This is a genomic window from Pseudomonas sp. BN411 (genome assembly GCF_029871235.1).
In the GTDB taxonomy this organism is placed as follows: domain Bacteria; phylum Pseudomonadota; class Gammaproteobacteria; order Pseudomonadales; family Pseudomonadaceae; genus Metapseudomonas.
The window spans coordinates 113,508-168,625 of the sequence record NZ_SSOM01000080.1 but is presented as its reverse complement, the minus strand read 5'-3'; the positions used below and the strand labels follow the sequence as shown (position 1 = coordinate 168,625).

Below are 55,118 nucleotides of genomic sequence, written 5' to 3'. Positions count from 1 at the left end.
CCATAATCTGGGACATGGGGAAAATCGCGACCTATGGCGGTCCTGCGGCATTGGATCTGTTCGTGAGAGTCATGATTGCATCCGCCTCTATTCCAGGAGGATTTCCGCCCATGATGATCGACGTGGAAGTCGATGGTAAGGCGTATCAGGAAATGCACGTGGACGGCGGCATCATGGCGCAGGTATTCGCTTATCCGGCGTCGGTTCGCGTCGATGAGGAAGCAAAAGCAATTGGAGTGACCCGCGAGCGCAAGCTATACGTGATACGCAATTCACGACTCGATCCGGACTGGGCGGACGTCGAGCGCAAGACCGTGAGCATCGCCGGTCGCGCGGTCACCTCGTTGATCCACAGCCAGGGTATCGGCGACCTTTACCGGATTTATTCCACCGCCCAGCGTGATGGTGTGGATTTCAACCTCGGGTTCATACCCTCGAGCTTCAACGCTCCACACAAGGAAGAGTTCGATAACGAATACATGCGCAGTCTCTACACCACCGGTTACGACATGGCGGTGCAGGGCTTCCCTTGGCTCAAAACACCTCCCGGATTCACCGCTCCCGGTGTAACAGCAGCAGGGAAGTAGTGAGCGTGCATTGTGCCCAACGGCTGGTTTCTACGCTGCACTGGCGGCTAGAACCTGCGGAGAAGCGCCTGTACGGTTGCACCCACAAGGTAATGGAAGGCCACCATGGCTTGTTGCGTCCGGTTGGTCCTACGTTCAAGGCATTTGGCGCAAGTGAATTGTTCACTGTAGCGAACCTTGAACAGTCGCTACCGGCAGAATCTCTGCCGGTAGCGACCGGCAGCGATCGTCCCATGGCGGCCAGCCAGAAGTAGCTGAGCAAATCAGGGAGAGATCGCTGTCTCCTTTCTGTCGGTAGCCTTATGTCGCGCGCAAACGGGTTCGATCCACGTGATTGATCGTGCGCCAGATCTGTTTGGGCGTTGCCAGGGCGGCCGCCGTGGTCCAGCGATGATCCGCGTCGCTTCCGATGCGCAGCAAACCCGTGTGACTGGCCTTGTTGGCGTCGACCAGCGGGTCGGGGTCGTAGAAGCCGAGGGCGTAGCGCAATTGCTCGACGTCGTCAGGCCGGCCTGTCAGGAACTGCCAGCCAGGTCCGATGCCATGCTGTTCGACGTATGCCTTGAGGACCTGCGGGCTATCCAGCAAGGGTTGCAGGCTGATCGAGTACATGAAAACGTCGCGCCCCGCACGGTCTCCCAGGAGCTTCTGTACCTGTTTGAGGTTCGCCGTGGCGGTCGGGCAGATTCCGGTACAGCTTGCATACATCATGTTGATGGCCACGACCTTGCCACGCACCAGGTCGTCATAGAACCTGACCGCTTTGCCCTCGTGCGTGTACAACGGCGTATTGGGAATGCGTTGCTCGCCGGTCGTGCCGGCCTCAGTGGGGCGCAGGTTCAGGACACTGTGCAAGGCGTATAGCCCTAATGCGACGGTACCCATGCCGAGCATCAAATCTCTGCGTGTGTTCATCTGATATCCACCGCTGCTGATCAAGTCGTTTCATCGACGACATTCAAGCGCACCATCATCTCGTGGTCCTCGTGGATCACGTTGTGGCAGTGCATCACGTACTTGCCGGTGAAGTCCCGAAAGCGCACCAGCAAACGGATGGTCATGCTTCCCGTGAGCACGAAAACGTCTTTGCGCCCTTGCTCGTGAGGCGGCACGGGCACCTCGACACCCTCCACGCTCTTGCTGAGGATGCGGCCTTCTTCCAGATGGATGTGAACGGGATGGTCCCAGCCACCCTTGCCCGACAGTTCCCAGACTTCGGCGGCACCTAGAGGAATCCTGTTGCCATTGTCGTCCTCGGCGTCGAACAGTTTGCCGTTGATCGCCCACATGCCGTTCTGGCGATCGAACTCCCAGCGCCGTTCTCGTAGCCGGTCGAGCTCGTCCGGGGTCGGCAACTCCCGTAACGGACGCAGCTGGTCGGGTACCTGGCTGAGGTCCTGTTGCGCCGGGTTGCGATCGACAATGATCTTCAGCACCCGAGTGCCGGGACTGCGTACCGCGCTGGGCTTGCGGGTACTGTCTTGCTGCAGGCGATTCACCAGATAGAGCTCGGTGCCGATCGGGTACTGGGAAAAGTCCACCACTATGTCGGCGCGCTCGGCCACCGCGAGGCGCACCTTGGTCTCTCCGCGTAACGGCTCCGGCAGCAAGTTGCCGTCGCTGGACAGGTAGTCGAAGCGTTGTTCCTTGCCAGAGGCATCTACCAGGTAGAACTCGTAGAAGCGGCTGGGCCCGGTGTTGAGCAGGCGCAGACGATACTTGCGGGCATCCACCGGCAACACCGGTTCGATCTTGCCGTTGACCGTGACCTTGTCGCCTAGCACGCCTTCCGGGCCGAGCTCATTCCAGAACAGCAGGCCGTTGGCGTCGAAGCGCTTGTCGCCAAAGGCCAACGGATAGTCATAGTCGCCGCTGGGCAGACGTAGGGCATTGGGGTTTGAATCGCGCTCGTCGCCCGAGTCGAACTCATCGAATATCAGGTAAAAGCCCGCCAGCCCCAGGTAGGTGTTCGGTGCGGTGAAATCCTTGGTGTGGTCGTGGAACCACAGCGTGCCCAGTCCCTCGCGATAGTCACCGATCGGCTGGCCATTGGCGGAGTAACCGGTGAACGGGCCGGGATTTTCCAGGTTTTCCAGGTACCCCGCGTAGAGGTTGTGATAGAGGTGATCCTTGAATTCCCCTGGTGTGATCTGCGAGGCATCCCGCAAATCTGCGGCGCTATAGAAGTCGGACGGGAAGCCGTCGCACCCGGAGGATGCGTGCAGATTGTGCAGGTGGGTGGACATTTCCGGGCTGCCAACCCGCGGACGGACGAAGCCCTGCGCAACCAGTCGGTCCGTGGACTCGGTCAGTTGGCAGTGGAAGCGGCAAATGATCGGTCGGCCGTAGCGCGCGATGATCGTGAGAGGGAACGTCGGCTTCGGCGTGGCTGTCTGATTGGTGCCCTGGTACGTCCAGATCATCTGCCTGGCTTGGGGGTAGTCGGGATGAAATTGCCAGGGAACCGCCTGGGCGTTTATTTCATAGAGGTCCGCTCCGCCCAGGCGCTCCAGTACCTCGAAATGCTGGTGGGCCGGGCGCCCGGCTTCTCCATCGTCCACCTTGGCTTCCAGCTCGGAGAGTGGAAACAGGGCGTCCACCTTGTTCAGCGGGACAATCTTCCGTGGCAGTACTTCCAGCCACGGTCTGGTGGGTGGACTGCTGGCGACGTCTTGACCACCTGGACCTGAGGACGACGTTTGCGAGCCGCTGCCAGAACCTTTTGCGGCTGAGCTGTCACGGCCACTCAGCAACAGCGGCGCGACCATTGCGCTGGTGGACCACTTGAGGAAGGTGCGGCGTGCTCCGTCCACGGGTGAAGCTTGAGAGGGTGTAGGCTTCCAGCCCCTCGCTGGAATGAGCCTTTTCCCGCCCGCGGCGGGCACTCTGCTTTCCCATGTAAGCATGTCGGCTGCTCTCCTTGTTGCGTGGTTGGTACGAGCCCCTCGCGAGAGCTGGTATGAACGCTAACCAGGTGAGTGCCACCGCCTGAGCGCACCTGAGCGGACCTTGTCGCTTCAGTGGTCAAGGAAGGTCGGTTACGACTGCGATGACCCCGCCAGGAGGTGGCGCTGCTGGTCAAACGAAAGGTGGGCCATGGAGGAGGGGAAAGGCGAGCATATTCGAGGGAAAAACGAGTTCCGCGCGGCGGGGCGATGCGCTGTTCACAATAAGACTCCCAACGATTGATGAGCCCCTGAAGCGCTTTGCTCGCCTGTTTTTACTCACAACAACAGGACTTCATCCTTTTTAATTGTCGATCAGAAGTTTAGCTGCTCATGAAATCAATGCGATATCTTATCGCTATTATCAGTGTGCCATCAGCGCCATCGGTACTATTCAGAGCACCGCGCTTAACGTAGGAATTTCCGGAATAAAAACGAAAAGTCAGAGCGACACCAAATCTCCACCGAAAAGGTATATCTAACAGAAATCAGACGCAGAAATATCTGCGTTAATGAGGGATGTATTATTCCATTCCGTATTTCTGCTTCCGACCAACTACGGTTGCTCGCATCCGGTCACTTTCGACCCATGGCTACCTCTGGGAAACGGCCGCAATCGGCGAAACCTGGACGTTTAGAGCAGAGAAAATAACTCTGTCCGGAACATCACCAGAGCCTGAATGGCCAGCTTGCGGCTGCTCCGGCGTTGCAATGCAGCGTGGCCGACGATCAAGAGATCGTCAGCAGGTTCCTAGTGCTTTACGCAGACAAACAAAGCATTCCCGGACGTACCGCCCCAGGGAGTTATCCGTTCGTAGTCATGCTCGAAGACGTGCACTTCGAAGTGCGGCTGCAACAGCTGCTGCAACTCGGTGAAGCTCAGGGCAACCATGGCGTGTTCGTCCTGCCAGGCCTGGGTCACCCCCTCCGTGGTCTTTTCGATGCTCAGGCGCAGTGCCTGTCGCTCGCCTTCACCGCTGTAATACCAGCCGGAACCGAAGGTGAAGTGACTGCCTTCGTGCTCCACGGTGTGACGCACGAATGAGCGGTTGTCGATCTGCTGCTTGTCCACCGTGTTGAAGCAGAACACGCCGTTATCCTCAAGCGCGCTGTGCACGCTATCCAGGCACGCCCGCAGCTGTTCGAGCCCGGCGTTGTAGTGGATCGAGTAGAGGAAACAGGTGATCAGGTCCAGCGGCTCGCCCACTCGGAAGCTCGCCATGTCCTGCCGACTGAACTGTGCCTCGGGGCAGCGCAACTGGGCGAGATCCAGCATCGGTTGATTGATGTCCAGACCGGCACTGCGATAGCCGAAGTCGAGGAAATGGCGCACGTGTGGTCCGGTGCCACAGGCGAGATCCAGGTGCCTGCGCCCCTGATTGCCGAACAGCTGGTGAAGCCGGCGCACGCAGTTGCTCTGGGCCTGGTAGTCGATGTCGGCGCACATCAGGTCGTAGTAGGTGGACAGGTCGGTGTACAGCGCATTGGAGGACATAAGCAGCCAGGGGGCGGAAGTTTCGGCGCAGCATAGTACCTCAGCCCCGAGCGCTTCCCGCCGAAAACAGACTTCCCGCCCCAGCCACTGCGAGCTGCTTCCCTGTTGCTTAGCGCTGTGTCGTCATAGGCCTATCGGTCAGGGCTTGACTCGGCACGTCAGGCCAGGCGCTTCTGGAAGAAGAAGCGCTTGTGCTCCGGGGGGAAGTCATCCAGGTGGCCGAACTCGGTGAAACCGTGCTTCTGGTAGAACGCGGGGGCCTGGAAGTCGAAAGTATTCAGCCAGATTCCGACGCAGCCTTTTTTCCGTGCAATGTCTTCAGCCATGTTCATCAGGCGTGAGCCTGTGCCTTGTCCCCTCGCTTGCTCAGGTATGGCGAGCAGATCGATGAACAGCCAGCGATAAAATATCTCGCCGTAAAGGCCGCCAATGATTTCGTTGGTGTGTTCATCACGGACCAGCAGGGCGATAGTTTCTGGCTTTGGGTCACCCGCTTTGGAACGGTTATGCGCCCGCAAGGGCCGGAGGATGGCCGAGAGCTCATCTTCTCCTGGGTTCTCTGTCATTTCGATCCGAGTACTCATTCGCTATTCCCTTAGATTTCTACGCTGATATGAACTTGTGGGGCCTTCGGTCCGCCCCGGTGGCAAGCAGTTCAATGCACCTGCACGATCTGAATCAGATTCCCGCACGTATCGTCGAACACCGCGAGTGTGACTGAACCCATGGCCGTCGGGGGTTGGGTAAAGCGGACGCCAGCGGCTGATAGCCGGGCGTATTCGGCGTGCACGTCGTCGACGCCGAAGAAGGTGTAGGGGATGCCGTCCTGCTTGATCGCTGATTTGAAGGGCTTCGCGGCTGGGTGGATGTCGGGCTCCAGCACCAGTTCGACGCCGTTGGGATCGCCCGGCGAAGTCAGGGTGAGCCACCGATGTGGGCCCATGGGAATGTCGTGCTTCAGCTCGAAACCGAGCACGTCCCGGTAGAAGGCGAGGGCCTTGTCCTGGTCGTCGACGAGCAGGCTGGTGACAACGATCTTCATCGATCTTTCCTCCCTTTGGATGCGGAGCATCCTGCTGATCCGAGCGCTGTGATGGCGCTTCATTGGTGAAGACTCGTGATAGTAGCTGCTCACCCTGGCCGATCCAGAGCCGCGATCAGCAATTGACCGCGGTGAACCAGATCTGTGCCGGGGTGGCCTGCGTCCGGCTCTCGTGGGGCTGGCCGGCCCGCGCGGCATTCATGTAGCTTGCGCGAGGCTGGCTCCCGGTGGGGCCCCGCAGCTTGAGCAAGCGTCACCATGCGCACAAAACAGGAGTTCATCATGTCTAGACTGCCCGCACCGATGGATCGCTTGCCATTTCCGGTGATTGGCTCCCCGCTGTTCATCATCAGCAACCCCAGGATGCTGATCGAACAGTGCAAGGCTGGAATCGTCGGCTCCATGCCGGCGCTCAATGCTCGTCCGGCCTCATTGCTGAATGACTGGCTAGCCGAGATCACCGAGACCCTGGATGCTTACAACCGGGAAAATCCCGACAGCCCTGCGGCACCGTTCGCCATCAACCAGATAGTGCACAAGAGCAATGATCGTCTGGAGCACGACATGGAGCTCTGCGTGAAATACCGGGTGCCCATCATCATCACCTCGCTTGGCGCCCGGGAAGACATCTACGCGGCCGCGCATTCCTACGGCGGTGTGGTGCTGCATGACGTGATCAACAACACCTTTGCTCGCAAGGCCATCGAGAAAGGAGCGGATGGTTTGATCGCGGTCGCCGCGGGCGCAGGCGGCCACGCAGGCGAGAAGAGCCCATTCGCGCTGATCCAGGAGATCCGCCAGTGGTTCGATGGCCCGCTGGCGTTGTCCGGCTCCATTGCCACCGGAGGTGCGGTTCTTGCCGCACAGGCCATGGGCGCCGACTTCGCTTACATCGGCTCGGCCTTCATTGCCACCGAAGAAGCCAATGCCGTCGATTCCTACAAGGAAGCCATCGTCGGGTGCTCATCCGACGATATCGTTTACAGCAACCTCTTCACTGGTGTGCATGGCAACTACCTGAAACCTTCGATCATCGCGGCGGGCCTGGACCCCAACGATCTTGCGCAGAGCGATCCCAGCCAGATGAACTTTGGCGGCGACGCCAAGAAAGCCTGGAAGGACATCTGGGGCTGTGGCCAGGGTATCGCCCCGGTCACCAAGGTTCAGGGAGTGGCCCAGTACGTCTCGCAGTTGAAACGCGAATACGCGGAGGCAAAGGCCAGGCTGACGGGTGCATAACCAGGAACGCCTTGTGCTTGGCGCTGCTAGAGGAGGCCGTGTTTGGTCCCTCTGGCAAGCCATTACTACCCGGGCGGAAAGGGTGCTGAACGAGGCTTCTTTCGAATGACTGCTTGTGGCTGCCGATTGCTGCCCCTCGCCAACGGCGGTGGGCATGGCTGGACTGGATGTCTGTGAAACAACGCGTTTCCCTATGACCGAAACGCTTCGCCTGGCCTATGTCGCCCCCGCGGACAATCTCAGCGATCAAAGCGGAAGGTCGCGCCGTAAGCACTGTCCGGCAGGCGGTCGGAGCTGTCCTCTCGCAGTCGCGAACGGAACGACCCTTGCGGCGCCTCGGTGCGATACAGACCACGCTTGATCAGCTCCGGAACCACCAGTTCGGCAAAATCCTCCAGAGTGCCGGGACTCACCAGCGGGTTGAGCATGTAGCCGTCGGTACCGGAAATTCGCGCGTGCTCTTCGATGCGGTCGGCGACCTGCGCCGGCGTGCCTACCAGGATCAGGTCGCTGCCTCGGGTTACCCGGGCGAAGCGCTGGCGCACCTCGCCAGCGGTCAACGGCTTGCCGCTACCGTCCGGGCGCATCACGTAAGACGTCAGGCCCTCAGTCTGGGTGGTCAGAGGCTCGTTGTCGGCGTAGCGATCGATGTCGATGCCGGTATCGCCGGCATAACTCACCAGTTGGGCATTCAGGTGGTAGTTGCTCTGCAGCTCATCGTATTTGCGCTGCGCGTCGATGGCGGTGGGCGCGGTGACGATCCGCAACACGGTCAGGGACTTTACGTCGTTGCGGGCCCGGCCACGGGCTTCGGCCAGATTGCGGATATCGGTGAGGCCCGCGCGGATTTCCTCGGGGTTCGATTTGGCGACGAACACCAGCTCCGCATGCTTGGCGGCGAACTGCCGCCCACGCTCGGACCAGCCGGCCTGGATCAGCACCGGTGAGCGCTGCGGCGAGGGCGCGCAGACATGGGGACCAGCCACGCGATAGTGAGCGCCTTCGTGGTCGATGCGGCGGACCCGGTCGCCTCGGGCGTATCGCAGTCCGGACTTGTCGGCCACCACCGCGTCGTCCGCCCAACTGCCTTCCCAGAGCTTGTAGACCACGTCGAGGAACTCCTCGGCGCGCTCGTAGCGGTCGCCGTGACGGATCATCTGGTCCAAGCCGAAGTTGTGGGCGGCGCTGGACAGGTAGGAGGTGACGATATTCCAGCCGATGCGCCCACCGGTCAGGTGGTCCAGGGTGCTGAAGCGTCGCGCATGGCTGAAGGGGTGTTCGTAGGTGGTGCTAACGGTCACGCCAAAGGCCAGGTGGCGAGTTTGCGCGGCCAGGGCCGGGATGTGCAGCAAGGGGTCGTTGGCCGGGGCCTCCACGGCCCACTTCAGCGCAGCGTCGGCGGAGCCGCCGTAGACGTCGTAAAGCCCCAGCACATCGGCGAAGAAGAACAGGTCGAGGTTAGCCTGCTCGGCGATGCGCGCCTGGTTCGACCAGAAGTCCAGGGTGTTGATGTGCAGGCGCTCGTCGGCCGGGTGGGTCCAGAGGCTGGGCGCCCCGCCGCAGCCGACGCTGGCCTGTTCGTAGAGGGAAAAGAGAAGGGGCTTGGGATCGGACATGGTCATTCCTTGAGGTATTCGGATCGGGCCCGATGGCGGGCTCTCGGGAAAGATCAGCGGCGTTCGGCGTAGGCCTTGCCGTAGTGGCGTTCCAGACGGGCCTGGATCAGTTCCAGGGCAATGGATAGCAACCAGTAGATGACCGCGGCAGCGGTGAGCATCTCGATATAGCGGTACGAGGAGCGGCCGTAGGACTGGGCGAGAAACATCACTTCCCAGACCCCCATCACCGAAACCAGGGACGAGTCCTTGAGCATGGAAATGAACTGGTTGGTGGTGGGCGGGATGATGGTGCGCATGGCCTGGGGCAGGACGATGCGCCAGAAGGTAAGGGCAGCACTCATGCCCAGCGCGGCGGCGGCCTCGCGCTGGCCCGGCGCCACACCGATGATGCCGGCGCGGAAGATCTCGCTGAGGTAGGCGCCATAGTTCAGCGACAGGGCGAGGATGCCCGCCGTGATGGCGCCCGGCACCACGCCCAGCTGCGGCAGACCGAGGTAGATCAGCAGGATCTGGATCAACAGCGGTGTGCCTCGGAAGAACGAGGCGTAGAAGGTGGAGATACCGAAGGCCACGGCGCTGCTGGAAAGTCGCGCCAGCGCGGCGACGAAGCCCAGGACCAAGGAGCAGGCGATGGAGCAAAGGCTGAGGAACAGCGTCAGTGCCGCGCCCTGGAGAAAACCGTTAGGCGCGAGTGTCAGGCCGGTCAGGTTGCGCCACTTGTCGATGATCACCGAGAACTTCAAGTCGAAGCCCAGGAAGAACGCCACGCATAGCGTGAGCATCACCGCCCAGGTCAGGTACAGCCGAGTACGGAAACCGAACAGCCGCTCGATCAGGCTGGGGCCCGCCACGATACGTGGCGGGAGTTGGGGCTCGAAGGCAGTCATTGAGTGATATCTGCGCCGATCCATTTGTTGGATATCCGCGCCAGGGTGCCGTCCTGACGGAGCTCGCCGATCACCTGGGTGACTTTGGCATCCCACTCCGGATCACCTTTCTCCGTGGCCACCACGTTGGGCTCGCCGTAGAGGGTGTCGCCGGCGATCTTGAAGCGCGGGTCCTGGGTGATGCGCTCGCGCGCGGTCACCAGGTTGGTGACCATCGCGTCCAGGCGTACACCGGTACCGAGCGCCAGGTCCTGGAAGGCCACGGTTTCGTTGTCGTAGGGGGCGATTTCCACCTGATCGAAGGGGTAGCTCAGTGGCTTGTCCTCAGCGCCTTCGATGACCAGGTCCTTGCGCAGGTAGCTCTCGTAGGTGGAAGCACTGATCACGCCGACCTTTTTGCCGGACAGGTCTTTGCCCGAGTCGATACGGGTGTCCTTGGCGTTGACCACGACTACGGCAGGCGACTCGTAGTACTTCACCGGGAAATTGAACACTTGGGCACGGGCCTGGCTCGGGGTCATGGAGCAAATGCAGACGTCGTAGCGGCCGCTCCAGTGGCCGGCGGCAATCACGTCCCAGGATGGGGTTTCCAATTTCAGTTTCACACCAAGGCGATCTGCTACCGCCTTGGCCACATCCACGTCGAACCCGTCCAGTTGGTTCTGCTCGTTGAGGAAAGAGAAGGGCGGATAGTTCTCCATCAGCACCCCCACCAGTTCACCCTTGCTCTGGATGCGATCAAGCGTCTGGCCGGCGTGGCTGATGGAGCTGGCAGTGAGAAGGGCAAAACCTAGTGGCAGCAAGGAACGGATTTTCAAGGGAACTCCTGTATGGGCGAGGCTGATTGAGTGTCTGTTCAATTAAAAGGTAATAAAAAAATACTTAATAATAATTTAGGGGAATATTTGACTGCCCGCCGGCTATATCGCCCGTGCCGTGAGGCTTGGCTGGAGGTGTGTCTGAAGGGGAGGGGCGTTGCCGGTCAGGACTTCGGGGCCGTGGTAGTCCTGTTGAGTTGCTGGGGCAGCAGCAAGACGCGCACGCCTTGTTTGCAGGCAGTTCTTGTCAGCCAGGGAAGTTCCCGGTGACAGAACCGCCTGCACGCGGCTCGCACTATCAGCTCGCCTGCTTGGCGCCGCCGCCGATCTGCCAGACGTAGGGTGGTTCGCTGCGGTTGATCTCCCAGTCGCCGATGATCCGCTCCTTGTAGATCAGCGGATTGTGTGAGGCGGCGGTGCGGGCGTTGCGCCAGTGGCGGTCGAGCAGCTTGCCGGTGCTAGTGGCCGAGGCGCTGAGCGCATTGAACAGGTCGCTGGTCAGGCGCAGCACCAGCTCGGCGATCACCACTTGGCCCTGGGCTGACTCCAGTTCGGCGGCGACGTTGGCCTGGCGCTCGTCCTCGGCATCGCCGCCAAAGCGTGCCTCGTAGGCCCACTGAGCAGCCTCTGCCGCGCGCACGGCGGTGGCCTCGGCGGCGTAGGCCTGGGCGGAAGCCTTGCCGACCACCTGCTGCACCTGTGGGTCGCGGTCAACCGAGCTGGCGTTGCCATGGCTGAATACCCGAGTGCGCAGGCGTACCTGCTCGGCCACGTCGCGCACCGCAGAGCGGCCGGTGCCGGCCAGCACGGCCAGCAGCACCAACTGGTAGAACGCGGTTTGGTACTTGAAGCGGCTGGCGAAGGGGATGATGTTCTCCGCGGCCACTTCGGCATCGACGAAGCGCGAGGTACCGCTGCCGGTGGTGCGCTGGCCGAAGCCGTCCCAGTCGTCGCTCTGCTGCACGCCCGGCTGGTTGGTGCGTAACGCGGCGATCACGTCTTCGCCGGTGTCGTCGAGCTGGGCGTAGAGGTCGATCCAGTCGGCGAAGATGCTGCCAGTGCTGTAGTACTTGGTGCCGTTGACCAGCCAGCGTTCACCCTGACGCGAGACTCGGGTGATGACCTCGCCGATCTTCACGTTGCCGACCTCGGTCCAGGCGTTGCCGACCAACTCGCCGGCGACGAAACGCTTGAACCAGGTTTCCTGATTGGCCTCGGCGTGGGCGTTGAGGCGGTCCTCGACGAAGGCGAAGTGGCCACGCAGGGCCTGCGGAATGTTGGAGTCGGCCTCGGCCAGCTCGATCAGCAGTTGGATCAATTGCGGCAGCGAGGCGCCGGCGCCGCCGTGCTCGCGCGGCACGCGCACGGCACCGAAACCGGCCTCCTTGAGCCAACGGATGGGTTCGTGGGGCAGGGTGCGGGTGCGCTCGCGGTCCAGTGCACCCTCGGCGATGCGAACGAAGATTGGACGAAACCTGGCGGCTAGCGCCTCGTAGTCGACGCCGGTGGAAAGCTGTGGAAGGTGCTGCTGGGCGGTCATCGCGGGTCTCCTGGTAGGCGGCTGACCCTATGGCCGGGGCAATCTTCGTGCCTTTCAGTGAAAGTCTATATATATCAATGGCTTGACTTCATATGGCCGTGCCGGGCCGCTGTGGCCGGCGGGGCAGGTTGCTGGGCGGCTGTTGCCCTGCAGACAGCTGCCTCGACGATTTCTCCCGGTGGCTGGGGCGCGAAGCTGTTGGCTCAGCAACAGTGGTTCAACAGGTTGTTAGTCACTGAGCACCCGGTCCTCTCTGTCTTCCTCTTGTATAGCTATGATTTAAAAGGAGTTTTTTCTTTGGCACGGTTGCTGCTCTGACCTCTGCAAAGCAATGCAGCGCCATGGGCGAGAGGTTGGAGATGAGTCAAGCAATCAAGGTGGTCGTGGTGTCGGGCAGTCTGCGCGATCCGTCGCGTACCCATGCCCTGTTGCAGGTGCTGGTAGAGCGCCTGCAAGCGCGCCTGGTGATCGACCTGCACTGGGTACGCATTGCCCAATTGGGCAGCGTTCTGGCCGGTTCGCTGGAGCGCGACAGTGCCTCCTCGGCGTTGCTGCCGCACCTGCGTGCCGTGGAAAACGCTGACCTGATCATCGCCGGCAGCCCCGTCTATCGCGCGTCCTACACCGGCCTGTTCAAGCACTTCTTCGACCTGGTGGATTACCAGGCCCTCAAAGGTGTCCCGGTGCTGCTGGCCGCCACCGGTGGCGGCGAGCGCCACGCGCTGGTGATCGATCATCAGCTACGTCCGCTGTTCGCGTTCTTTCAGGCGCACACCCTGCCTTACGGTCTGTACGCCACCCTCGACGCCTTCTCCGACTACCGCCTCGAAGACGCGGCGCAGTTCGAGCGCATCGAGCGGGCGCTTGACCCGGTCGAGGCCTTCTTTCGTAGCCCGGCCGTTCGCGCGGCCTGAATTCCAAGGACCACAGGAGTCATAGATATGAGCCAACAACCGATCAAATTTGCCTACTGGGTGCCCAATGTCAGCGGCGGTCTGGTGGTCAGCAACATCGAACAGCGCACCAGCTGGGACATTGACTACAACCGCAAGCTGGCGCAGATCGCCGAGCGTTCCGGCTTCGACTACGCGCTGTCGCAGATACGCTTCACTGCCGGTTACGGCGCCGAGTTCCAGCACGAGTCGGTGGCCATCAGTCATGCGCTGCTGGCCGCCACCGAGAAGCTCAAGGTGATCGCCGCCATCCTGCCCGGTCCGTGGAATCCGGCGCTGGCCGCCAAGCAGCTGGCCACCATCGACCAGCTCACCAATGGCCGCGTCGCCATAAACGTGGTGTCCGGCTGGTTCAAGGGCGAGTTCCACGCCATTGGCGAGCCCTGGCTGGAGCACGACGAGCGCTACCGCCGTTCCGAGGAATTCATCCGCGCGCTGAAGGGCATCTGGACCCAGGACAACTTCAGCTTCAACGGCGACTTCTACCGCTTCCGCGATTACACCCTGAAACCCAAGCCGCTGCAGCAGCCGCACCCGGAGATCTTCCAGGGTGGCAGCTCGCGCGCGGCGCGCGACATGGCCTCGCGGGTGTCCGACTGGTACTTCACCAACGGCAACACGGTGGAGGGCATCAAGGCCCAGGTCGACGACATCCGTGCCAAGGCCGCGGCCAACGGCCACTCGGTGAAGATCGGGGTGAACGCTTTCATCATCGCCCGCGACAGCGAAGAGGAAGCCCGCGCCGTGCTGCAGGAAATCATCGACAAGGCCAATCCGGAGGCGGTCAACGCCTTCGGGGCCGAGGTGAAGAACGCCGGCGCGGCCAGCCCCGAGCGCGAGGGCAACTGGGCCAAGTCCAGCTTCGAGGACCTGGTGCAGTACAACGACGGCTTCAAGACCAACCTGATCGGCACCCCGCGGCAGATCGCCGAGCGCATCGTCGCGCTCAAGGCGGTGGGCGTGGATCTGATCCTCTCCGGCTTCCTGCACTTCCAGGAGGAGGTCGAGTACTTCGGTCAGCACGTGCTGCCGCTGGTGCGCGAGCTGGAGACGGAGAAGCGCGCCGAGAAGGCGGTGGCCTGAGACGATGGCGATGAGCGACGCGACCCCGACCACGTTACCGGCCTGGCTGGCCCATCAGGCCCGCCGTCGGCCGACCGCCATCGCCCTGCGCCATAAGCGCCTGGGCGTCTGGCAGGCGCGCAATTGGGCCCAGGTGCAGGCGGAGGTGCTGGCCGTGGCCGGCGCCCTGCGTGCCGGTGGTTTCGGCCCCTGCGCGCAGCTGGTGATCCTCAGCCGGCCGCGCCCGGAGGCGCTGTACGCAGCCCTGGCGGCGCAGTGGCTGGGTGGGGTGGCGGCGTTGTTCGATCCGCTGGAGGCGGCGGGCAAGCAAGCCACCGTGCTGTGTGAGACGGAGGCGGGCTTCGTTTTTGCCGAGGGTCTGGAGGAGATCCTGCGCCTGCGCGAAGTCGGCCTGGTGCCGGGATGGCTGGCCTACGCCGACGGTCGTGGCCTGGCCGATCCCGTGGTGCGAGGCGAGGCGCTGGACTATGACCGGCTGCTGACCTCCGAGGCCGAATACGGCGCGCCGCCGGTTCGCGCCGAGGACGCGGCGTTCGTCTTCCACCGTCTCGGTGCGGCAAAGGTGGAGCGGCAAGGCTTCAGCCATGCCGAGCTGCTACAGGAGGGCGAGCGGCTGGTGCGCGGCGAACGCCTCTCGGAGCACGAGGAGGCCCTGGCCGCCCGTGCCTTCGCCGCCAGCGGTCAGGCCCGTTACCTGCTGGCGCCCTGGCTGGTGGCTGGCTTTCGCCTGAACTTCCCCGAGCGGCTGGAAACCCGCGACCAGGACCGTCGCGAGCTGGGTCCCAGCCTGGTGCTCGGCACTCGCGAGACCTACGGTCGCCTGCACGAGTTGGTGCGCCAGCGCCTGCCGTTGCCTGGCAGCCTGCGTCGGCGCCTCGTGGACTGGGCGCTGCAGCAGGATGGCGGAGCACCGCGTCGGCTGCTCGGCCATCTGCTGGTGCGCCGGCCGTTGCGCGATGTGCTGGGTTTCTCCCGCACTCGCGTAGCGCTGCTGGTGGGGCCGCCGCTGGAGGAAGAGGCGCAGCGCTTTTTCGCCGGGCTCGGGATCGAGGTGCGCAACTGGCCAGCGGCGGAACGCTGGATCGAACTGCGCGAACGGGACGTCGCCAGCTGGTCGCTGGGCCGGCCACAAACGGCGTGAGGAGCACAGGATGAGTGGCACGACACTGCTGGAACTGCGAGACATCTCGCTGTCTTTCAAGGGCGTCAAGGCGATCAGCGACATCAGTTTCGCCGTGGCCGAGGGTGAGATCTGCGCGCTGATCGGGCCCAACGGCGCCGGCAAGAGCTCACTGCTCAACGTGATCAATGGCGTCTACCAGCCACAGAGCGGAGTGATCCGCTTCGCCGGCCAGGCGCGCCGCGCCATGCGTCCGCACGACGCGGCCCGTCGCGGTATTGCCCGTACCTTCCAGAACATCGCGCTGTTCAAGGGTATGAGCGTGCTCGACAACCTGCTCACCGGGCGCAACCTCAAGCGCCGCGCCAGCTGGCTGGAACAGGCACTACGTCTGGGCCGTGCGCCGGGCGAGGATGATCGCCAGCGCGAGGCGGCGGAGCGGGTTCTGGCCTTTCTGCGCATCCAGCCCTGGCGCGACGCCATAGTGGGCAAGCTGCCCTACGGCCTGCAGAAGCGCGTCGAGCTGGCCCGCGCCCTGGCCGCCGAGCCGCGCCTGTTGCTGCTGGACGAGCCCATGGCCGGGATGAATACCGAGGAGAAGGCGGAGATGAGCCGCTTCATCCTGGATATCAACCGCGAGTTCGGTACCACGGTGGTGTTGATCGAGCACGACATCGGCGTGGTGATGAGCCTCTCTGACCACGTGGTGGTGCTCGACTATGGCCGCAAGATCGGCGACGGCCCGCCCGATGAGGTGCGCCAGAACGCCGAGGTTATAGCCGCCTACCTCGGCACTCGACACTGACCCCGCCGCGTCACCGCCCGCAGCCATGGCGTGGGTAGGGGAGCGGCATGCCCGAAAACAGGAAGTGCACGCATGGAATTCTTCTTCGAGGTACTGATAGGCGGCCTGCTGGCGGGGGTGATGTACTCGCTGGTCGCCATCGGCTTCGTGCTGATCTACAAGGCCAGCGGGGTGTTCAACTTTGCCCAGGGCGCCATGGTGTTGTTCGCCGCGCTGACCTTCGTCAGCCTGCTGGAGCGCGGGGTGCCATTCTGGCTGGCCTTCGCCATCACCCTGGCGACCATGGTGGCGCTGGCCTTGTTGATCGAGCGGGCGGTGCTGCGGCCGCTGGTCAATCGCTCGCCGATCACCCTGTTCATGGCCACCCTCGGCCTGTCCTACGTCATCGAGGGCGCCGCCCAGGCGCTGTGGGGCGCCCAGGTGCACGGCCTGGAGCTGGGCATCAGCGATGAGCCGCTGGAGTTGGGCGGCATGCTGCTGTCGCAGTTCGACCTGTTCGCCTCGGCCACCGCCGCGCTGCTGGTGGCCACCCTGTCATTGCTATTCAACCGCACGCGCGTCGGCCTGGCCCTGCGCGCTGTGGCCGACGACCCGCTGGCCGCCCAGGCAGTGGGCATCCGCCTGCATCGGGTGTGGGCGGTGGTGTGGGCGGTGGCCGGCTTCGTCGGCCTGGTGGCCGGGCTGCTCTGGGGCGCGCGTCTGGGCGTGCAGTTCTCGCTGTCGCTGGTGGTACTCAAGGCGCTGCCGGTGCTGATCATCGGCGGCTTCACCTCAATCACCGGCGCCATAGTCGGCGGCTTGCTGATCGGCGCCTCGGAGAAACTCGCCGAGGTCTATCTCGGGCCCTACATCGGTGGCGGCATCGAGAACTGGTTCCCCTATGTGCTGGCCCTGCTGTTCCTGCTGGTGCGCCCGGCGGGGCTGTTCGGCGAACGCGCCATCGAGCGTGTGTAAGGAGACGATGCAATGCTCTACAACGAAGCCGGCCAGTTCAGCGTGCGCTATGCCGACGACCGCCGATTCTTTCGCCTGCGCCAGGACCGCATCGGCCTCGCCACGCTGCTGGCATTCGCCTTCATCGGCGTGCCGCTGCTCGGCAGCGACTACTGGTTCAACGCCATCCTGATTCCCTTCCTGGTGCTGTCGCTGGCTGGGCTCGGGCTGAACTTGCTGACCGGTTACGCCGGCCAGCTGTCGCTGGGCTCGGCGGCTTTCATGGCGGTCGGTGCCTTTGCCACCTACAACTTCGAGCTGCGCGTGCCAGGCCTGCCGCTGCTACTCAGCATTCTCCTCGGCGGGCTGACAGCGGCCCTGGTGGCCATTGTCTTCGGTCTGCCGAGCCTGCGCATCAAGGGCTTTTACCTGCTGGTGTCGACCCTGGCCGCGCAGTTCTTCGTGCAGTGGGCGCTGACCAGGTTCGGCTGGTTCTCCAACTACAACTCCTCCGGGGTGATCAGCGCGCCGCCGCTGTGGGTGGCGGGTCTGGACTTCGGAACGCCGGCCGGGCGCTACCTGTTCACCCTCGGCGTGGTGCTGGCGCTGTTCTGGCTCGGCGGCAACCTGGTGCGCAGCGAGCTGGGGCGCAACTGGATGGCGGTGCGCGACATGGATACCGCCGCCGCGGTGATCGGCATCCCGCTGCTCAAGACCAAACTGCTGGCCTTTGCCATCAGCGGCTTCTTCCTCGGCGTGGCTGGCGCCCTGTGGGCCTTCACCTACCTGGGCACGGTGGAGCCGCACGGTTTCGACCTCAGTCGCTCCTTCCAGATCCTGTTCATCATCATCATCGGCGGCCTGGGCAGCATCCTCGGCAACTTCCTCGGCGCCGCCTTCATCGTGCTGTTCCCGCTGCTGCTGTCGAACCTCGCCGCGCTGCTGCCGGCCGGGCTGATCGACGCCGGCCAGCTGGAGAACCTGCAGAAGATCGTGTTCGGCACGCTGATCATCCTCTTCCTGATCAAGGAGCCGGAGGGTCTCGCGCGCCTCTGGCAGAAATTCCGCGAGCGCGCACGGCTCTGGCCGCTGCGCTACTGAGCGAACCCCATGGGCCAAGGCCCGCATACATGCCAAGCGATTTCGACAAGGACTAGCACAATGAACAAACGCACTTTCGCCGGCGGCCTGGCCCTGGCGCTCAGCCTCTCTGCCGCCGCCTTCACCGTCCAGGCGGACAGCGAGCAGTACTTCCCGCTGCAGAGTTACCGGGTCGGCCCCTATGCTGCCGGCGGTACCGGCTTCTTCGGCGGCTTCATCGACTACCTCAAGTACGTCAACGCCAACGGCGGGGTGAACGGAGTCAAGCTGACCTGGAGCGAGTGCGAGACCGAGTATGTGGTGGAGAAGGGCGTGGAGTGCTACGAGCGCCTGAAGACGGGCCAGAACGGCGCTCCGGCGGCTGCCACCAACCCGCTTTCGGTGGGTATCGCCTATGCCACCCTGGAGCGCTCCACCGCCGACAAGCTGCCGCTGATCACCATCAACCACGGGCGCACTGATTCCACCGACGGCAGTGTGTTTCCGTACGCCTTCCCGCTGCAGCTCAACCCCTATTCCGAGGTCTCGGCCATCGTCAACTGGATCGGCGAGAAGAGTGGCGGGCTCGACCAGCTCCAGGGCAAGAAGATCGTCACCCTCTACCACGGCTCGCCCTACGGCAAGGAAACCAACGAGGTGCTGCAGACTCTGGCTGACAAGTACGGCTTCGAGCTGACCTTGCTGGAGGTGCCGCACCCGGGCAACGAGCAGCAGTCGCAGTGGCTGAACATCCGCCGCATCAAGCCGGACTGGGTGATTCTGCGTGGCTGGGGCGTGATGAACCCGGTGGCGCTGAAGACCGCGCAGAAGGTCGGCTACCCGACCGACCACATCATCGGCAACATCTGGAGCAACTCGGAGGAGGATGCTGCCCCGGCCGGTGCCGCCGCCAAGGGCTTCATCGCCATCACCACCCATCCGTCCGGCACTTCCTTCCCGGTACTGCAGGGCATCCAGCAGCAGGTGGTGGACAAGGGCCAGGGCGACCTTGCCGATCCCAAGCGCTTTGGCACCGTCTACTACAACCTCGGCGTGGTTAACGGCATCCTCAACGTCGAGGCCGTGCGCATCGCCCAGGAGAAGTTCGGCAAGCAGCCGCTGACCGGTGAGCAGGTGCGCTGGGGCTTCGAGAACCTGCGCCTGGACGACGCGCGCCTGCAGGCGCTGGGCGCCAAGGGGCTGGTGCAGCCGCTGCAGCTGTCTTGCTCTGACCACGAGGGCGGCGGCGCGGTGCGCTTCCAGCAGTGGGACGGGCAGAAGTGGAATCTGATCAGCGACTGGGTGCAGGCCGACCGCGCGCTGCTGCGGCCGATCATCGAGGCGTCTTCGCACAAGTACGCCCAGGAGAAGGGCATCACTCCGCGCGACTGCAGCCAGCAGGGCTGATGCTCGCCGTTCCGGCCGGGGCGCCCGCCCCGGTCTTCCGCCAAGGGAGTCCGACATGATCCTGCAGGTCGATGACATCGAAGTGCTCTACGAGCAAGTGATACTCGCGGTGTGCGGCGTGTCCCTGACGGTCGGGGAGGGCCAGGTGGTGGCCCTGCTCGGCGCCAACGGCGCCGGCAAGAGCACCACGCTCAAGTCCATCGCCGGCCTTGTACGTGCCGAACGCGGTGAAGTGGTGCGCGGTACCATCCGCTACCAGGGTCGCGACATCACCCGTTCGGCGCCCCAGGCGCTGGCGTCCGCCGGTCTGGTGCAGGTGCTGGAGGGCCGCCACTGTTTCGCCCATCTGACGGTGGAGGAGAATCTGCTTACCGGTGCCTTTGCCCGGACGCGCATCGGGCGCGGCGAGTTGCGCGAGGAGCTTGCGCGCATCTACGACTGGTTCCCACGCCTGAAGACCCGGCGCAAGAGCCTGGCCGGCTACACCTCGGGTGGCGAACAGCAGATGGTGGCGATCGGTCGTGCACTGATCTCGCGACCTCGTCTGGTGCTGCTGGACGAGCCCTCGATGGGCCTGGCACCGCAGATAGTCGAAGAGATCTTCGACATCGTCGGCGAGCTGAACCGGCGGGACGGCGTGAGCTTCCTGGTGGCCGAGCAGAACATCGATGTTGCCCTGCGCCATGCTCACCACGCCTATGTGCTGGAGAGTGGTCGGGTGGTCGACCAGGGCCCGGCCGGGGAGTTGGCTGCCCGTGGCGACCTGCACGATTTTTACCTGGGGGCCGTGGGCCGGGCTTGAGTCATATGTGTACCAGACAGCTTCCGACGGAGCTTGGTTATTGGCCTGGCTCCCGGTGGTGTGGTGACAGTCTGGGTGAGAAGCACCTGCGGCGAAAGCATCGACGTCTTGCGTGTCCAAGCTGAAGTTGAGCCTAAAGGACCCTCTCAAGGAAAAACCGAAGGGAAGTACGCCCTTCCGCTTAAGCCGGCGTCGAAGGCCTATATCGAGAAGCACGGTATTCCATACGGCAGTTGGTAACCGAAGAAGCGCGGCCGCTGACGGCCGCGCTTTTCCGCCTCACAGCACCGGGCGACCGACCGGCAATTTCACCATCTCCACCAACCGGTAGAAGTCCTCGTGGCTGCTTCGGGACAGATGAATCACCGCATCCAGCAAGGCGCCTTCCCGGTAGTCGTTGAGGTAAGGCCCCGGGTCGCCGTCGCGCAGTGCCGAGTTATCCATCAACACCTCGGCGATCACCTGAGTGGTGTGCAGCCGAGCCTCCAACTGCCGCACCAGCTCCTGCAGCCGTCGCTCATCATGGGCACTCATGGCGACACCTCCTGGCCGTCCGCCAGAAAGGCCGGCAAATCCCGCCAGGCCACCCACAGCTCTCGCTGCCAACGCACCACACCCACCTGCCGGTTTGCCCAACTGATAAAGGCCCGTCGCGGTTCTGCACTTGGGGCCCGGTGATAGTCATGCAGCGTCGGCACGAGTACCTCGCTCAGCCAGCGGCTGATCTCGACATGCTCCGGTCGAGCAAAGCGAAACAGGGCCTTGTAGGCCCCGGCATCGCTGATGGCCTCTACTTCTTCATGAGAGTCGCAGGTGTGCGCGAGCAAGACGGTTCGCTTCTCGAAACGCTCCAAGGCATGGAGCAAGCGGCGGGGATTATGCAGTCCCATCAACTGGGCGAAGTCAGGAGCGACGAACCAGGGCTGGTTGTCGATCATTACGGCGCGAAGACGGCGGGCGTGGTGATGGAAAACGATAGGGGTGATCCAACGTCTTCAGGTGTTGAAGCGCGCGACCAGCGCATGCAGGGAATGCGCGGTGGTTGCCAGCTCGCTGCCCAGCTGGGAGGAGCGCGAGGTGATCGCGGCATTGTGTTCGGCAGCCTCGGAGATGGTGCCAATCTGCCGCGAGATATCTTCGGCCACCCGGCTTTGCTCCCCGGCTGCGCTGGCCATCTGTTCGGCCATCAGGTGGATGCGTTCGACGGCGACGGTGATGCCGCCGAGGGCAGCTTCGGTCTCGATCACCCGTTCCACCCCACTGCGCGCCTCACTGCTGCCTTGCTGTGCGATGGTCACGGCCTGACCGGCCACGCCCTGCAGGTTGGCAATGATGCGCTGGATCGCCTCGGTGGACTCCTGGGTCTTGGACGCCAGGGCGCGCACCTCATCGGCGACCACGGCGAAGCCACGTCCTTGTTCGCCCGCGCGTGCCGCTTCGATGGCCGCATTCAAGGCCAGCAGGTTGGTTTGTTCGGCGATAGCGCGAATCATGTCTGCCGCCTGCTGGATCGACTCGGCTTCGGTGGCCAGGCCGGTCACCGAAGTGCTGATCTGGTCCACGGTTTGTGCCAGCTTCTCCACCACGAGCCGGCTCTGCTGCGCCTGTCGCGAGCCTTCCAGTGAAAGCTGGCTGACTTGTCGGGCTTCCTGGGCAGTCTGCTGCACGTGGCTGGACACCTGGGCGATCGATGTTGCCATCTCGTGCATGGCAGTGGCCGCCATTTCCGCCTCGACCTGTTGCGCTTGCAGGGCCTGCTCGGCTTGTTGAACCAACTGGCCATTCTGCGAGGCTTGGCTGGCAGTCAGGTCGGCGAAATCGCCAAGCCGGCAAAGCGCGGTACGAATGCGCGCCCCCTCGCTGATCAGCGCCAGCTGGAGGCTAGCCACTGCTCCGGTGTCGTCGGTATAGGTGCGCGCCACCAACTCACTGGCGAATGCCTTGGGCGCGGCTTGTGCCACCCGAGACAGAGCACGCTTCACGAAACCCAGGGTGGCCAGGGTTTGCCCGAAAGTAAGCAAGAGGGCGCTGGCGATGCCAAACCCGGCATGCCCTTCGGCGTACAAGGTCACGCCCAGCAGGGCGCCGAGCAGTGGCAGCAACAGGAAGCGCGCAGCCACGCCCAGCCGCTCCCCCATGGAATTTGCCGCCCGGCCACTGTTGAGTCGCGCATAGAGTCGTTCGGCGCGATGTACTTGCCTGGTGTCGGGACGGGTCCTAACCGACTCGTAGCCCACCACCTGTCCCGCCTCGAGAATCGGCGTGATATAGGCGTTGACCCAGTAGAAGTCGCCATTGCTGCAGCGGTTCTTGACGATGCCCATCCAGCTCTTGCCAGCCTTGAGGTAGTCCCACATTTGCTCAAACACCTGCTTCGGCATGTCCGGGTGGCGCACCAGGTTATGCGGGCTGCCGAGCAACTGCTCCCGGCTGAAGCCGCTGACAGCGACAAACTCGTCATTGCAGTAGGTGATGACGCCGTTGCAGTCGGTGACCGAGGTCAGATGCTGTTGGGCCGGGATGTTGCGCTCCCGTTGGGTGGTCGGCATGTTCTTGCGCATCTGTATTCCTGCTGATAGCAACGCTGCGGATGGGTATGGGAGCCGGGGAGTTCCAGCCTGGACGGGCCAGGGAATACCGGTGTGCTGGGTCAGTTTGTGGCGTGACGCAGCCCCGGCCCGGTGCTCAAGATCCTAGGAATGACGGTTCTTCCCGACTTCGCTTTGGCTGTCAGGCACTTTTCATTTCGCGACAGACGCCCAACGGGCCGATTCGTCAGAGACGGACTGATTGCCCGTCGCCTATTGCGCTGCAGGTAGTTGGGAGGCAGCCGCATCAGCGGCTGCAAGGGGAGGGGGAAGCGATACGTGATTCAGGGGGAGGGCGGCAGTACCGCAACCGCCAGCTCGTCCAGATCGATGGAGGCGCGATTGAGATAAAACTCAGGACCACCGCTGCCAGCGCTACCGCCCTTCGTCATCTGCTGCAGTTGCGGACGTACGAACAGATAGCTGGTCCTGGCCTTCGACAACACCTCGGCATGCTCGGTATGGCGTGCCAGTAGCGCTTCGAAACGCTGCTCGATCATCTGGTTGAGCTCCTTTGCCTGATCTGGTGTCAGCGTCAGGCCGCCTTTGTGCGACAGCGGGTAGAGACGAACCTGGTAGTCCAGCAACAGTGTGGCCAGGGCCTGGCTTTGCGCCCAGATGTCGGCGGCGGCCAGGTCAGGCCCGGCGTTGGCGTAAGCAGTGGAGGTCGCCCCCTGCAGCTGTTGTTGATGGCCGAGCAGTTGCTGGACCAGCTCCGGGTAACGCTTGCGCTCGGTCCGAGGCAGTCGCTCGAGGGCGTCGAAAACTTCCTTCATGGCGCGCAGCGGCTGCAACAACGACTCGGGCTGTCCCAGCTGTACCACGTAGGTTTCCATCGCATTGAGGTGCTCGTAGGTGGCGTTCAAGGCTCGTGGGTCGGGCATACGTTCGGCCGGATTGAAGTAGACCATCGCGCTGGCACACATCAGTTGGCTGCGACTGAGGATTTCACTCAACTGCGCGGCGCTTCGTCCATCTCCCCAGGCCAATGGGCCAATCAGGCACAACAGCAACAGCAGCGACTTCATTCGCATGATCCACATCCTCAATTCTTGTTGTTATGTCGGGTCACAGTGCAAAACCATGCAGCCCATCAGGGGCTGCGATAACAGGGCACCAGGACTCCTTCTCAGGTGGCAAGCTGGTCGGCCAACTGGCGGATAGTAGTCGGGACAAAAAAGCGGGACATAGTCCAAAAGGGGGACGGATTTTATGAAGGGCTGCTATTGACAAGCCGCCCCCTAGCTGTCGGAACGAGTCTGCCGCAGGTCCTCGGTCATAGAGAAAGAGACTTTAATTTAAGGAACACCCTCAAATTCGAAGTTCTCCTCGCGCATTCGTATCAGGAGAGCGGCCATGAAAAAACTGCATTTCGTAATGATCGTGGCGCTAGCGGCGGTCGGCGGCTGTTTCGGCAACCCCGTGACCTATCGAGACCAACCGCTGGTGGCGAAAGTCCAGACGGGTATGACCAAGCAGCAGGTCATTGAAATCGGTGGTGAGCCTGCCATGACTCTCACGCGCAAGGCGCAGCCAGGCTCTTGCTATGAATACCTGTTCACCCATGCGGGTGAGCGTCAGGCGTATATGGTCAGCTTTGATGCCAATGACAACGTTGACCATAAGGACTTCCGGACCTGCGCCTTTTGGGACGAGTACCAGGAAAATGCCAAGGTGCCGTTTTATATGGACCCTGGTTATGGCAAGTGAAGGACGCCTTGTACTGGTTCAGTAGGTCCATTGGGTTCGCTGGAAGTCGCACTGGTCTGGATGACTAGAGCAGCCTGTTGCGCAGAGTTGTGGATCCCTTCCAGGGCTGGACGCCCGGGCGCCACCTGGCGTGCCAATTCCGCGACGGGTGCCCGCGCGAACTGGATCGTATCGGTTCACGCTGAGCAGCAATTGGGCCGAAATTGATCTGTGCCGATAGGTCGTTGAGTTCTATCTGGGGATGCAGTGAGTTCTACGTCTATATTGAGACGACGATGCCGGTGCAGATTGATTTCCGCAGCCAGGCACTTGTGGAGAATCACTAGAAAACTTTCAGGATGGCTGGGCATGGGTGACTTATTAGACGCCGTTTTGCTGGGGCTTCTGGCATTGCTGCCATTGATAAACCCACCAACGACAGTGGCGCTTTTCCTGGCTTTCTCCCAAGGACTTAGTCGCGAAGAAAAGAACAAACAGGCATTCCTGACGGCACTTAACGTATTTCTCATCATGATACTCACCTACTATTCAGGTGAATTGATCATGGATGCTTTCAATATATCCATACCGGGTTTACGAATTGCTGGTGGCGGAATTCTGATAATAATTGGCGCAAAAATGCTCTTCCCTCAACCTTCCGAGCCTTCTACCTCTCGCAACAGCAAGGAAGAACGAGCCAGTTTTGCATTCATCCCGCTGGCCATGCCCAGTACGGCTGGGCCGGGTACTATTGCGCTGATCATCAGTGCCTCCGCCACCATCAAGCACAACACGACTTTTCCATCGTGGGTGATACTGATAGCGCCACCATTAATCTTCCTTTCAACCGCACTGATACTCTGGGGCTGTTTGCGAGCTTCAGACCTGATAATGAAGGTAACTGGCCCATCAGGAGTTGATGCGGTTTCACGCATGATGGGCTTTTTGCTCGTGTGCATGGGGGTTCAATTTGCCATCAATGGATCGATAGAAATCGTACAAACCCTCATCAATAACAACATCCAGTTACTTCGCCATCCATAAATCCATCCAGACCCCGCGAAGCTGGCCAATTACCTCCTTCATGGTGTCGCCAGTGCCTGACGTCTCCGTCTGGGCGGCTCGGCCAGGGTTCCCTTGATCATTCCCGCATGTATCCACTGCATTGCTTGATTCGGTTCTGGCTACTTGTGACCAGCCGCTTCTGCCAAAGGCAGTGTTTTTTGCATCATTCGCCTGACTAACACCTGATGCTCTAGTCTGGCTCCGGGCGGTTCTGCAAGACGCATTGGTGAAAAAGGAATTGAGGAAGCCATGACTGACCGCGAGCAACTTCATCGAGATGGCTACGTGCTGCTTCCTCGCGCGATTCCGGCGGAGTGGCTGGGTGAGCTTCGCGCTGTGTTCGATGCAGGCGTGAAGCCGTCGAGCCAATGGCCAGTGCCGCGTGGCATGGATTGGCGCCATTCGCTGTTGGACGATGATTGGAAGGTTCAGGCTGTGTGTCGTCTGCCCGAGGTGCTGGCAGTGGTTGGTGAGTTGATCGGGGAAAGGTTCTTCCTTTCGCAGGTGGAGGGTCGCGAGCCTCTGGCAGAGGGTGGTCATCAGCGGCTGCACCGCGACTTGTCGGCCCAACGGCCAGGCGACATGGTGAACGCCCTGGCTTATTTCGACGACTATGGCCCCGAGAACGGAGCGACACGTATCGTCCCCGGCAGCCATCGCCCTGAGCAGGGGGAGCCGCCATTCGATTTCAATGACGAGTCCCGGTCTGTGCAGCTTTCAGGCTCCGCGGGTGACATCCTGGTGTTCGATGTCGATCTGGTGCATGCGGGCAGTCTGAACTCAACCGGCGCACGACGCCGCTCCATTCTGATCAGCTATTTCTCCGAACTTCTATACGCATCTCACTTGGAGACGGCCGGCTTGCGAGGAATTCGGATGGACACCACCGAGAGGTTCGATCCCGCGGATTTTGCCTTGGGGGCAGCCATGGGCGGCGCTGCCGGTTACGACCGGACGGAGCCGACCCAAAGCTGCCAAATTGGCCAGAAGTAGTCATCCTGGTCGAGGTGCGTTGCGCCCTTGGCGCCTCAATTTTTCTCGGGCATTGCGGACGAGTGATGGCTGGTGATCAGCCACTGCTGTCCGTCCCATTTGTAGGTGTATGTATAGCGAGCTTTCACCTGGGTGCCGGAAGCGCCGAACGTGAAGGTGTAAAGCCCGGCATCAACCGCTGAATTGCAGTCGATCTCTATCATTCTCCAGTCGATCTTGCCCACCGGCTTGTTTTCCAGGAAGTGCTGGAAGTAATCCTCCTTTTCGGACGGGGTCGTTCGCGGTTTGTTCGATACGGTCGCAAGTAGTACGGAGTGCTCGGCATAGTTGGCGACAACCTTGAGTGGGTCGCCGGTTTGCAGTGACCGATTCCATCGATCGAACAACGCCGAGATTTCTTGTTCGCTGGTTGCCTTGCATTCTTCCGTGCGTCCAGTGCCGGAGCCGGAAGTCGATGAGTAAGAAGTACAGCCTGCAAGAACGACGACCAGCGCCGCTGGCACGATGATTGAGTTTTTCATTGTTGGTCTTCTGAGGGGCAGAAACAGTGGGGAGTAACTGCTGGTTTTGCGTCAGGGTTCGACGAGAGGGACGACACGGATGGCAAACCCGGGCGGTCAGAGCAGTATAGGCAGCCAATCCAATCAGCCTGCCGACCTGAGAGCAGCGTCCATAACGGTTCGCTATTGGCGGTGGAATGAATCGATTGAATACAGAGTCGTTAGATGCCGCGCCGGGAAAACGTTCAGTACTTTCTAGAACGTTCGAACGGGGCAGGGGGGCTAAGCGGTCTGCCGGAGCTCAGGCGTCCCTGCTGCGCGATACACACGCTCTGCGCCAGGCTACGGCTACGCCGGCAGCAGCTCCCGGAGTTCACGCTCTGTCGCATGCAGTGCTCGTAGTGACTGTTCGGCACGAGCGATCGCGACCGCCCCTTCGAGCGCGGCAAGGACGAGCCACGCGCGCGAGGCGGCGGCCTCCTTTTCCAGGCCATCGGCGCACAGCGCGCGTTCGATGCTGGCATGCCAGGCCTGTAGTACCTGCCGGCACTCGGCATGTACCGGCGCCAGCTCGGCGTCGATGCTGAGAGTGGTGGAGAACACCGGGCAGGCCTCGGCGAATTGCGAATCCTCAAGCCAGCCACGTAGGGTTGCGGTGAAACAGCGCAGCACATTCCGCGCATGGGGTGCCCGTCCACCGGCCTGGTCGAGAAAATCGCAGACCTCACGTCCGACGAAGCCGATTGCCGCGCTGGCTATCTGCGGCTTGCCGTCGGGGAAATAGTGGTACAGCGAGCCTTTCGGGGCCTCGGCACGGGCGATGATGTCGTTAAGGCCCGTACCGGCATAGCCCCGGCTGGCCAGCAGCGCAGCAGTGGCCCGGACGATGCGCTCGGCGGCGTTGGACTTCTTCGGCAAACGTGACTCTCCAGGTAGCGGCGACGGCGGGTTAGCTTGCCCGAGCCTCAGGGAAGATGGAACACACCGCTGGCACTGGCTACCAGTCGCTCGCCTGTGCGGATCCGCGCCGAGGCGAAGGCCATGCGCTGTCCGAGCTTGTCGATTTCGGTGTGCACTTCAAGCCAGTCGCCGACCCGCGCGACGGCGCAGAAGTCGAGACGCAGTCCGACCGTAACCATCGGTTGTGGCGGTTCGCGGGAGAACGCCATGGCATAGCCGAGACCAACGTCGGCAAGCGTGCCAAGCAGCCCGCCGTGCGCTGTTCCGCCGTGGTTGCAATGCTTGTCTTCGACCCGCAGCGCGACTACCAGGCGATGCTGCGCGTCGCGCCGAAAGTAGAAGGGCCCGAGCAGATCGAGCAATGGACTGCTGCGTAGCAGAGGCTGGAATCCCTCGGGCACGTTCATGCGGCACCAACCCTGGCAATGCTGGCAAGGGCCACGGCCACCTGTTTCTCGTTCCCCTGTTCCAGGGCGAACACGTCGGCCTGCACCACCAGCGTCCGGCCGCCGGCCTTCAGTACCCGACCCTGTGCCCGCAGACGCTCGCCCCTGGCCGGTGCCAGCAGGTTGAGCTTGTATTCCGCGGTGACGACATCGCCGGCCAGGGAAGCTGCCGCCCAGGCACAGGCGCTATCGGCCATGAAGCCGACGATGGCGCCGTGCACGAAACCGTGATGCTGATGCATCAATTCGGGTTTGACCTCGATTTCGAACTCGGCGACGCCATTGCCGAACTCCCGAATCGTGGCGCCCATCAGCTGCGCGAACGGGGTAACCGCGATGACCTGTTCCAATTGCTGGCGTGTGATGTGGGAAGTCGTGGGCATGGGAAGCGATCTCCGTTTCTATATAGACTGGTCTAGATAAACTAGGCCCAAACGGAGATTCGGTCAGCTCTCTTGCGGTCCTATTGGAGCAGTGAATGGTGGTTCATAGACGTCTCCGACGTTTCTCGAGCAGGCAATCGGTGCCTGCCTCGTGACTCGGCCTTTCACGCTCGCCCATATACCTGTCGCTGGCCAAGGCGCCAACAGGCGCCGATCCAGCCAGGCGGCTTCTGGCTTCAGCCGGGTAAATTTCTGCTCGCGGCAGTGGTCGTCTGTTCAACCTGCTCCTCGAACCAGCTCAAAACGGCTCGGCAAGCGGGGTGTGTCACGCCACTGTCGCGCAACCAGAGCGCATAAACGCCACCGGTTCGCAGCGCCTCGCCGAAGGGCACCACCAGGTCGCCGCGTACCAATGCATCGTGGGCCAGGACCTTGTCGGTCATTGCCACGCCCAGGCCCCGTGCAGCGGCATCCAGTGCGAGGTCGTCAAGGTTGAACTGGAGGTGTTTGTACCCGCGCTCGGCCTGGTCCCGCTGTGCGTGCAGCCAGAGGGTCCACTCATGTCGCGCGGTGGAACCGTGGATCAGTGCGTGCCCGGCGAGTTCATCGAGCGAGCGCGGCGGTGCCAGGCCGCCACTGAGTTCGGGCGCGCAGACGGGAATCAGGTACTCGTCGAACAGTGGGGTCAGTGGACGCTCGTCCAGACCGCCGGGCAGGTACAGCACGTAGGCGTCGCAGTCACCGCCGGTGTCCACCGTCTCACCGCTGACGGTCTCGATGGACAGGCACAAACCGGGGTTGATGGCGTAGAACGAACTCAGCCTGGGCAACAGCCAGCGCACTGCCAGCGATACGAAAATGCGGATGCGAAAGGGCCGATCCTGGGGCGGTGGCGCCAGACGCAGCTCCAGCGCGCGCAAGGACTTCAGCATCTCCTGCGCCACTTCGTACACCTCTCGCCCATGCGCAGTCAGCGTGACCTTGCGGCTGGTGCGCTCGAACAGCGTGGTCTGGTAGTGCTCTTCGAGCTGCTGAACCTGCCGGCTGATGGCGCTCTGGGTCAGGTGTAACTGCCGGGCGGCTTCGGTGAAGTTGCTGGTATCGGCGACCCGAACCAGGGCCTGCAGTGCCTGGAGTGAAGGAACTCGGAGCATTTTATCCATGCTAATTCCGAATAGATGGATGATTTTTTAACGTTAGAGTCACGTTGCGCGTGCCCGTAAATTAAGGGCCAACGGCGCATTCATGGGGTTATTGCCAATAACTCTCGCGCATTGATTGTGAGGAAGTGACAGGCAATGAACAACCACTGTGGCTGGATCGCTCTGGCTGGCGAATCCCCTGTGCGACCGCGCCTCGCAGGTGCCCATAAAGCCGACTGGCTCATCATCGGCGGCGGCATCACCGGTCTTTCGGCAGCCCATACCTTGGCGAGCCGTTTTCCTGCGCAGCGCATCGTGTTGCTGGATCGCCAGCGTGTCGCCCAGGGTGCTTCTGCGCGTAACTCGGGCTTCGTGGTGAGCCACGAGCTGCCGGGGGCCAACGAACTGATCGGCACGCCGGGGTTTTCCGCCTACCAGGTGGCTTCCCGCATCGGCGTTGCCGCCGGTAACGAGGTGCGTCGGCGGATTGCCGAACTGGGTATCGCCTGTGAGCTCAGCGACGACGGCTACCACTTCGCGGTACACGAACCTGCGCATCTCGATCATGCGGAAGAAGCGGTGGAAACGCTGAGCGCGGTTGGCGCCGAGGCGCATTACGTCGAAGCAACGGGCCTCAAACAGCGCCTGGGCACTGCGTTCTACACCCGTGCGATCCATTGCGCGGGGGGGAATGGGCTGTTGCAGCCGGCGCGCTACGTCAAAGGCTTGGCCGATCACCTGCCGGTGCAGGTGGATGTGTATGAAAACAGTGCCGTGACGGAGCTGCGCCGCACGCCGGGCAGAGGCTGGAAAGCACGCACCGCCAACGGCGAGGTGGAGGCCGCGCAAGTCCTGGTCTGCGTCGGCGCCTTTTTGCCGCGGGTGGGACTGCATCGCAGCGGCGCGTTCCCGCTGGAGTTGAGCGCCAGCATTACCCGCCCATTGACGGAGGCTCACTGGCAGACCCTGTTCGACGAACAGGGCTGGGGCGTGCTTTCCACCCTGCCGGGGGGCTGCACGCTGCGACTGCTGCCAGGCCGCCGCCTGCTGATACGCAACACAGTCGAATACCGCCAACGCGATCTGGACGCAGGTGAGCTGGCCGCGCGCCAACGTCAACACCTGCTGGGGCTGCAGAAGCGCTTCCCCGGCATTCAGGGGCACGATCTTGAATACACCTGGACTGGCCATCTGAGCGGCACCCGTTCCGGGGAACCGTACTTCGCTCGGGTCGACGACGGGCTGCATGCGGTAGCCGGGTGCAATGGCTCCGGCGTCGCGCGCGGCACCCTGTGGGGCCGCTTGCTGGTCGAGTTGGCGATCGGCGCGGACTCGCCCCTGCTCAGCGATGTACTCGGACAGGCCAAGCCAGGCTATCTCCCCCCCAGGCCTTTCTTCGATGTCGGCGCCAGCGTGCGCATGGCCTGGGAAGTCTGGCGGGCGCGGAATGAACGTTGAAACCCAGGCGTATACGCCTCAGCGAAAACAAGAGAGGAACCCGATGATCAAGCACACCTGCGCGGCACTGTTCTCAACGGCGTTGTTGGCCAGCGCGGCCCATGCGGCGGACACCGTCAACATCGCCAACTGGAGCGGTTATATCGCCGACGACACCTTGGCCGAATTCACCCGACGCACCGGCATCCAGACCACCTACGACCTCATCGATAGCAACGAAACCACTGAAGCCAAACTGATGACCGGCGGCAGCGGCTACGACCTGGTCAGCCCGTCCAACCATTTCCTGCCGCGCCTGATCAAGGCTGGGGCCATCCAGGAGCTGGACCGGAGCAAGCTGCCCAACTGGAACAACCTCGATCCCAAGCTGATGAAGATTCTCGAGGCGAGCGACCCGGGCAATCGCTACGCGATTCCCTATATGTGGGTGACGGTAGGCATCGGCTACAACGCCGACAAGATCAAGGCCATTTTCGGCAGTACCGAGGTGACCCAGTCCTGGCAGCTGCTGTTCAACCCGGAGAACATCAAGAAGCTCAGTCAGTGCGGTGTGGCCTTCCTCGACAACCCGACGCAGATAGTCTCCATCACCCTCAAGACCCTGGGCCTGGACCCACACAGCCAGAACCCCGACGATCTCAAGAAGGCCGAGGCTGCACTCCTGGCCGTCCGTCCCTACATTCAATATTTCCACCAGTCGAAGTACGTCAGCGACCTGGCCAACGGCAACATCTGCGTCGCCATCGGCTTCAGCGGCGACGTGCTACAGGCCATGAGCAGCGCGCACCAGGCGGGGAACAATGTGAACCTGGGTTACAGCATCCCGCGCGAAGGTTCCACAGTGGCGGTCGATATGGTGGTGATACCGAAAGGCGCGCCGCACCTGGACAACGCCTATGCCTACATGAACTACCTGCTCGAACCCAAGGTAATCGCGAATATCAGCAACGCCGTGAAATACCCCAACGGCAACGCCGCTGCTCTGGCATACGTCGCTCCTGAACTGCGCGACAACCCGGCGGCGTACCCGCCTCAGGCGGTACTCGATACCCTGTTCCCGATCCAGACCCTGACGCCGGCCGGTATGCGCCTGAGCACACGACTGTGGACGCGTGTGACCAGCGGTAAGTGAGTCAAGGCTCTGCCCGGGGCGATATGGGCAGTCGGGTTTGGCCCCGGGGTCCTGGCAGACCGATTCGGGGCCGCTTCACGAGATAGAGGCTCCCCGAGCCGCTATCTGTTCAGTTCGTACGCGCACATGTTGACCGTCGTGGCCAGGTTCAGCGATTCGATGGCGCCACAGCCGGGGATCGTGAACGGCTGGGCGTTGAGTGCGACCAACTGCTCGCGGGGCACGCCGCGTGCCTCGTTGCCGAACAGGTAGCAATCGAATGTCTTGAAGCTGGCGGACTGCAAGCGCTCGCCATTCATATCCAGGCAGGCAATGCGCTCGAAGCGTGTGCGTAAGGAATCCAGCTCCACATCAAGTTCCATGGGCGCATGAAAAATGGCGCCCATGCTGGACCGCACGACCTTGGGGTTATACGGATCGACGCTGCCGGGACTGAGCAGGCAGCGAAAATTACCGAACCACGCCAGGGTACGCAGGATGGTGCCGAGATTGCCCGGGTCCTGAATTTCATGCAGGTAAATGGCGCGCTCGTTCCAGGTGGGTGCAGAAACCGGCGCGTCCATCGCCGACATGGGCACCAGGGCGATGATTCCCTGCGGTGTCTTGGTGTCCGCGATATGCGCCATTTGGCGGTCGCTGATCACATGGGTTTCAAACGGGCTTTGCCACTGTTCGTAGGCGCCGCTTACATACAGCTGACTGCGCTGCAGCAACGGATTCTGCTGGGCTGCCTTCTGCAGCTCCAGCAACAGGTGCTCGCCCTCCACCAGGAAATAACCGAACTCGGCCCGGTATTTCTTCTGGTGGAGTTTCTTGATGTCGTCGAATTTCATCGATGTGGCGCTCAGTGGCTCTGCTCGGAGAGCATCGATTTGACCACCGCTTCAGCGACCTTGATGCCGTCCACGCCCGCCGAGAGAATGCCGCCCGCATAACCGGCGCCTTCACCGGCCGGGTACAGGCCTCGCAGGTTCAGGCTTTGCAGTGTCTCGTGATCACGGGTGATTCGGACCGGGGAGGAGGTGCGGGTTTCGATGCCGGTGAGTACCGCGTCATCGCGATCAAAGCCGCGAATCTGTTTGCCGAATGCCGGCAGTGCTTCACGGATGGCCTCGATCGCATACTCCGGCAGCGAGGGTGCCAGATCGCCCAGGCGCACGCCGGGTTTGTAGGAGGGCTCCACCTCGCCGAATTCGTTCGACGGCACGCCGCGAATGAAGTCGCCCACCAACTGCGCAGGCGCACAGTAGTCGCTGCCGCCCAGTTCATAGGCGCGGGATTCCAGTCGTTCCTGCAGCTCCACACCGGCCAGCGGGCCGCCTGGGAAATCCTGCTCCGGGCTGATGCCGACGACGATGCCGGCGTTCGCATTGCGTTCGTTGCGCGAATACTGGCTCATGCCGTTGGTAACGACGCGCTCCGGCTCGGACGTGGCCGCCACTACAGTGCCGCCGGGGCACATGCAAAAGCTGTAAACGGCGCGGCCGTTCTTGGCGTGGTGCACCAGTTTGTAGTCGGCGGCGCCGAGTTCCGGATGGCCAGCGTATTTGCCCAGGCGGGCCTGGTCGATCATGCCTTGGGGGTGTTCGATGCGGAAACCCACGGCAAAGGGCTTGGCTTCGATGAACACACCCTGGCGATGCAGCATGCGGAAGGTATCGCGGGAACTGTGGCCCAGCGCCAGGACGACATGGCGGCTGCGGATCGTTTCGCCGCTGGCCAGCACCACACCCTCGAGCTGGCCATCGTCGATCACCAGATCGGTGACTTTGCTTTCAAATCGCACTTCGCCACCGAGGGCGATGATCTCCTCGCGCATGGTGGATACCACGCCGGTGAGGCGGAAGGTGCCGATGTGAGGCTTGCTCACGTACATGATCTCTTCCGGCGCACCAGCCCGGACGAACTCGTGCATGACCTTGCGGGCGTAGAACTTCGGGTCCTTGATCTGGCTGTAGAGCTTGCCGTCCGAGAACAGGCCGGCACCGCCCTCACCGAATTGCACGTTGGATTCCGGGGTCAGGACCTTCTTGCGCCACAATGCCCAGGTGTCCTTGGTGCGGCTGCGCACATCCTTGCCGCGCTCCAGCACGATGGGTTTGAACCCCATCTGTGCGAGCAACAGTGCCGCGAACAGGCCGCAGGGACCAAAGCCCACGACCAGAGGCCGCTCGCTCAGATCGGCCGGTGCCTGTCCTACCGGGTAGTAGTGGGTATCCGGGGCTGGACGGATATTGTTGTCACCGGCAAAGCTCGCCAGTATCGCCGCCTCGTCGCGGACTTCCAGATCGATGATGTAGATGAACAGAATGACGCTGCTTTTCTTGCGGGCGTCGTAGCTGCGCTTGAATACGGTGAAGTTCAGCAGATCGGCGTCGCTGATACCCAGGCGTTTGACGATGGCCTTGCGCAGTTCATCGGCGGAATGATCGAGAGGAAGAGACAGTTCGTTGATGCGAATCATGGCGGTAATCCTGGCCGGTGAATCCGGCAAAGGAAGCAACAGAGGGATGACGTAAGGCGCGAATTGTACCCGCCGCCGCCTGCCCCTGTCAGGTATGGCCTGATGGCTCTGCGGAACGCGCCCTGTGGACCCGCACGGTTTCGCTCGTCAATGCCCTCACTCCCTCTCTAGAGCCTCGATCAACCAGTCGCAGAAGCTACGGGTGAGGGGGTCGCCCTCGTTTTCGCGACGTACCAGCCAGCTCCAGTTCGGGCCGCGCACGGTCTGTTCCGACATGGGCACGAGCAGGCCCTGATCCCGCGCGCGGCCGGCGAGGAGGTGGCTGACCAGGGCGATGCCGAGCCCCTGGCTGGCCGCATCCAGCAGCAGTCCCGGATCGGAGAAGTTCAGCCCCTGGTTTTGCTGGCCGACGTAGGCGCCGCCCTGTACCTGCCAGTGGCTCCAGTCCATTTCACGTTCGCCGTGCAGGGTGGTGCGGGCATCTGCTGCCAGCTCCAGCAGGCTGGGATGGCAGGCCGGGTAAAGGCGGTCCTCCAGCAGCACGCGAAAGCTGCATTCGGCCTGGGCGCTGAGGTCGTCGCGCACGGCGATGTTGATGGTCTGGGTGGCCATGTCCGGGGTTTCGTCGGTGGTCAGCAACCAGAGGTCGACCTGCGGGTGGCGCTGGTGGAAGTCCGCGAGGCGCGGCACCAGCCAGTGATGGGCGAAGGCCGGCGTGGTGTTGACCACCAACTGGTTGGGCTTGCGGTACTGGTCCAGGCGGCGGATGCCCACGGCCAGGTGTTGCAGCAGCGACTGGGTGGTGCTGAGCAGGTCGAAGCCAGCGTCGGTCAGGGCCACGCTGCGGCCATTGCGGAAGAACAGCGGTTGTTCGAGGAAGCTTTCCAGGCTGCGGATCTGCTGGCTGATGGCCGACTGGGTGAGGTGCAGTTCTTCGGCAGCCTTGTGGAAGCTGCCCAGGCGGGCGGCGGCTTCGAAGCCGCGCAGGGCGTTCAGCGGTGGCCAGTGTTTCAGCATGATCGATAAGACCTACTAATCAGTAATCCGCAAAATCTATCGTTTGTTGCGGCGTTTTTACAGGCCTAGCATGCAACCCATTACCACGGCCGTGGTTTCTTCGTGATAACAAAAACTTAACCAAGGCATTTGTATGCAAATCAACGATTCGCAGAACGGCTGGGTAATGCCCGCTGAATGGGTTCCGCACGCTGCCACCTGGATGGCCTTCCCCCACAATCAGGCGCTCTGGGAAAACGGCTGGGGTGTGACCCTTGCCGACGTACAGGTCGATTTCGCCCGCGTGGCGAACGCCATTGCCCGCTTCGAGCCGGTGAAGATGGTGGTTGACCCATCCGCCGCGGACCGTGCCCGCGAGCTCTGTGGCGCCAACATCGAACTGGTGGAATTGCCGATCAACGACAGCTGGTGCCGCGACTCCGGTCCGAGCTTCGTCTGCCATCCGCGCCTGGGCACTGCCGGGGTCAACTGGCGCTTCAACGCCTGGGGTGGAAAATCGTCCTTCGACCTCGATGAAAGCCTGGCCCAGCGCATCCTCGGCCATCTGGGCCTGGAGTGCCTCGATACCTTCCTGACCAACGAGGGCGGTGCCATCCATGTGGACGGGCAGGGCACGCTGATCACCACCGAATCCGTGCTGCTCAACCCCAACCGCAACCCCGGTATGAGCAAGGTGGAGATGGAAGAAATCTTCGCTCGCCTGCTGGGGGTGAAGAAAACCATCTGGCTGCCGGGCGACCCCGACTACGTCACCGGCGACATGACCGATGGTCACGTCGATGGCGTGTGCGCCTTCGCTCGTCCCGGCGCGCTGCTGGTGGACGCGACCCGCGATCCGAACTCGACCTACGCCCAGGTGGCGCGCGAGAACCGTCGCGCCCTGGAGCTTTCCACCGACGCCCAGGGGCGCCGATTCGAGATGCTCGAACTCTTCGAAGCCAGCGAAGCGGTGGACCAGGACGCCGAAGTGTTCTGCGCTTCCTACACCAACTTCTACATCGCCAACGGCGCGATCATCATGCCGGCCTACGGCATTGCCGCCGACGATGAAGCCGCGGCAACCCTGCGCATGGCGTTCCCGGGCCGTGAAGTGGTGCCGGTGCAGATCAATACCCTGGCCCACGGCGGCGGCGGTGTGCACTGCATCACCCAGCAACAGCCGGCCTGGCCGCTGAAGGGGTGACCGATGAGCATGCTGACCGTCGCCACCACCCAGTTCGCGTGCAGCTGGGACCTTGAAAGCAACCTCGACCAGGCCGAGCGCCTGGTACGGGAGGCCGCCGCCAAGGGCGCGCAACTGATCCTCCTGCAGGAGCTGTTCGCCACCCCGTACTTCTGCATCGAGCAGGACCACAAGCACCTCGCCCTTGCCCAGGAGTATGGCAGCAGCCCCATCCTCAAGCGCTTTGCCGACCTCGCCCGGGAGCTAGGCGTAGTGCTGCCGCTGAGCTGGTTCGAGCGCGCCGGCAACGCCTTCTTCAACTCCCTGGCGGTGGCCGATGCCGATGGCCGCCTGCTTGGCGTGTATCGCAAGACGCACATCCCCAATGCCATCGGCTACCAGGAGAAGGAGTACTTCAGCCCCGGCGATACCGGTTTCCGCGTCTGGGATACCGCCTACGGCCGGATCGGTGTCGGCATCTGCTGGGATCAGTGGTTCCCCGAAACGGCCCGCTGCCTGTCGCTGATGGGCGCTGAAGTGCTGCTGTATCCGACCGCCATTGGCTCCGAGCCGGGCGCGGCGGCGCTGGATTCCCGCGATCACTGGCAACTGGCCCAGCGCGGCCATGCCGCCGCCAACATCCTTCCGGTGATCGCCGCCAATCGAGTGGGCGAAGAAGTGGCGACCACAGACCCGCAACTGCGGATGCGTTTCTACGGCTCGTCCTTCATCACCGATCACAAGGGCAAGCTGCTGGCCGAAGCCGACCGCGACAGCACCGGCGTGCTGGTCCAGCAGCTCGACCTCGCCGCCATGCGCGAGGAACGCCTCAATTGGGGCGTCTACCGAGACCGTCGCCCGGAAATGTACGGCCCGTTGCTGGGGCTGGATGGACGTCAAACCCATGAACGCTGGCAGCGCCAGGGAGCCTGAAGATGAATGCCATCAAGAAGCTGTTGATCGTCTCGTTGGGCCTCGGCCTGGGCTGCGCGCAATTCGCCGCCCAGGCCGAGGAGAAGATCCTGCGTCTGTACAACTGGGCGGATTACTTCGCGCCGGACACCTTGAGCGCCTTCACCAAGGAAACCGGCATCCAGGTCATCTACGACGTGATGGACAGTAGCGAGACCCTGGAAGCGAAGATGATGTCCGGCCACAGCGGCTATGACCTGATCTTCCCCGGCGACACCGTGGCCGAACGGCTGATGCGTGCCGGCGCCCTGCAGAAGCTGGATCCGGGCAAGCTCGAACACCTGGCTGACATCGAGCCCGGCCTGCGCACGCTGCAAACCCGCTACCCGTACTCACGCCACGCAACGGTGCCCTATACCTGGGGCACCATCGGCCTGACGTACAACCAGCAGATGATCGACAAGCGCCTGGCCGGCGCGCCGGTCAACAGCCTGGACCTGATCCTCAAGCCCGAGTTGGCGGCGAAGTTCGCCGACTGCGGTATCTCGATGATCGACTCGCCCGACGAAGTGCTGGCCGTGGTGCTGAATTACCTTGGACATAACCCGCGCAGCAGCAAGCCGGCCGAACTGGCCGAGGCGGTGGCGTTGCTCGGTTCCATCAAGCCGTACATCCGCAAGTTCCAGTCGCAGCCGGTTACCCAACTGGTCAATGGCGATATCTGTCTGTCCCTTGGCTACAGCGGCGACATGACCCAGGCCCAGCGCGCCTCGGACGAGGCGGGCAAGGCGACGAACTTCCAGTACCGCATACCGGTCGAAGGCACCACGGTCTGGATGGACACCATGGCCATCCCCGCCGATGCCAAACACCCTGAGTACGCTTACGCCTTGATCAACTTCATCATGCGCCCCGAGAACATGGCGGCGATCAGCAATGCCACCGGCTATCCCACCTCCAGTGCCAAGGCGCGGCCCATGGTGGCCGACGACATGCGCAACAACCCGGATATCTACGTGGACGAGGCGACCTACGCGCGGCTGATACCCGGCAAGGACATCCCGCAGCGTGACATGCGTGCGCGAATGCGCGCCTGGACCACCTTCAAGACCTCCATCCACCACTGAAACCGCCAACTGTCGAGAGCGCGGGGCGCCACCCGGGCAGGGTGATGCTGCGCCCCGCAATCCCACTCAACTGAGGACTTTGCATGTCTACTCGCCGTGACTTCATCAAGCAGATGATGGCTGCCAGCGGAATTGGCGCCGTCGCCTCCCTGGGCCTTGGCCTGGATGCGGCCCGCATTTCCGCGGCGCTGGCCAGCAGTTGGTTCATGCCCGACGAACACGCCCGGCAGGAACGGGTGATCCTTGCGTTCGCGGCATCTTCCCGCGTCTGGCAGGGCTGGGAGACGGCGGTGAACAACACCATCGCCCAACTGGCCAAGACCATTGCCAAGTACCAACCGGTCACCGTGCTGTGCCGCGCCAGCCAATTGGCCCAGGCCAAGAGCAAATGCGGCACCACCAATATCGAATTCATCACCCTGGCGCTGGATGATGTCTGGGTCCGGGACTACGGCGGCTGCTTCGTGGTGGATGGGGCGGGCGGCCTGGGCCTGGTGGACTTCAATTTCAACGGCTGGGGCGGCAAGCAGACGGCGGCGAACGACACCCGCGTGGCTGACACCCTCAGCTACGAAATGGAGGCCAACTACATTCGCAGCGCGCTGGTGGGCGAGGGCGGTGGCATCGAGGTGGACGGCCACGGCACCGCGATCATGACCGAGAGCTGCTGGGTGAACAGCAACCGCAATCCGGGCATGAGCAAGGCGCAGATCGAGGCCGAGCTGAAGGCCAATCTCGGCCTGCGCAAAATCATCTGGCTGCCCGGCATCAAGGACAAGGACATCACCGATGCCCACGTCGACTTCTACGCGCGTTTCGTCAAGCCGGGCGTGGTGATCGCCAACCTGGACAACGACCCCAAGTCCTACGACTACGCGGTCACCCGCAAGCACCTGGAAATCCTCAATGCCGCCACCGATGCCGATGGCCGCAAGCTGGTGGTGCACACCCTGCCGCCGCCCCTGAAGGTGCGCAGCAACCAGTACACCAGCAACAACCCGGATTTCGCGCCGGGCTACATCAACTACCTGCCGATCAATGGTGCCGTCATCGCCCCGCAGTTCGGCGACGCGGCAGCGGACAAGTACTGCAAGGACCTGCTGACGACGCTCTATCCGGGGCGGGTGGTGGAACAGCTCAACATCGACCCGATCGCCGCCGGCGGTGGTGGGATCCACTGCGTGACCAAGCACCTGCCGCTGGTTTGAGGGGGCTGCGGGGCAGGGGGCTAATGGGCCTCCTGCCACCGGGCTTGGTGATCACAGGCATCCTTCCGGTCCGTTAGAATGACCGCCCCGCCCAGATGCCTGTTCAACGAGATGCCCATGCCTTCGATCCGCCACTGCGTTCCCCGTCACCGCTTCGGTGAGGCCCGGCCATGAGCGATGCCACGGTAGAGCTGGTGGAAACCGGCCCGGAGCACGCCGAGCTGATCCGCAACCTGTACCAGTTCTATGCCTACGAGTCTTCGGACTGGGAGCAGGAAGACGTGGAGGTGGACGGCCGTTTCTACATCCACGACGAGCACCTGGCGCGTTACTGGCAGGAGCCTCAGTGGAGCGCCAACCTGATCCTGGTGGACGGTTTCATTGCCGGGTTCCTGCTGATCGAACGCAGCGAGCTGCCGGGGATCGATGCCCTGGAACTGGCCGACCTGTTCGTCCTGAAGAAGTACCGCCGGCTGGGTATTGGTTGTGCCCTGGCCACCCAGGTGCTGACGAGCGGGGAGGGCAACTGGCTGGTGCGTTTTTATGGCCAGGATGAGACGGCCGCCGCCTTCTGGCGCACGGTGCTGGACCAGCTGCCGCGTCCGGTGCATGCCATCGAAGTGGATGATGACCCGCAACTGCAGAACTTCCTGGTGACCCGCGCGCGCCACTGAACGGCCGGCAAAAGTTGTGCGGCAGGATCATTCGACTGTCATTTTCGATCATTGAGCCGGGGTATGCCGGCTCGTATCGTCCTTCCTCACCAGGCTGTCCGCCGCCCCAGTGCGTGGCGGGTATGCCGTCACAAGAAGAACAATTGGGAGGAACACAGCATGTCCGAACTGAACCTGCATCCCCAGGCCGCCGCCTCGCTTGAGCGTTGGCACGAAATGGTCGCGCAGAAAGACCTCAGCGAACTGCCTGAACTGCTCGCGGCGAACGTGGTGTTCCGCTCGCCCATGGCCCACACGCCTTATCCGGGGGTGAAGGTGGTTTCCACCATCCTCAACACCGTGCTCAAGGTCTTCGTCGACTTCACCTATCACCGTCACTTGGCCACGGCCGATGGCAGCAGCGTGGTGCTGGAGTTCAGTGCCAACGTCGATGGGCGGGAGCTGAAGGGCATCGACATGATCCGCTTCGATGAGCAGGGCAAGATCGTCGACTTCGAAGTGATGGTCCGTCCCATGAGTGGCCTGCAGGCCCTGGGCGAAGAAATGGGTCGGCGCGTGGGGGCCTTCCTGGCTACCGCCAAGGCCTGAGTCGGCACAGATGCGGGGCGACGCTGATGGCTATGTCTGCATAAAGTGTTGCAAGTAGCTGCATTGCCCGTAGGAGCTGGCTTGCCAGCGAATGGCCCCTTTTCGCTAGCAAGCTAGCTCCTACAAGGCTCCAAGACCGATGGTCGATCTCTGGCAACAGCTAACGCAGACATAGCCAAGCGAATCGCTCCCGTCCCTGCACGGCACCGAATGGCGGCCCCGTCGCAATGACGGGTTTGCACACCGTCAGTAGGTGTAGACGAAGTCCCGCACACCCCGGCCATCGAACTCCACCGCCAGCCATTCCCTCAGCAGGATGGTGGTCAGTTCGGGCTCTTCCAGCGGTGGCAGGTGGCCGCAATGTTCGAGGATCTCCAATCGCGAGCCGGTGATGCGTTCATGCATCAGCCAGGCTTCGGACACCGGCGTGAGCTGGTCGTCGGCACCGACCACGATCAGGGTGGGCACCTGGATGTCGCCCAGCATGGGCAGGGAATCGTCTCGCTTGATGATCGCCTGCTGCTGGCGCACGAAACCGTCCTTGCCCACGGCCGAAGCCATTTGCTGCACGGTGGCGGATACCTGGGAGTCCAGCCAGCGAGGGTGGATCAGACGCGGCATCAGTTGCGGGCTGACACCGACGAAGCGACCGCGCTCGGCAAGTTCCAGCAGTCCCTTGCGGGTTGCGGCGCGCTCCGGCGAGTCGAGGCTGGCCATGGTGTCGAACAGCGCAAGGCGCAGGACCCTTTCCGGGGCCTGACGCATGATTTCGAAGGCAACGTAACCACCCATCGATAGTGCCGCCAGGGCGAACTGCTCTGGGGCTTCGTCCAGCACGCGCCGGGCCATGGCGGCAATGCTGTCATCACGGGTGAGGTCGGGAATATGGATGTCTACCTCGTCGGCGAGGGCAGCGGCCTGGTGCGCCCAGAGGCGCTCGTCGTTCAGCAGGCCCGGCAACAGGACCAGGGTCGTTGGGGTTTCTTCCATAAGGCAAGGCACTCGTACAGATAGCGAGTCGCAGCTCGGGCGGCGCAGAGGCCGTTCGGTCTGGCGACAGGGATCAGGGGTTACGCGGATGGAGTCCATCAGCGAACCCTAGATGCGAAGCGTTTCACATAAATGAACGGCGAAGTTTAGCCGCATTCCACCGCCGGGTTGGCACAAAGGATTCCTCGGAGGCTTCAATCCGGGACCGTGCAAGGGCTTGGGCGCCCTGTATCCCTTTGTATCCGGCCTCTTTCTCCGTTGACTCGCTTACAAATGCTTCCGGCCACAGATACGTCGCGGATACATGGCTGAGGCGAAATGGCCACACCCGAACGAGGTCAGTCCAAACGCCTCGCTCCAGGGTTACCAACCCGCTACCCATACCCGGAGAAACACCATGTCCCGTACCCAGATCTCGAACAAAACCCGCATTGGCCTGATCGCTGTCGCCCTGGCTGGCGGCCTGAACCTCGCCACTTCCACCGCCTTCGCCGTGGAGGCTCTGCCCCAGGGCTACCAGCTGGCCGCCGCCGACAAGGCAGCCGAAGGCAAGTGCGGTGAAGGCAAATGTGGCGCCGCAGAAGCCAGCAACACCCAAGCCAAGGCTGCCGAAGGCAAATGTGGTGAAGGCAAGTGCGGCGACGCCTCCTTCGCCCGTACCGACACCGACGACGACGGCCTGGTTTCCCGCAAGGAACTGCTGACCGTGGCGCCCCAGGGCGAAGCGGAGTTCATCGCCATGGACACCAACAAGGACGGCTTCCTCTCCGAGGGTGAGGTCTACAAGTTCCGCACCAACCAGTACATCTCCAACGGCAAGAAGGTCCCCACCGAGCTGTTCGTGCAAATGAGCAAGGCCAAGAGCTGATCCGCTTCATCCCACCCTCCCTGTGCCGCTGGCCGGGGAGGGGTTCCACAGCCTGGAGAATGACCCATGAGCACTGCCTCCTTCCCCTCTGGCGCAGGTCTCGGCTTGCGTCGCGTGCTATTGCCCGAACTGCTGGCGATGGATGCCGGCGCGGTGGATTTCCTGGAGTGCACGCCGGACAACTGGATCAAGGTCGGCGGTCGCCAGGGTGATGGCCTGGCCAGTCTCGCCGAACGATTCCCGCTGGCCTGTCACGGCCTGTCGTTATCCCTTGGCGGACCGGCACCCCTGGATCGCGAATTGCTGCAGCGCATCCGCGAATTCCTCGACAGCCACAACGTGGCCTTCTTCAGCGAGCACCTGAGCTACTGCTCGGACGACGGCCAGCTCTACGACCTGTTGCCGTTGCCCTTCACCGACGAGTCGGTGCGCCATGTCGCCTCGCGCATCCGCCAGGCCCAGGACGCCCTGGAGCGGCGCATCGCCGTGGAGAATATCTCCTACTACGCCGCGCCCTATCAGGCGCTGCAGGAGATCGACTTCCTCCGCGCGGTACTGGAGGAGGCCGACTGCGACCTGCTGCTGGACGTCAACAACCTCTACGTCAACTCGATCAACCACGGTTACGACGCCGCCGCCTACCTGGCCGCGCTGCCAGTGGAGCGAGTGGTGTACATGCATGTGGCCGGCCACTACGACGAAGCGCCGGACCTGAAGATCGATACACACGGCGCCACCGTGAAAGGCGATGTCTGGACCTTGCTGGAACAGGCCTACCAACGCTTCGGTGCGCTGCCGACCCTGCTGGAACGCGACTTCAATTTCCCGCCCCTGGCTGAGCTGCTGGGCGAGGTGGAACAGATCCGCACGCGCCAGCAGGCCGCCATCGCCTGGCCGGAGGTGCGCCGTGCATGAGGTGCTGCATGACCAGCTGATGAGCCTGGCCCGCTACGTTCGCGACCCGCAGAACAACGCACCGCCGCCGGGCATCGAGGCGCGTCGCCTGGCGGTTTACCGGCAATTGTTCTTCGGCAATGTGGAGTCGCTGCTGTCGGGCGGTTTCCCGGTGCTCCGTGCCAGCCTAGGCCCCGAAAAGTGGCGGGCGCTGATCGACACCTTCTATGCGCAATACCGCTGCCAGACGCCCTTGTTTACCGAAATTTCCGGAGAGTTCGTCGACTTTCTGGCCGAAGGGGGAGGGGACGCCCTCGACTTGCCGCCTTGGGTGGTGGAACTGGCCCATTACGAGTGGGTGGAGGCTGCGCTGCTGCTGAGCGACAGCCGAGAGCCAACCCACGATCCCAAGGGCGACCTGCTTGAAGGGGAGCCCGTGCTGTCGAACCTGGCCTGGCCCCTGGCGTACCAATGGCCGGTGACCGAGATCGGCCCCGATTACCTGCCGCAGCAAGCGCCCGAGCAGCCGACCCTGGTACTGGCGCGCCGCGGCGCCGACCAGAAGGTGCATTTCTCCCGCCTGGCGCCCTTGGCCCATGCGCTGCTGGCGTCGCTGCAGGAGCGGAGCGGCTCGGGCCGCAAACACCTGGAAGCTCTGGCCGAAGCCATCGGTGCGGAGGCTGAAACCATCCTGCCGCAGGGCCTGACCCTGCTGGAAAACCTGCGTGCCCAAGGCGTGGTGCTTGGCACCCGGGCCTGAGGCGCAAGCTGTTGCCGGTGTTTGCCGGCGTATCTACCGAGTGGAGTTGAATGATGACCGCGATTCTTGAAAAGACCCTCTATACCGGCCAGACCCGGACCACCGGCGGCCGTGACGGCCAGGGCAAGTCCTCCGACGGCGAACTTGCTGTGCGCCTGAGCCCACCCGGTTCTGGCCGGCCGGGCACCAACCCGGAACAGTTGCTGGGCGTGGGCTGGTCGGCCTGCTTCATTGGCGCCCTGCGTCGCGCCGGCCAGGCTCAATCGATCCGCCTGCCGGATGACGTGGCGGTAGCCGCCGACATCGCTCTGGGTAACACCGCTGACGGTGGCTTCGCCCTGGCGGCGAAACTGACCGTCGAACTGCCTGGCCTCGCCACCGACGTCAAAGCCCGCCTGGTGGAAGCAGCCCACCAACTCTGCCCGTACTCCAAGGCCACCCGCGGCAATATCGAAGTGACCTTCGAGATTCCCTGAGTCGCCACTGCTGCAAAGAAGCCCGCGCACCTTTCGAGGTGTGCGGGCTTTTTTGTGGGCGGGTCACCTGACCTGTAGCTAGACTTCGGCCAATTCCGTAATGCACGACTGCAAGACATGCATCGAACTCAACGAGCACAAGAGGAGACTCTGTCGTGGAAGGACCGACGGCAAGCGAACCCAACAAGACCTATCAATTCTGTTCGGTGCAATTGAATGTCTTTTCGCTAATGCTCGTGACGGCCCTCAGCGCCTTTTGCGGGGGTATCGGCTGGGCGTTGATCCTCTTTATCGCCAACTGGCTGGGGATGGTCACCTTGGAACGATTCGACAACGTCCTGGTGAATTTCATTATGTTTCCGCTGTTCGGTGCATTCTTCGCTGCGGTGTTCTCACTCCTGGGCTACCCGGTCTACAAATGGGTGTGCAAGAACCTCCGTGGGCAGCGCCTGACAGGCATTTTCCACAATCCTCACAACTGATCTGCAGCGTTCATCCGTGCAAGGGCGGGTATAGCTTCGCTCGCGTTCACCCTACGCATTGGTAGGGTGCGCTGTGCGCACCGATTGTGGGGCGACACCGCGTCGCGCTCGTATACCGGCCAAAGCGAATGAATTCGCCCCTACAGGGAAGTGCCCAGGCTGAACCCCGGCACGGACAGCCCCCTCTCCCTCTGGGAGAGGGTTGGGGTGAGGGCTGCCATCGGCTAGCTTGGTGCCCAGTCCTTTCGCGAATGAATTCCCCCCACAAAAAAGCCCGCGCACCCCTTCAGATGCGCGGGCTTTTCCGTCTCCGACCGGTCAGGCTTTCCGGCGGAACAGCAGATGATCGAGGCTGAAGCGTCCGGCGCCGCTGAGGAGCAGGGGCATAGCGGCGATCAGGTAGATCAGCGGCAGCTTGTAGTTGCCGTAGCCCTTGTTGGTGATGGCGTAACCCTGGGCGAGTTCCGAGAGGCTCGACCAGTGTTCCGGCCAGTGCACGGCAGCGATGGCCACAACGGTCAGCACCATGAGTACGAAGGTGGCGAAGCGGGTACCCAGGCCCAGCAGCAGGAGCAGGGGGGCGATCAGCTCGGCCCACATCGACATCTGCCAGCTGAGGTCAGCCGGAATCACATTGAACGGGAAGGGAAAGGCGGACTGGATATCGACGAACCAGTTCTGGCCGTTCCATTTCTCCAGACCGGATTCGAAGAACTCCCAGGCGAGGAACAGGCGCAGCGGCAGGTCGGCGCTCCAGGCGCCGATGCGGTCAAGCTGGTTGAAGGCAAACTTGAACGGGGAGAGGGCAAGGCTGGACATGGGCGGGCTCCTTGGGTCCGGGTGCAGCGGCGGGATGCCGTTGCTGCTCTTGCGTCCATGTTGGCGTGGGGGCTTGTCCCGGATGTGTCCTGCCGTATCCCGTTGTGTATCGCTGTGTAGGTTGCCTCAGGCGTTGGCACCCAGTTCCAGCTGGGCGCAGAGGCCTCCGCTGTCGCGGTTGGAAAGGGTCAGGCGGCCGCCCAGGGCCTGGCTCAGTTGCTGGGCGATGGCCAGCCCAAGGCCGGTGCCGCCAGTGCTGCGGTTGCGCGAGCTCTCGACCCGATAGAAGGGTTTGAACACTTCCTGCAGTTCCTCCTCGGCAATGCCCGGACCTTCATCCAGTACCTGCACCAGGACCTTGCCCTGTACATCGCGCTGAACTTCCAACTGGGCGCTGCCGCCGAATTTCAGGGCGTTGTCGATCAGGTTGCTGAGCACCCGGCGCAATGCATGGGGGCGGGTTTCCAGCAACATGCCGCTGGAACCGGCGAGGTTCACAGCCTGGCCGCTGTCCTGGTAGTCGCATACCAGGCTGTCGAGGAAGGCGTCGAGGTCGACCCGGCACAGGGCTTCGCTGGTGCCGTCCATGCTGCGCGCATAGGCGACGCCTTCGCGCACCAGGTGCTGCATTTCATTCAGGTCGCTCCATAGGCGCTCGCGTTCGACCGAGGCGTCCATCTGCTCTACACGCAATTTCATGCGGGTGATGGGGGTCTGCAGGTCGTGGGAGATGGCTGCCAGCAGTTGCATGCGCTCTTTCAGGTAGGCGCCGATGCGCCCTTGCAATGAGTTGACGGCGCGGGCGGCGTAGGCGACTTCCTGTGGCCCGCGCTCATCCAGCACCGGGCCAGAGGCGTCCGGGTCGAGGTGGTCAACGGCCTGGGCCAGGCGGGTCAGAGGCCCGATCGCCATGCGTACTGCCAGCCAGGTGCAGACCAGCAGCACAGCCAGTTGCAGAAGCAATACCACCGGCAGCCACTGCGCCACGGGAATCGGGCCGGGGGTGACGTCTATGGTGAGCGGTCGGCCGTCGCTCAGCGTCAGGTGACCCTGGAAGTGGGGCGTCGGGCCGGGAATGTTCTCGAAGCGAACCGGAAAACGCTCGCCAATGGCCCGCTCTATGGACGCAGCGGCCATATGGGGATTGGCCATGTCCATGGGGACACCCGGCTGGCCTTCATCGAGCCGGTAGCGGTAGTTGCGCCGTTCCAGCAGCGACAGCCAGGTGGCACGTTCATCCGCAGGCAGGCGGTCGATCAGCGCCACGGCGGTGCTGACGTCGTTCTCCAGGTTGCCGAGCATCACGTTGCGGCCGGTCTGGTAGCGCTCGTAGAACTGCGAGGCGAAGGACAGCCCATAGGCCAGCACCAGCCCGGTCAGGAAGATCAGCGCCAGGCGTGCGGCCAGGGTGCTCGGCCAGCGGGGCAGGGACATCACGTCGACGGCTCGATCAGCTGCACGGGCAGCGAGAAGACATAGCCCTCACTGCGCACCGTCTTGATATAGGCAGACTCGCGAGGGTCGTCCTGCAGGCGCTGACGAAGGCGGCTCACCAGCAGGTCGATGGAGCGGTCGAACACATCCGCCTCGCGGCCCTGGGTGAGGTTGAGCAGCTGGTCGCGGCTGAGCACCCGCTGCGGATGGTCGAGGAAGACCCGTAGCAGGCGGTACTCGGCGCCGCTCAGGGCCACCAGGGTGCCTTCGGCGTCCAGCAGGTGGCGCGCGGTGGTGTCCAGACGCCATTTGCCGAAGCCGATCAGCCGGCTGCTTTCGCTGATCTGCAGGTTCGGGGGCAGCATCCGCGTGCGCCGCAGCACCGCATTGATGCGCGCCAGCAGCTCGCGGGCGGAGAAGGGTTTGGTGAGGTAATCGTCGGCGCCCATTTCCAGGCCGATGATGCGATCGGTCTCATCATTGCGGGCGGTCAGCATCAGCACCGGCGTCGCCTTGTGCTTGCCCACGCGCAGCTCCCGGCAAAGGCGCAGGCCATCGTCGCCGGGCATCATGATGTCGAGGACGATCAGGTCGACCGTGTTGCCTTCGAGGAACGTGCGCATCTGCCGGCCATCTGCCGCCAGGCTCACGCGCAGGCCGTTCTTCTTCAGGTAGTTGCCGACGAGTTCTCGGATTTCCCGGTCGTCGTCAACGATCAGGATGTGATCGACATGGTCCATGGACAAACCTCGTTCTGCTCGATTCGCGACCTAGTGTATCGGGCCGCGCGGAGCTTGCCCGCTGCCCTTTGTATTGCAGTGTATCCAGCGCTTTGCTGATACCTGCGATTGCACTTTGGTCGAAAGTATCTCTCTGTATCCGGAATGCTTGCAGATACCTGGAAGGGCAATCGCAGGCCGCCGTGGACACATCGGCGATACCTCCCACCGCTGGAATTGGGCCCAACGGATGCAGTGGTGCATCCGCCCCATTTCCCATTGGTGAGGAGACCTCCATGAAAACTCTGTCCCTGAGCGCCTGCCTGCTGGCAGCCACCTTCAGTTTCGCAAGCCTGGCGGCCCAGGCCGCGGGAAACGTCACGCCAGAGCCGTACCGCTACGGCATGCACCTGGATATCAACAAAGTGGTGTCCATTCACGAAGAACCGTCCGTCTTGTGCCAGGTGGTGGATGCGCGCATGGATTACCTGGACTCCAGCGGACAGCAGCACAGTCTGGCGTATCGCAAGCTGGCCGACGCGTGCGGCAACGAAAACTGAACCACGCCCCCCGTTTCCAGCGCCACTGACGGCGCGAATCGCCAGCCCGGAGCCTGCGGGCCCAATTTTCATCGAGGTGTCCATGTATCTTGTCGCCTTTCTCGGCGGGGTGCTGACGCTGTTCAGTCCCTGCGTTCTTCCTGTCCTGCCCCTGCTGTTTTCCCGCGCCGGCGGCCCGGCCTGGTCGCCCTTGCTGACCCTGGTCGGCCTGGCTTCGGGCTTTGCCGTGCTGGCGAGCCTGGCGGTGGTCTCCAGCGAGTGGGTGATCCATGCCAGCCAGTGGGGTCGCTACCTCGCCCTGGTGCTGCTGGCTGTGTCTGCGCTGGCCCTGTTGTCCAACCGCTTCGGCACCTTTGTGTCGCGCCCCTGGCTGTGGCTGGGTGACCGTTTGCACGGCGATGCCCGGCGCCTGCCGCCGACGCTTTCAGCCTGGCTGATGGGGTTTGCCGCTGGCCTGCTGTGGGCGCCCTGTGCCGGCCCCATCCTGGGCCTGATCCTGTCCGGCGCCATGCTCAACGGCCCCAGCGCATCCACCAGCCTGTTGCTTCTCAGCTATGGCCTCGGCAGCGCCGTGGCGATGGGGGCGCTGATTTTCCTCGGCCGTGGCGCCTTCCAGCGCGCGAAGCTGTCGTTGGGAACCGTGGAATGGCTGCGTCGCGGCGCCGGTGCGCTGGCCTTGCTGGCGGTGGTCGGCATCGCCAGTGGCACCACGGATCGGCTGGCTGGCGTGGGTGACTCGCGCCTGGCCTCAGCGCTGGAGCGCAAGGTGATCGACGGCGTTCCGGTGCTTCTGGAGAAACTGGTGAGCAGTGCCCGTGCCGCGGATGTCGGCCAACTGCCGGACCTGGGCGCGATGCCGTCGCTCGATGGCGCCACCCAGTGGCTCAATAGCCCGCCGCTCAGCAACGAGCAGCTGCGCGGCAAGGTGGTGCTGGTGGATTTCTGGACCTTCGACTGCATCAACTGCCGGAACAGCCTGCCGTACGTGAATCAATGGGCGGAGCGTTACGCCGACAAGGGCCTGGTGGTGATCGGCGTGCACACGCCCGAGTACCCCTTCGAGCGGATCATCGACAGCGTGCGCGAGGCGACCGTCCGCCTGGGCGTGAAGCACCCGGTGGCCATCGACAACCAGTACCGCATCTGGAATGCCTTCACCAACCAGTACTGGCCGGCGCACTACTTCATCGATGCCAATGGGCGTGTGCGCACGCTGCACATCGGTGAGGGCGACTATGAAGAGCAGGAGGCGGTCATCCAGAAGCTCCTTCAGGAGCGCGATGCGGCCGTTAAGGGCGCCAGCGCGACCTGATTGCGCAACACCCGGTCATGGACGGGTTTTGGAAGCACCTGCCCGAGGTGGTAGGTTCTCCCACCCATTCATGACCGAAGGACCCTTCCGATGCGCCCGACAGGAAAGTACTGCGCACCTTCACTCCTGCTTACGCTGGCGGTCAGCCTCGCCAGCCAGGCCATGGCCCGCGAGCTGCCGACGGCTCTCGGTGCCAGCGTCCAGCAGGCGGCTCGCCAGGTCATGCAGCAATACGGCATTCCTGGCCTGGCCATTGGGGTCACCGCCCAGGGCGAGCAGCGCTTCTACAACTACGGCGTGGCGTCCAAGGCGACGCAGCAAGCCGTTACCAGCGATACGCTTTTCGAAGTCGGCTCGGTCAGCAAGACCCTGACCGTCGCGCTGGCCACCTACGCCGAAACGCTCGACAAGCTCCAGCTCACTGCGAGCCCCAGCCGTTACCTGCCGGAGCTCAAGGGCAGCAAGCTCGACCAGGTGACGCTGATCAACCTGGCCACCCACACGGCCGGCGGCTTTCCACTGCAACTGCCGGATGGCGTCCGCACCCGGCAACAGTTGATGGACTACTACCGCGCCTGGCAGCCGCGCTACGCGCCTGGCACCTACCGGACCTACGCCAATCCCAGCATCGGCCTGCTGGGAGTGGTAGCGGCCAGCAGCCTGGAAAAGCCTTACGTCGCCGCCATGGAAAGCGTGCTGCTGCCGAAGCTGGGCATGGGCAATACCTTCATCGAGGTTCCGGCTGATGCGATGCCGCGCTACGCCCAGGGCTACAACAAGCACGATGCCCCGGTACGGGTGAATCCGGCGATGCTGGCCAACGAGGCCTACGGGGTGAAGACCAGCAGCAAGGACCTGCTGCATTTCGTCGAGGCCCATCTCGGCCGGGTTCCGCTGGAGGCCGGGCTGCAACGCGCCATCGACGCGACCCGGACAGGCTACTACAAGGTCGGCGCCATGACCCAGGACCTGATCTGGGAGCAGTACAGCTACCCGGTGGCGCTGGAGACGCTGGTGAAAGGCAATGGCAGCCAGATGGTGCTGGAAAGCCACGCGGTCACCGCCATCGAACCGCCGCTGCCGCCGCAGAAGGCAGTCTGGGTCAACAAGACTGGAGCCACCGATGGCTTCGGTGCCTACGTAGCTTTCGTGCCGGAGAAACAACTCGGCATCGTGCTGCTGGCCAACAAGAATTACCCGAATGAGGAGCGGGTGAAGCTGGCCTATCGGATTCTTGGCGAATTGGAGGCGGGGCAGAAGACTCGCTAGTCGAGGGGCGATCGCTCCCTCGGGAAAGCCAATCGTGACCGTAGGGTGTGCTGCGCGCACCAACTGCAGGGGCGACGCCGCGCGTGGCTCAACCCCTGGTGCGCGCGGCGCACCCTACGAATCAGCCTTCAGGTCATCACCACTTACCGGTGCTCATACCGCCGTCCACGGCCAGGACAACGCCGGTGGTGAAGTTCGCGCCGGCCAGGTACAGAACGGCTTCGGCGATCTCTTCAACCGTGCCCACACGGCCGGCCGGCGCCAGGTTGTTGAGGAAGTCGCGGGAGGCCGGGTCGTGCATCGGGGTGTCGATGATGCCGGGGGCGACTGCGTTCACCTGGATGTTGTGCGGCGACAGTTCCAGGGCCAGGGCGCGGGTCATCTGGTTGACGCCGCCCTTGATCAGTACCGGAAGGGCAGCCGGAACGCTGATGTTGGGTTGCAGGGCCACCGAAGCGGAGATGTTGACGATGTGGCCACCGCCTTGCTGCTGCATGTGCGCGGCCGCCACCTGGGAGGTGTAGACCACGCCCTTGAGGTTGGTGTCCAGCAGGGCTTCCAGGTCTTCCGGGCTGTACTCGATGAAGGGCTTGGCCAGGAAGAAACCGGCGTTGTTGACCAGCACTTCGACGCTGCCGAAGGCTTCGATCGCGGTGGCGAAAGCCTTGCGGGCGGCGGCCGGGTCGGCCACGTCACCGGCGACGCCGACGAAGCTGGCCGGGTTACCCAGGCTGGCGGCGGCTTCTTGCAGGCGTTCGGCGGAGCGGGCGGTGCCGACGACGTTGTAGCCGGCGTCGAGGAAGGCCTTGGCCAGGCCCAGGCCGATACCGCTGGAAGCGCCGGTGATAACGACAGTTTTCTTGCTCATGGTGGTTTCCTCACAAATAGGCTCAGGGGGCTTGCCGTAGCAGCTGATCGAAGGGATTAGCTGCTGGTGAGGCGGACTATATTTGTGAGTGAAGCGCCGATAAATCGGGTTTCCCTTACTTCAGTTGATACCTTGTGTAATCAATCGAGATCGCCTGGCAGCAGGCATTCAGCCCATGAAAACGCCGACTGCGGGGCACCACAGAAGTGGCCCCCGCATTGTTTTGCGGCTTGGGTTAGGGCGAGCAGGTGTTTCAGCGGCTGTAGCGTGCGGCGGGAGCGCTCAACGACAGGTTCGGCATCAGTTTCTGCCGCGCAGCTTCATAGGCATCCAGGTCGGCGATGTCCGGAAGGGCGGGAATGGTGACGAACTCGCCTTGGTCGAAACCGGCAAGCGCCGCGTCCACCATGTCTTCCGCCTTCATGACGATGGCACTGGGAAGGTACTCCACCGGCGTGCCGGCGATCTCCCAGAAGTCGGTCGCGGTTGCGCCGGGGAGCACGACCTGCACCCGGACGTTCTTCTCCTGCAGTTCCTTGTGCAGGGACTGGCTGAACGCGAGCACGTAGGCCTTGGAGCCCCCGTACACACCGTTGAGGACCTCCGGCGCGATGGCGACGATCGAAGCGATATTGATGATGGTGCCGCCGCCACGGGCGACGAAAACGGGTGCTGCGGCGTAGGTCAGGCGCGTCAGCACGTTCACGTTGAGGGTGAGCAAGTCGTCCAGCTTGTCGACGTTCGACTCGAGAAGAGGGCGGGTCGCGCCGATGCCGGCATTGTTCACCAGCGTCGTGATGCTGGCATCGGTGCGAAGGATGTTCTCGACCCGTGCGAGGTCCTCCTTGTTGGCCAGGTCGGCGACCACGACTTCCACGTTTCGCCCGGTCTCATCGCTCAAGCGACGGGCCAGCGCATTCAGGCGCTCGCGGTTGCGAGCCACCAGGATCAGGTCATGGCCACGGCGGGCCAGGCGGTCGGCGTAGATCGCACCGATACCGGACGAAGCGCCGGAGATGAGGGCGGTGCCGGGATGTGAGTGAGTCATGTTGTTGCTCCAGGGTGGGTGGGACTGGAGAACAGAGTGCTGCGGATTTACGATGTCTTAAATGACATTTATAGTCATGTTTCAGGACATCCCGGGAGGTACACATGCATCGAATCGGCTATCTGCTGACGGATGGTTTCCAGGTCCTTTCACTGGCCACCCAGACCGTATTCGAGTTCGCCAACCTCGTGGCCCGGGAACCCTTCTACAGCATCCAGAATTACTCGCCGGACGGCGGTCTGGTGCGCTCTTCGCTGGGGCTCGCGATCGAAACCCATGCACTCGATGCGCCTCGCCTGGCGGACACCTGGATGGTCGTTGGGGTCAACGACCCGTTGGCGGAGCCACCTCCCCAGGCCGTCCTCGACTTCGTGCGCCAGGCCGCTAGCCAGGCGCGACGCACGGCCGGTGTCTGCACCGGTGGCTTCGTGCTGGCTGAGGCGGGCGTGCTGGCCGGGCGCCGTGCGACGACCCACTGGGCCTTCGCTCTCGAAATGCGCAAGCGATTTCCGGACATCGATGTCGAGGATGACCGCATCTACATCGTCGACGAGCCGATCTGGACCTCAGCCGGCATGACTGCGGGGCTCGACCTCGCCCTCGGCATGGTGGAGAAGGACCTGGGCGCGGAGGCGGCGCGTTCGGTGGCGCACAAGCTGGTGATGCATCAGCGCCGCTCCGGTGGGCAGTCCCAGCATTCGGAAATGCTCGACCTGGCGCCCAAGTCGGACCGCATCCAGAACGCGCTGAACTATG

57 protein-coding genes and 1 pseudogene (2 of these 58 cut by a window edge) are annotated in these 55,118 nt (G+C 63.0%); 31 read left to right on the top strand and 27 right to left on the bottom strand.

Annotated elements, in window-relative coordinates; all coding sequences use genetic code 11:
• Window positions 1–587: the 3' portion of a patatin-like phospholipase family protein gene (locus tag E8F06_RS23770; protein ID WP_280371662.1), read on the top strand. It extends 625 nt beyond the left edge of the window; the window shows 587 of its 1,212 coding nt (coding positions 626–1,212); the start codon falls outside the window, past its left edge; the stop codon is at window positions 585–587.
• Between the two features lie 300 nt (window positions 588–887).
• Here the strand turns inward: E8F06_RS23770 and E8F06_RS23765 are convergent, their stop codons facing one another.
• The 5 genes from E8F06_RS23765 to E8F06_RS23745 form a co-directional block, all read right to left on the bottom strand.
• Window positions 888–1,502, bottom strand: coding sequence for an SCO family protein (locus E8F06_RS23765; RefSeq protein WP_280371660.1), 615 nt, complete (start codon window positions 1,500–1,502; stop codon window positions 888–890).
• Window positions 1,503–1,522: 20 nt separating this feature from the next.
• On the bottom strand, window positions 1,523–3,400 hold the full coding sequence (locus E8F06_RS23760) for a multicopper oxidase domain-containing protein (protein WP_280371658.1): 1,878 nt from the start codon (window positions 3,398–3,400) through the stop codon (window positions 1,523–1,525).
• An 883-nt stretch (window positions 3,401–4,283) separates the two neighbouring features.
• The gene (locus E8F06_RS23755) at window positions 4,284–5,027 is read right to left on the bottom strand and encodes a class I SAM-dependent methyltransferase (RefSeq protein WP_280371657.1); all 744 of its coding nucleotides are present in this window, start codon (window positions 5,025–5,027) and stop codon (window positions 4,284–4,286) included.
• Between the two features lie 158 nt (window positions 5,028–5,185).
• Window positions 5,186–5,611, bottom strand: a complete 426-nt coding sequence (locus E8F06_RS23750) for a GNAT family N-acetyltransferase (RefSeq protein ID WP_280371655.1) — start codon at window positions 5,609–5,611, stop codon at window positions 5,186–5,188.
• Between the two features lie 71 nt (window positions 5,612–5,682).
• On the bottom strand, window positions 5,683–6,069 hold the full coding sequence (locus E8F06_RS23745) for a VOC family protein (protein WP_280371653.1): 387 nt from the start codon (window positions 6,067–6,069) through the stop codon (window positions 5,683–5,685).
• Between the two features lie 282 nt (window positions 6,070–6,351).
• Between E8F06_RS23745 and E8F06_RS23740 the strand changes: the two genes are divergently transcribed.
• Window positions 6,352–7,308, top strand: a complete 957-nt coding sequence (locus E8F06_RS23740) for a nitronate monooxygenase family protein (RefSeq protein ID WP_280371651.1) — start codon at window positions 6,352–6,354, stop codon at window positions 7,306–7,308.
• Between the two features lie 239 nt (window positions 7,309–7,547).
• Here the strand turns inward: E8F06_RS23740 and E8F06_RS23735 are convergent, their stop codons facing one another.
• From E8F06_RS23735 to E8F06_RS23720, 4 genes are all read right to left on the bottom strand, one after another.
• Entirely contained in the window at window positions 7,548–8,924 is a 1,377-nt protein-coding gene (locus E8F06_RS23735) for an LLM class flavin-dependent oxidoreductase (RefSeq protein ID WP_280371649.1), read from the bottom strand.
• A 53-nt stretch (window positions 8,925–8,977) separates the two neighbouring features.
• Window positions 8,978–9,814 carry an amino acid ABC transporter permease gene (locus E8F06_RS23730; protein WP_280371647.1) on the bottom strand — a complete coding sequence of 279 codons (837 nt, stop codon included), beginning with the start codon at window positions 9,812–9,814 and terminating at the stop codon, window positions 8,978–8,980.
• Window positions 9,811–10,632 (bottom strand): transporter substrate-binding domain-containing protein, encoded by an 822-nt coding sequence (locus tag E8F06_RS23725; protein ID WP_280371646.1) that lies wholly within the window; start codon window positions 10,630–10,632, stop codon window positions 9,811–9,813. The genes E8F06_RS23730 and E8F06_RS23725 overlap by 4 nt, the downstream gene beginning before the upstream one ends.
• A 298-nt stretch (window positions 10,633–10,930) precedes the next feature.
• A complete protein-coding gene (locus E8F06_RS23720; protein WP_280371644.1) occupies window positions 10,931–12,172 on the bottom strand; it encodes an acyl-CoA dehydrogenase family protein in 1,242 nt (413 codons plus the stop codon).
• 359 nt (window positions 12,173–12,531) lie between these two features.
• Between E8F06_RS23720 and msuE the strand changes: the two genes are divergently transcribed.
• The 9 genes and pseudogenes from msuE to E8F06_RS23675 form a co-directional block, all read left to right on the top strand.
• The gene (msuE, locus tag E8F06_RS23715; RefSeq protein ID WP_280371642.1) at window positions 12,532–13,086 is read left to right on the top strand and encodes an FMN reductase; all 555 of its coding nucleotides are present in this window, start codon (window positions 12,532–12,534) and stop codon (window positions 13,084–13,086) included.
• A 21-nt stretch (window positions 13,087–13,107) separates the two neighbouring features.
• The gene (gene sfnG / locus E8F06_RS23710) at window positions 13,108–14,208 is read left to right on the top strand and encodes a dimethylsulfone monooxygenase SfnG (protein WP_280371884.1); all 1,101 of its coding nucleotides are present in this window, start codon (window positions 13,108–13,110) and stop codon (window positions 14,206–14,208) included.
• A gap of 10 nt (window positions 14,209–14,218) precedes the next feature.
• Window positions 14,219–15,349, top strand: a complete 1,131-nt coding sequence (locus tag E8F06_RS23705; RefSeq protein WP_280371640.1) for an AMP-binding protein — start codon at window positions 14,219–14,221, stop codon at window positions 15,347–15,349.
• Window positions 15,350–15,359: 10 nt separating this feature from the next.
• The gene (locus tag E8F06_RS23700) at window positions 15,360–16,133 is read left to right on the top strand and encodes an ABC transporter ATP-binding protein (protein WP_280371638.1); all 774 of its coding nucleotides are present in this window, start codon (window positions 15,360–15,362) and stop codon (window positions 16,131–16,133) included.
• Window positions 16,134–16,205: 72 nt separating this feature from the next.
• Window positions 16,206–17,087: a branched-chain amino acid ABC transporter permease gene (locus tag E8F06_RS23695; protein ID WP_280371636.1), complete on the top strand. Its 882-nt coding sequence runs from the start codon at window positions 16,206–16,208 to the stop codon at window positions 17,085–17,087.
• A gap of 12 nt (window positions 17,088–17,099) precedes the next feature.
• Window positions 17,100–18,167 carry a branched-chain amino acid ABC transporter permease gene (locus E8F06_RS23690; RefSeq protein ID WP_280371634.1) on the top strand — a complete coding sequence of 356 codons (1,068 nt, stop codon included), beginning with the start codon at window positions 17,100–17,102 and terminating at the stop codon, window positions 18,165–18,167.
• Between the two features lie 60 nt (window positions 18,168–18,227).
• The gene (locus tag E8F06_RS23685; RefSeq protein WP_280371632.1) at window positions 18,228–19,553 is read left to right on the top strand and encodes an ABC transporter substrate-binding protein; all 1,326 of its coding nucleotides are present in this window, start codon (window positions 18,228–18,230) and stop codon (window positions 19,551–19,553) included.
• Between the two features lie 55 nt (window positions 19,554–19,608).
• Entirely contained in the window at window positions 19,609–20,355 is a 747-nt protein-coding gene (locus E8F06_RS23680) for an ABC transporter ATP-binding protein (RefSeq protein WP_280371630.1), read from the top strand.
• A 21-nt stretch (window positions 20,356–20,376) separates the two neighbouring features.
• Window positions 20,377–20,595 (top strand): annotated as a pseudogene (locus E8F06_RS23675) (DUF2931 family protein); the annotation flags it as partial.
• Window positions 20,596–20,634: 39 nt separating this feature from the next.
• On the opposite strand, the gene E8F06_RS23670 reads toward E8F06_RS23675, so the two are convergent.
• The 4 genes from E8F06_RS23670 to E8F06_RS23655 form a co-directional block, all read right to left on the bottom strand.
• Window positions 20,635–20,889: a hypothetical protein gene (locus E8F06_RS23670; protein WP_280371628.1), complete on the bottom strand. Its 255-nt coding sequence runs from the start codon at window positions 20,887–20,889 to the stop codon at window positions 20,635–20,637.
• Window positions 20,886–21,293 carry a BRO family protein gene (locus E8F06_RS23665; protein WP_280371626.1) on the bottom strand — a complete coding sequence of 136 codons (408 nt, stop codon included), beginning with the start codon at window positions 21,291–21,293 and terminating at the stop codon, window positions 20,886–20,888. Before E8F06_RS23665 ends, E8F06_RS23670 begins: the two co-directional genes overlap by 4 nt.
• Before the next feature lie 57 nt (window positions 21,294–21,350).
• A complete protein-coding gene (locus E8F06_RS23660; RefSeq protein WP_280371624.1) occupies window positions 21,351–22,916 on the bottom strand; it encodes a PAS domain-containing methyl-accepting chemotaxis protein in 1,566 nt (521 codons plus the stop codon).
• 311 nt (window positions 22,917–23,227) lie between these two features.
• Window positions 23,228–23,977, bottom strand: coding sequence for a hypothetical protein (locus tag E8F06_RS23655; protein WP_280371622.1), 750 nt, complete (start codon window positions 23,975–23,977; stop codon window positions 23,228–23,230).
• A 322-nt stretch (window positions 23,978–24,299) separates the two neighbouring features.
• Between E8F06_RS23655 and osmE the strand changes: the two genes are divergently transcribed.
• From osmE to E8F06_RS23640, 3 genes are all read left to right on the top strand, one after another.
• A complete protein-coding gene (gene osmE, locus E8F06_RS23650) occupies window positions 24,300–24,653 on the top strand; it encodes an osmotically-inducible lipoprotein OsmE (protein WP_280371620.1) in 354 nt (117 codons plus the stop codon).
• Window positions 24,654–25,001: 348 nt separating this feature from the next.
• Window positions 25,002–25,676: a MarC family NAAT transporter gene (locus E8F06_RS23645; protein ID WP_280371618.1), complete on the top strand. Its 675-nt coding sequence runs from the start codon at window positions 25,002–25,004 to the stop codon at window positions 25,674–25,676.
• Window positions 25,677–25,946: 270 nt separating this feature from the next.
• On the top strand, window positions 25,947–26,690 hold the full coding sequence (locus E8F06_RS23640; protein ID WP_280371616.1) for a phytanoyl-CoA dioxygenase family protein: 744 nt from the start codon (window positions 25,947–25,949) through the stop codon (window positions 26,688–26,690).
• Window positions 26,691–26,725: 35 nt separating this feature from the next.
• Here the strand turns inward: E8F06_RS23640 and E8F06_RS23635 are convergent, their stop codons facing one another.
• The 5 genes from E8F06_RS23635 to E8F06_RS23615 all read right to left on the bottom strand — a co-directional run bounded on the left by E8F06_RS23635 (window position 26,726) and on the right by E8F06_RS23615 (window position 30,142).
• Window positions 26,726–27,211, bottom strand: a complete 486-nt coding sequence (locus E8F06_RS23635) for a nuclear transport factor 2 family protein (protein ID WP_280371614.1) — start codon at window positions 27,209–27,211, stop codon at window positions 26,726–26,728.
• A gap of 327 nt (window positions 27,212–27,538) precedes the next feature.
• Window positions 27,539–28,108 carry a TetR/AcrR family transcriptional regulator gene (locus E8F06_RS23630; protein WP_280371612.1) on the bottom strand — a complete coding sequence of 190 codons (570 nt, stop codon included), beginning with the start codon at window positions 28,106–28,108 and terminating at the stop codon, window positions 27,539–27,541.
• 47 nt (window positions 28,109–28,155) lie between these two features.
• Window positions 28,156–28,557, bottom strand: a complete 402-nt coding sequence (locus tag E8F06_RS23625) for a PaaI family thioesterase (protein ID WP_280371610.1) — start codon at window positions 28,555–28,557, stop codon at window positions 28,156–28,158.
• Window positions 28,554–28,979 (bottom strand): PaaI family thioesterase, encoded by a 426-nt coding sequence (locus tag E8F06_RS23620; protein WP_280371608.1) that lies wholly within the window; start codon window positions 28,977–28,979, stop codon window positions 28,554–28,556. The genes E8F06_RS23625 and E8F06_RS23620 overlap by 4 nt, the downstream gene beginning before the upstream one ends.
• Window positions 28,980–29,215: 236 nt before the next feature.
• Window positions 29,216–30,142: a LysR substrate-binding domain-containing protein gene (locus tag E8F06_RS23615; RefSeq protein ID WP_280371606.1), complete on the bottom strand. Its 927-nt coding sequence runs from the start codon at window positions 30,140–30,142 to the stop codon at window positions 29,216–29,218.
• 135 nt (window positions 30,143–30,277) lie between these two features.
• Here E8F06_RS23615 and E8F06_RS23610 point away from each other — a divergent pair, with 135 nt between their 5' ends.
• Complete coding sequence (locus tag E8F06_RS23610) at window positions 30,278–31,579, top strand: FAD-binding oxidoreductase (protein WP_280371604.1); 1,302 nt, start codon at window positions 30,278–30,280, stop codon at window positions 31,577–31,579.
• Window positions 31,580–31,622: 43 nt separating this feature from the next.
• Complete coding sequence (locus E8F06_RS23605) at window positions 31,623–32,711, top strand: polyamine ABC transporter substrate-binding protein (RefSeq protein ID WP_280371602.1); 1,089 nt, start codon at window positions 31,623–31,625, stop codon at window positions 32,709–32,711.
• Between the two features lie 101 nt (window positions 32,712–32,812).
• Here the strand turns inward: E8F06_RS23605 and E8F06_RS23600 are convergent, their stop codons facing one another.
• The 3 genes from E8F06_RS23600 to E8F06_RS23590 form a co-directional block, all read right to left on the bottom strand.
• Window positions 32,813–33,544, bottom strand: a complete 732-nt coding sequence (locus tag E8F06_RS23600) for an RNA methyltransferase (RefSeq protein WP_280371600.1) — start codon at window positions 33,542–33,544, stop codon at window positions 32,813–32,815.
• An 11-nt stretch (window positions 33,545–33,555) separates the two neighbouring features.
• Window positions 33,556–35,175, bottom strand: coding sequence for an NAD(P)/FAD-dependent oxidoreductase (locus E8F06_RS23595; protein ID WP_280371598.1), 1,620 nt, complete (start codon window positions 35,173–35,175; stop codon window positions 33,556–33,558).
• Between the two features lie 156 nt (window positions 35,176–35,331).
• Window positions 35,332–36,192 carry a LysR substrate-binding domain-containing protein gene (locus tag E8F06_RS23590; RefSeq protein WP_280371596.1) on the bottom strand — a complete coding sequence of 287 codons (861 nt, stop codon included), beginning with the start codon at window positions 36,190–36,192 and terminating at the stop codon, window positions 35,332–35,334.
• A 133-nt stretch (window positions 36,193–36,325) separates the two neighbouring features.
• Here E8F06_RS23590 and E8F06_RS23585 point away from each other — a divergent pair, with 133 nt between their 5' ends.
• The 6 genes from E8F06_RS23585 to E8F06_RS23560 all read left to right on the top strand — a co-directional run bounded on the left by E8F06_RS23585 (window position 36,326) and on the right by E8F06_RS23560 (window position 41,863).
• Entirely contained in the window at window positions 36,326–37,375 is a 1,050-nt protein-coding gene (locus E8F06_RS23585; protein WP_280371594.1) for an agmatine deiminase family protein, read from the top strand.
• A 3-nt stretch (window positions 37,376–37,378) separates the two neighbouring features.
• A complete protein-coding gene (gene aguB, locus E8F06_RS23580) occupies window positions 37,379–38,287 on the top strand; it encodes an N-carbamoylputrescine amidase (protein WP_280371592.1) in 909 nt (302 codons plus the stop codon).
• Between the two features lie 2 nt (window positions 38,288–38,289).
• A complete protein-coding gene (locus tag E8F06_RS23575; protein WP_280371590.1) occupies window positions 38,290–39,393 on the top strand; it encodes an extracellular solute-binding protein in 1,104 nt (367 codons plus the stop codon).
• Between the two features lie 83 nt (window positions 39,394–39,476).
• Window positions 39,477–40,601 (top strand): agmatine deiminase family protein, encoded by a 1,125-nt coding sequence (locus tag E8F06_RS23570; protein ID WP_280371588.1) that lies wholly within the window; start codon window positions 39,477–39,479, stop codon window positions 40,599–40,601.
• A gap of 170 nt (window positions 40,602–40,771) precedes the next feature.
• Window positions 40,772–41,275: a GNAT family N-acetyltransferase gene (locus tag E8F06_RS23565; RefSeq protein ID WP_280371586.1), complete on the top strand. Its 504-nt coding sequence runs from the start codon at window positions 40,772–40,774 to the stop codon at window positions 41,273–41,275.
• Between the two features lie 159 nt (window positions 41,276–41,434).
• Window positions 41,435–41,863 (top strand): nuclear transport factor 2 family protein, encoded by a 429-nt coding sequence (locus E8F06_RS23560; RefSeq protein ID WP_280371584.1) that lies wholly within the window; start codon window positions 41,435–41,437, stop codon window positions 41,861–41,863.
• A gap of 246 nt (window positions 41,864–42,109) precedes the next feature.
• Here E8F06_RS23560 and E8F06_RS23555 read toward each other — a convergent pair whose 3' ends face one another.
• Window positions 42,110–42,853 carry an alpha/beta fold hydrolase gene (locus E8F06_RS23555; protein ID WP_280371582.1) on the bottom strand — a complete coding sequence of 248 codons (744 nt, stop codon included), beginning with the start codon at window positions 42,851–42,853 and terminating at the stop codon, window positions 42,110–42,112.
• A gap of 397 nt (window positions 42,854–43,250) precedes the next feature.
• Between E8F06_RS23555 and E8F06_RS23550 the strand changes: the two genes are divergently transcribed.
• The 5 genes from E8F06_RS23550 (at window position 43,251) to E8F06_RS23530 (ending at window position 46,333) form a co-directional block, all read left to right on the top strand.
• Window positions 43,251–43,721: a hypothetical protein gene (locus E8F06_RS23550; protein ID WP_280371581.1), complete on the top strand. Its 471-nt coding sequence runs from the start codon at window positions 43,251–43,253 to the stop codon at window positions 43,719–43,721.
• Between the two features lie 66 nt (window positions 43,722–43,787).
• A complete protein-coding gene (locus E8F06_RS23545) occupies window positions 43,788–44,636 on the top strand; it encodes a DUF692 domain-containing protein (protein ID WP_280371579.1) in 849 nt (282 codons plus the stop codon).
• On the top strand, window positions 44,629–45,375 hold the full coding sequence (locus tag E8F06_RS23540; protein ID WP_280371578.1) for a putative DNA-binding domain-containing protein: 747 nt from the start codon (window positions 44,629–44,631) through the stop codon (window positions 45,373–45,375). Before E8F06_RS23545 ends, E8F06_RS23540 begins: the two co-directional genes overlap by 8 nt.
• 53 nt (window positions 45,376–45,428) lie before the next feature.
• Window positions 45,429–45,851, top strand: coding sequence for an organic hydroperoxide resistance protein (locus tag E8F06_RS23535; protein WP_280371576.1), 423 nt, complete (start codon window positions 45,429–45,431; stop codon window positions 45,849–45,851).
• A 155-nt stretch (window positions 45,852–46,006) separates the two neighbouring features.
• The gene (locus E8F06_RS23530; RefSeq protein WP_280371574.1) at window positions 46,007–46,333 is read left to right on the top strand and encodes a hypothetical protein; all 327 of its coding nucleotides are present in this window, start codon (window positions 46,007–46,009) and stop codon (window positions 46,331–46,333) included.
• A 318-nt stretch (window positions 46,334–46,651) separates the two neighbouring features.
• Here E8F06_RS23530 and E8F06_RS23525 read toward each other — a convergent pair whose 3' ends face one another.
• The 3 genes from E8F06_RS23525 to E8F06_RS23515 all read right to left on the bottom strand — a co-directional run bounded on the left by E8F06_RS23525 (window position 46,652) and on the right by E8F06_RS23515 (window position 49,326).
• Entirely contained in the window at window positions 46,652–47,152 is a 501-nt protein-coding gene (locus E8F06_RS23525; protein WP_280371572.1) for a DoxX family protein, read from the bottom strand.
• Between the two features lie 126 nt (window positions 47,153–47,278).
• Window positions 47,279–48,586 carry a HAMP domain-containing sensor histidine kinase gene (locus E8F06_RS23520; protein WP_280371570.1) on the bottom strand — a complete coding sequence of 436 codons (1,308 nt, stop codon included), beginning with the start codon at window positions 48,584–48,586 and terminating at the stop codon, window positions 47,279–47,281.
• Window positions 48,586–49,326: a response regulator gene (locus E8F06_RS23515; protein WP_280371568.1), complete on the bottom strand. Its 741-nt coding sequence runs from the start codon at window positions 49,324–49,326 to the stop codon at window positions 48,586–48,588. Before E8F06_RS23515 ends, E8F06_RS23520 begins: the two co-directional genes overlap by 1 nt.
• Before the next feature lie 275 nt (window positions 49,327–49,601).
• On the opposite strand from E8F06_RS23515, the gene E8F06_RS23510 reads away from it, so the two are divergent.
• From E8F06_RS23510 to ampC, 3 genes are all read left to right on the top strand, one after another.
• Entirely contained in the window at window positions 49,602–49,865 is a 264-nt protein-coding gene (locus tag E8F06_RS23510) for a DUF2790 domain-containing protein (protein WP_280371567.1), read from the top strand.
• Between the two features lie 82 nt (window positions 49,866–49,947).
• Complete coding sequence (locus tag E8F06_RS23505; RefSeq protein ID WP_280371566.1) at window positions 49,948–51,177, top strand: redoxin family protein; 1,230 nt, start codon at window positions 49,948–49,950, stop codon at window positions 51,175–51,177.
• A gap of 90 nt (window positions 51,178–51,267) precedes the next feature.
• A complete protein-coding gene (gene ampC, locus E8F06_RS23500; protein WP_280371564.1) occupies window positions 51,268–52,446 on the top strand; it encodes a class C beta-lactamase in 1,179 nt (392 codons plus the stop codon).
• Window positions 52,447–52,582: 136 nt separating this feature from the next.
• On the opposite strand, the gene E8F06_RS23495 is transcribed toward ampC, so the two are convergent.
• Together E8F06_RS23495 and E8F06_RS23490 are read right to left on the bottom strand one after the other, a co-directional pair.
• A complete protein-coding gene (locus E8F06_RS23495; RefSeq protein WP_280371562.1) occupies window positions 52,583–53,314 on the bottom strand; it encodes an SDR family NAD(P)-dependent oxidoreductase in 732 nt (243 codons plus the stop codon).
• A gap of 253 nt (window positions 53,315–53,567) precedes the next feature.
• Window positions 53,568–54,362, bottom strand: a complete 795-nt coding sequence (locus E8F06_RS23490; protein WP_280371560.1) for an SDR family oxidoreductase — start codon at window positions 54,360–54,362, stop codon at window positions 53,568–53,570.
• A gap of 104 nt (window positions 54,363–54,466) precedes the next feature.
• Here E8F06_RS23490 and E8F06_RS23485 point away from each other — a divergent pair, with 104 nt between their 5' ends.
• Window positions 54,467–55,118: the 5' portion of a GlxA family transcriptional regulator gene (locus E8F06_RS23485; protein WP_280371559.1), read on the top strand. Its footprint extends 299 nt past the window's final position; only the first 652 of its 951 coding nucleotides appear in the window; its start codon is at window positions 54,467–54,469; the stop codon falls past the right edge of the window.

Coding starts and splice junctions, on each gene's coding strand:
- E8F06_RS23585 (WP_280371594.1), top strand. CDS start 36,326: ATGCAAATCAACGATTCGCAGAACGGCTGGGTAATGCCCGCTGAATGG.
- E8F06_RS23755 (WP_280371657.1), bottom strand. CDS start 5,027: ATGTCCTCCAATGCGCTGTACACCGACCTGTCCACCTACTACGACCTG.
- osmE (WP_280371620.1), top strand. CDS start 24,300: ATGAAAAAACTGCATTTCGTAATGATCGTGGCGCTAGCGGCGGTCGGC.
- E8F06_RS23555 (WP_280371582.1), bottom strand. CDS start 42,853: ATGGAAGAAACCCCAACGACCCTGGTCCTGTTGCCGGGCCTGCTGAAC.
- E8F06_RS23685 (WP_280371632.1), top strand. CDS start 18,228: ATGAACAAACGCACTTTCGCCGGCGGCCTGGCCCTGGCGCTCAGCCTC.
- E8F06_RS23695 (WP_280371636.1), top strand. CDS start 16,206: ATGGAATTCTTCTTCGAGGTACTGATAGGCGGCCTGCTGGCGGGGGTG.
- E8F06_RS23645 (WP_280371618.1), top strand. CDS start 25,002: ATGGGTGACTTATTAGACGCCGTTTTGCTGGGGCTTCTGGCATTGCTG.
- E8F06_RS23525 (WP_280371572.1), bottom strand. CDS start 47,152: ATGTCCAGCCTTGCCCTCTCCCCGTTCAAGTTTGCCTTCAACCAGCTT.
- E8F06_RS23625 (WP_280371610.1), bottom strand. CDS start 28,557: ATGAACGTGCCCGAGGGATTCCAGCCTCTGCTACGCAGCAGTCCATTG.
- E8F06_RS23670 (WP_280371628.1), bottom strand. CDS start 20,889: ATGAGTGCCCATGATGAGCGACGGCTGCAGGAGCTGGTGCGGCAGTTG.
- aguB (WP_280371592.1), top strand. CDS start 37,379: ATGAGCATGCTGACCGTCGCCACCACCCAGTTCGCGTGCAGCTGGGAC.
- E8F06_RS23690 (WP_280371634.1), top strand. CDS start 17,100: ATGCTCTACAACGAAGCCGGCCAGTTCAGCGTGCGCTATGCCGACGAC.
- E8F06_RS23495 (WP_280371562.1), bottom strand. CDS start 53,314: ATGAGCAAGAAAACTGTCGTTATCACCGGCGCTTCCAGCGGTATCGGC.
- E8F06_RS23735 (WP_280371649.1), bottom strand. CDS start 8,924: ATGTCCGATCCCAAGCCCCTTCTCTTTTCCCTCTACGAACAGGCCAGC.
- E8F06_RS23765 (WP_280371660.1), bottom strand. CDS start 1,502: ATGAACACACGCAGAGATTTGATGCTCGGCATGGGTACCGTCGCATTA.
- E8F06_RS23660 (WP_280371624.1), bottom strand. CDS start 22,916: ATGCGCAAGAACATGCCGACCACCCAACGGGAGCGCAACATCCCGGCC.
- E8F06_RS23740 (WP_280371651.1), top strand. CDS start 6,352: ATGTCTAGACTGCCCGCACCGATGGATCGCTTGCCATTTCCGGTGATT.
- E8F06_RS23535 (WP_280371576.1), top strand. CDS start 45,429: ATGACCGCGATTCTTGAAAAGACCCTCTATACCGGCCAGACCCGGACC.
- E8F06_RS23705 (WP_280371640.1), top strand. CDS start 14,219: ATGAGCGACGCGACCCCGACCACGTTACCGGCCTGGCTGGCCCATCAG.
- E8F06_RS23720 (WP_280371644.1), bottom strand. CDS start 12,172: ATGACCGCCCAGCAGCACCTTCCACAGCTTTCCACCGGCGTCGACTAC.
- E8F06_RS23730 (WP_280371647.1), bottom strand. CDS start 9,814: ATGACTGCCTTCGAGCCCCAACTCCCGCCACGTATCGTGGCGGGCCCC.
- E8F06_RS23595 (WP_280371598.1), bottom strand. CDS start 35,175: ATGATTCGCATCAACGAACTGTCTCTTCCTCTCGATCATTCCGCCGAT.
- E8F06_RS23490 (WP_280371560.1), bottom strand. CDS start 54,362: ATGACTCACTCACATCCCGGCACCGCCCTCATCTCCGGCGCTTCGTCC.
- E8F06_RS23550 (WP_280371581.1), top strand. CDS start 43,251: ATGTCCCGTACCCAGATCTCGAACAAAACCCGCATTGGCCTGATCGCT.
- E8F06_RS23510 (WP_280371567.1), top strand. CDS start 49,602: ATGAAAACTCTGTCCCTGAGCGCCTGCCTGCTGGCAGCCACCTTCAGT.
- msuE (WP_280371642.1), top strand. CDS start 12,532: ATGAGTCAAGCAATCAAGGTGGTCGTGGTGTCGGGCAGTCTGCGCGAT.
- E8F06_RS23750 (WP_280371655.1), bottom strand. CDS start 5,611: ATGAGTACTCGGATCGAAATGACAGAGAACCCAGGAGAAGATGAGCTC.
- E8F06_RS23680 (WP_280371630.1), top strand. CDS start 19,609: ATGATCCTGCAGGTCGATGACATCGAAGTGCTCTACGAGCAAGTGATA.
- E8F06_RS23515 (WP_280371568.1), bottom strand. CDS start 49,326: ATGGACCATGTCGATCACATCCTGATCGTTGACGACGACCGGGAAATC.
- E8F06_RS23640 (WP_280371616.1), top strand. CDS start 25,947: ATGACTGACCGCGAGCAACTTCATCGAGATGGCTACGTGCTGCTTCCT.
- E8F06_RS23600 (WP_280371600.1), bottom strand. CDS start 33,544: ATGAAATTCGACGACATCAAGAAACTCCACCAGAAGAAATACCGGGCC.
- E8F06_RS23590 (WP_280371596.1), bottom strand. CDS start 36,192: ATGCTGAAACACTGGCCACCGCTGAACGCCCTGCGCGGCTTCGAAGCC.
- E8F06_RS23700 (WP_280371638.1), top strand. CDS start 15,360: ATGAGTGGCACGACACTGCTGGAACTGCGAGACATCTCGCTGTCTTTC.
- E8F06_RS23575 (WP_280371590.1), top strand. CDS start 38,290: ATGAATGCCATCAAGAAGCTGTTGATCGTCTCGTTGGGCCTCGGCCTG.
- E8F06_RS23505 (WP_280371566.1), top strand. CDS start 49,948: ATGTATCTTGTCGCCTTTCTCGGCGGGGTGCTGACGCTGTTCAGTCCC.
- E8F06_RS23665 (WP_280371626.1), bottom strand. CDS start 21,293: ATGATCGACAACCAGCCCTGGTTCGTCGCTCCTGACTTCGCCCAGTTG.
- ampC (WP_280371564.1), top strand. CDS start 51,268: ATGCGCCCGACAGGAAAGTACTGCGCACCTTCACTCCTGCTTACGCTG.
- E8F06_RS23610 (WP_280371604.1), top strand. CDS start 30,278: ATGAACAACCACTGTGGCTGGATCGCTCTGGCTGGCGAATCCCCTGTG.
- E8F06_RS23565 (WP_280371586.1), top strand. CDS start 40,772: ATGAGCGATGCCACGGTAGAGCTGGTGGAAACCGGCCCGGAGCACGCC.
- E8F06_RS23545 (WP_280371579.1), top strand. CDS start 43,788: ATGAGCACTGCCTCCTTCCCCTCTGGCGCAGGTCTCGGCTTGCGTCGC.
- E8F06_RS23615 (WP_280371606.1), bottom strand. CDS start 30,142: ATGGATAAAATGCTCCGAGTTCCTTCACTCCAGGCACTGCAGGCCCTG.
- E8F06_RS23520 (WP_280371570.1), bottom strand. CDS start 48,586: ATGTCCCTGCCCCGCTGGCCGAGCACCCTGGCCGCACGCCTGGCGCTG.
- E8F06_RS23655 (WP_280371622.1), bottom strand. CDS start 23,977: ATGCGAATGAAGTCGCTGCTGTTGCTGTTGTGCCTGATTGGCCCATTG.
- E8F06_RS23745 (WP_280371653.1), bottom strand. CDS start 6,069: ATGAAGATCGTTGTCACCAGCCTGCTCGTCGACGACCAGGACAAGGCC.
- E8F06_RS23560 (WP_280371584.1), top strand. CDS start 41,435: ATGTCCGAACTGAACCTGCATCCCCAGGCCGCCGCCTCGCTTGAGCGT.
- E8F06_RS23605 (WP_280371602.1), top strand. CDS start 31,623: ATGATCAAGCACACCTGCGCGGCACTGTTCTCAACGGCGTTGTTGGCC.
- E8F06_RS23635 (WP_280371614.1), bottom strand. CDS start 27,211: ATGAAAAACTCAATCATCGTGCCAGCGGCGCTGGTCGTCGTTCTTGCA.
- E8F06_RS23620 (WP_280371608.1), bottom strand. CDS start 28,979: ATGCCCACGACTTCCCACATCACACGCCAGCAATTGGAACAGGTCATC.
- E8F06_RS23570 (WP_280371588.1), top strand. CDS start 39,477: ATGTCTACTCGCCGTGACTTCATCAAGCAGATGATGGCTGCCAGCGGA.